The 57,671-nt window shown below is 70.9% G+C and carries 45 protein-coding genes, 2 tRNA genes and 1 pseudogene (1 of these 48 only partly in view); 32 read left to right on the forward strand and 16 right to left on the reverse strand.

What is annotated here, in order from left to right:
* Nucleotides 1-269 precede the first annotated feature (269 nt).
* A complete protein-coding gene (locus tag J2S41_RS34010) occupies nt 270-1,733 on the reverse strand; it encodes a CCA tRNA nucleotidyltransferase (protein ID WP_310374176.1) in 1,464 nt (487 codons plus the stop codon).
* Nucleotides 1,734-1,817: 84 nt separating this feature from the next.
* On the opposite strand from J2S41_RS34010, the gene J2S41_RS34015 reads away from it, so the two are divergent.
* The 8 genes from J2S41_RS34015 (at nt 1,818) to J2S41_RS34050 (ending at nt 10,849) form a co-directional block, all read left to right on the forward strand.
* The gene (locus J2S41_RS34015; protein ID WP_310374178.1) at nt 1,818-2,834 is read left to right on the forward strand and encodes a hypothetical protein; all 1,017 of its coding nucleotides are present in this window, start codon (nt 1,818-1,820) and stop codon (nt 2,832-2,834) included.
* 57 nt (nt 2,835-2,891) lie between these two features.
* Nucleotides 2,892-4,661: a murein biosynthesis integral membrane protein MurJ gene (gene murJ / locus J2S41_RS34020; protein WP_310374180.1), complete on the forward strand. Its 1,770-nt coding sequence runs from the start codon at nt 2,892-2,894 to the stop codon at nt 4,659-4,661.
* Nucleotides 4,662-4,949: 288 nt separating this feature from the next.
* Nucleotides 4,950-6,506 (forward strand): protein kinase, encoded by a 1,557-nt coding sequence (locus J2S41_RS34025; RefSeq protein WP_310374182.1) that lies wholly within the window; start codon nt 4,950-4,952, stop codon nt 6,504-6,506.
* Nucleotides 6,481-7,194, forward strand: a complete 714-nt coding sequence (gene sigM / locus J2S41_RS34030) for an RNA polymerase sigma factor SigM (protein ID WP_310374184.1) — start codon at nt 6,481-6,483, stop codon at nt 7,192-7,194. The genes J2S41_RS34025 and sigM overlap by 26 nt, the downstream gene beginning before the upstream one ends.
* On the forward strand, nt 7,191-8,066 hold the full coding sequence (locus J2S41_RS34035; RefSeq protein WP_310374185.1) for an RsmA family anti-sigma factor: 876 nt from the start codon (nt 7,191-7,193) through the stop codon (nt 8,064-8,066). The genes sigM and J2S41_RS34035 overlap by 4 nt, the downstream gene beginning before the upstream one ends.
* Before the next feature lie 168 nt (nt 8,067-8,234).
* The gene (gene trxB, locus J2S41_RS34040) at nt 8,235-9,197 is read left to right on the forward strand and encodes a thioredoxin-disulfide reductase (RefSeq protein ID WP_310374187.1); all 963 of its coding nucleotides are present in this window, start codon (nt 8,235-8,237) and stop codon (nt 9,195-9,197) included.
* Between the two features lie 31 nt (nt 9,198-9,228).
* Entirely contained in the window at nt 9,229-9,543 is a 315-nt protein-coding gene (trxA, locus tag J2S41_RS34045) for a thioredoxin (RefSeq protein WP_374728200.1), read from the forward strand.
* A gap of 139 nt (nt 9,544-9,682) precedes the next feature.
* Nucleotides 9,683-10,849: an N-acetylmuramoyl-L-alanine amidase gene (locus J2S41_RS34050; RefSeq protein ID WP_310374189.1), complete on the forward strand. Its 1,167-nt coding sequence runs from the start codon at nt 9,683-9,685 to the stop codon at nt 10,847-10,849.
* A gap of 844 nt (nt 10,850-11,693) precedes the next feature.
* On the opposite strand, the gene J2S41_RS34055 is transcribed toward J2S41_RS34050, so the two are convergent.
* On the reverse strand, nt 11,694-12,350 hold the full coding sequence (locus tag J2S41_RS34055; RefSeq protein WP_310374192.1) for a GNAT family N-acetyltransferase: 657 nt from the start codon (nt 12,348-12,350) through the stop codon (nt 11,694-11,696).
* 195 nt (nt 12,351-12,545) lie between these two features.
* Here J2S41_RS34055 and J2S41_RS34060 point away from each other — a divergent pair, with 195 nt between their 5' ends.
* Nucleotides 12,546-13,850: an aminotransferase-like domain-containing protein gene (locus J2S41_RS34060; protein WP_310374193.1), complete on the forward strand. Its 1,305-nt coding sequence runs from the start codon at nt 12,546-12,548 to the stop codon at nt 13,848-13,850.
* Nucleotides 13,851-13,858: 8 nt separating this feature from the next.
* Nucleotides 13,859-14,812 carry a D-alanine--D-alanine ligase family protein gene (locus J2S41_RS34065; protein ID WP_310374195.1) on the forward strand — a complete coding sequence of 318 codons (954 nt, stop codon included), beginning with the start codon at nt 13,859-13,861 and terminating at the stop codon, nt 14,810-14,812.
* Nucleotides 14,813-15,477: 665 nt separating this feature from the next.
* Here the strand turns inward: J2S41_RS34065 and J2S41_RS34070 are convergent.
* From J2S41_RS34070 to rpmH, 9 genes and pseudogenes are all read right to left on the reverse strand, one after another.
* Nucleotides 15,478-16,257, reverse strand: coding sequence for a hypothetical protein (locus J2S41_RS34070; protein ID WP_310374197.1), 780 nt, complete (start codon nt 16,255-16,257; stop codon nt 15,478-15,480).
* A gap of 5,063 nt (nt 16,258-21,320) precedes the next feature.
* Nucleotides 21,321-22,427, reverse strand: a complete 1,107-nt coding sequence (locus J2S41_RS34075; RefSeq protein ID WP_310374199.1) for a ParB/RepB/Spo0J family partition protein — start codon at nt 22,425-22,427, stop codon at nt 21,321-21,323.
* Between the two features lie 149 nt (nt 22,428-22,576).
* Nucleotides 22,577-23,491: pseudogene (locus J2S41_RS34080) on the reverse strand (ParA family protein); the annotation flags it as partial.
* A 2,343-nt stretch (nt 23,492-25,834) separates the two neighbouring features.
* Nucleotides 25,835-26,632 carry a 16S rRNA (guanine(527)-N(7))-methyltransferase RsmG gene (gene rsmG / locus J2S41_RS34085; RefSeq protein WP_374728201.1) on the reverse strand — a complete coding sequence of 266 codons (798 nt, stop codon included), beginning with the start codon at nt 26,630-26,632 and terminating at the stop codon, nt 25,835-25,837.
* A 3-nt stretch (nt 26,633-26,635) separates the two neighbouring features.
* Nucleotides 26,636-27,205: a Jag family protein gene (locus tag J2S41_RS34090; RefSeq protein ID WP_310374202.1), complete on the reverse strand. Its 570-nt coding sequence runs from the start codon at nt 27,203-27,205 to the stop codon at nt 26,636-26,638.
* 101 nt (nt 27,206-27,306) lie between these two features.
* Nucleotides 27,307-28,422, reverse strand: a complete 1,116-nt coding sequence (yidC, locus tag J2S41_RS34095) for a membrane protein insertase YidC (protein WP_310374204.1) — start codon at nt 28,420-28,422, stop codon at nt 27,307-27,309.
* Entirely contained in the window at nt 28,415-28,699 is a 285-nt protein-coding gene (gene yidD, locus J2S41_RS34100; protein WP_310374205.1) for a membrane protein insertion efficiency factor YidD, read from the reverse strand. Before yidD ends, yidC begins: the two co-directional genes overlap by 8 nt.
* Entirely contained in the window at nt 28,696-29,148 is a 453-nt protein-coding gene (rnpA, locus tag J2S41_RS34105) for a ribonuclease P protein component (protein WP_310374207.1), read from the reverse strand. The genes yidD and rnpA overlap by 4 nt, the downstream gene beginning before the upstream one ends.
* A gap of 36 nt (nt 29,149-29,184) precedes the next feature.
* Nucleotides 29,185-29,322 (reverse strand): 50S ribosomal protein L34, encoded by a 138-nt coding sequence (gene rpmH / locus J2S41_RS34110; RefSeq protein ID WP_310374211.1) that lies wholly within the window; start codon nt 29,320-29,322, stop codon nt 29,185-29,187.
* Nucleotides 29,323-29,981: 659 nt separating this feature from the next.
* Between rpmH and dnaA the strand changes: the two genes are divergently transcribed.
* The 5 genes from dnaA (at nt 29,982) to J2S41_RS34135 (ending at nt 36,749) form a co-directional block, all read left to right on the forward strand.
* Nucleotides 29,982-31,931: a chromosomal replication initiator protein DnaA gene (gene dnaA / locus J2S41_RS34115; protein ID WP_310374212.1), complete on the forward strand. Its 1,950-nt coding sequence runs from the start codon at nt 29,982-29,984 to the stop codon at nt 31,929-31,931.
* A 993-nt stretch (nt 31,932-32,924) separates the two neighbouring features.
* Nucleotides 32,925-34,058 carry a DNA polymerase III subunit beta gene (dnaN, locus tag J2S41_RS34120; protein ID WP_310374214.1) on the forward strand — a complete coding sequence of 378 codons (1,134 nt, stop codon included), beginning with the start codon at nt 32,925-32,927 and terminating at the stop codon, nt 34,056-34,058.
* Nucleotides 34,059-34,093: 35 nt separating this feature from the next.
* Nucleotides 34,094-34,963: a phosphogluconate dehydrogenase (NAD(+)-dependent, decarboxylating) gene (gene gnd / locus J2S41_RS34125; protein WP_310374216.1), complete on the forward strand. Its 870-nt coding sequence runs from the start codon at nt 34,094-34,096 to the stop codon at nt 34,961-34,963.
* 78 nt (nt 34,964-35,041) lie between these two features.
* A complete protein-coding gene (gene recF / locus J2S41_RS34130; RefSeq protein WP_310374217.1) occupies nt 35,042-36,208 on the forward strand; it encodes a DNA replication/repair protein RecF in 1,167 nt (388 codons plus the stop codon).
* Nucleotides 36,198-36,749 carry a DciA family protein gene (locus J2S41_RS34135; protein WP_310374219.1) on the forward strand — a complete coding sequence of 184 codons (552 nt, stop codon included), beginning with the start codon at nt 36,198-36,200 and terminating at the stop codon, nt 36,747-36,749. The genes recF and J2S41_RS34135 overlap by 11 nt, the downstream gene beginning before the upstream one ends.
* Nucleotides 36,750-37,470: 721 nt before the next feature.
* On the opposite strand, the gene J2S41_RS34140 is transcribed toward J2S41_RS34135, so the two are convergent.
* Nucleotides 37,471-38,025 carry a hypothetical protein gene (locus tag J2S41_RS34140; protein ID WP_310374220.1) on the reverse strand — a complete coding sequence of 185 codons (555 nt, stop codon included), beginning with the start codon at nt 38,023-38,025 and terminating at the stop codon, nt 37,471-37,473.
* 538 nt (nt 38,026-38,563) lie between these two features.
* On the opposite strand from J2S41_RS34140, the gene gyrB reads away from it, so the two are divergent.
* The 7 genes from gyrB (at nt 38,564) to J2S41_RS34175 (ending at nt 45,796) form a co-directional block, all read left to right on the forward strand.
* Nucleotides 38,564-40,507: a DNA topoisomerase (ATP-hydrolyzing) subunit B gene (gyrB, locus tag J2S41_RS34145; protein WP_310374222.1), complete on the forward strand. Its 1,944-nt coding sequence runs from the start codon at nt 38,564-38,566 to the stop codon at nt 40,505-40,507.
* 105 nt (nt 40,508-40,612) lie between these two features.
* Entirely contained in the window at nt 40,613-43,135 is a 2,523-nt protein-coding gene (gene gyrA / locus J2S41_RS34150) for a DNA gyrase subunit A (RefSeq protein ID WP_310374223.1), read from the forward strand.
* 3 nt (nt 43,136-43,138) lie between these two features.
* On the forward strand, nt 43,139-44,089 hold the full coding sequence (locus tag J2S41_RS34155) for a DUF3566 domain-containing protein (RefSeq protein ID WP_310374224.1): 951 nt from the start codon (nt 43,139-43,141) through the stop codon (nt 44,087-44,089).
* A gap of 132 nt (nt 44,090-44,221) precedes the next feature.
* Nucleotides 44,222-44,295, forward strand: a tRNA-Ile gene (locus J2S41_RS34160).
* Nucleotides 44,296-44,363: 68 nt separating this feature from the next.
* Nucleotides 44,364-44,492, forward strand: coding sequence for a DLW-39 family protein (locus J2S41_RS34165; RefSeq protein ID WP_310374225.1), 129 nt, complete (start codon nt 44,364-44,366; stop codon nt 44,490-44,492).
* A gap of 10 nt (nt 44,493-44,502) precedes the next feature.
* Nucleotides 44,503-44,575, forward strand: a tRNA-Ala gene (locus tag J2S41_RS34170).
* Nucleotides 44,576-45,259: 684 nt separating this feature from the next.
* Nucleotides 45,260-45,796, forward strand: a complete 537-nt coding sequence (locus J2S41_RS34175) for a hypothetical protein (RefSeq protein WP_310374226.1) — start codon at nt 45,260-45,262, stop codon at nt 45,794-45,796.
* Here J2S41_RS34175 and J2S41_RS34180 read toward each other — a convergent pair.
* Nucleotides 45,782-46,384, reverse strand: a complete 603-nt coding sequence (locus tag J2S41_RS34180; protein ID WP_310374227.1) for a TetR/AcrR family transcriptional regulator — start codon at nt 46,382-46,384, stop codon at nt 45,782-45,784. The two genes, J2S41_RS34175 and J2S41_RS34180, sit on opposite strands and share 15 nt — an antisense overlap.
* A gap of 85 nt (nt 46,385-46,469) precedes the next feature.
* Between J2S41_RS34180 and J2S41_RS34185 the strand changes: the two genes are divergently transcribed.
* The 4 genes from J2S41_RS34185 to J2S41_RS34200 all read left to right on the forward strand — a co-directional run bounded on the left by J2S41_RS34185 (nt 46,470) and on the right by J2S41_RS34200 (nt 49,947).
* Entirely contained in the window at nt 46,470-47,297 is an 828-nt protein-coding gene (locus J2S41_RS34185) for an SDR family NAD(P)-dependent oxidoreductase (RefSeq protein WP_310374229.1), read from the forward strand.
* A gap of 256 nt (nt 47,298-47,553) precedes the next feature.
* Entirely contained in the window at nt 47,554-48,492 is a 939-nt protein-coding gene (locus J2S41_RS34190) for a sulfotransferase family protein (RefSeq protein ID WP_310374231.1), read from the forward strand.
* A gap of 9 nt (nt 48,493-48,501) precedes the next feature.
* Nucleotides 48,502-49,395 carry a glycoside hydrolase family protein gene (locus tag J2S41_RS34195; RefSeq protein ID WP_310374233.1) on the forward strand — a complete coding sequence of 298 codons (894 nt, stop codon included), beginning with the start codon at nt 48,502-48,504 and terminating at the stop codon, nt 49,393-49,395.
* 15 nt (nt 49,396-49,410) lie between these two features.
* Nucleotides 49,411-49,947 (forward strand): YbaK/EbsC family protein, encoded by a 537-nt coding sequence (locus J2S41_RS34200; RefSeq protein WP_310376723.1) that lies wholly within the window; start codon nt 49,411-49,413, stop codon nt 49,945-49,947.
* A gap of 80 nt (nt 49,948-50,027) precedes the next feature.
* Here J2S41_RS34200 and J2S41_RS34205 read toward each other — a convergent pair whose 3' ends face one another.
* The 3 genes from J2S41_RS34205 to J2S41_RS34215 are packed head-to-tail and all read right to left on the reverse strand — an operon-like array spanning nt 50,028 to nt 52,626.
* Nucleotides 50,028-50,450, reverse strand: a complete 423-nt coding sequence (locus J2S41_RS34205; RefSeq protein ID WP_310374234.1) for a SufE family protein — start codon at nt 50,448-50,450, stop codon at nt 50,028-50,030.
* A 2-nt stretch (nt 50,451-50,452) separates the two neighbouring features.
* Nucleotides 50,453-50,827: a CBS domain-containing protein gene (locus J2S41_RS34210; RefSeq protein ID WP_310374237.1), complete on the reverse strand. Its 375-nt coding sequence runs from the start codon at nt 50,825-50,827 to the stop codon at nt 50,453-50,455.
* A 56-nt stretch (nt 50,828-50,883) separates the two neighbouring features.
* Nucleotides 50,884-52,626: a proline--tRNA ligase gene (locus J2S41_RS34215; protein WP_310374239.1), complete on the reverse strand. Its 1,743-nt coding sequence runs from the start codon at nt 52,624-52,626 to the stop codon at nt 50,884-50,886.
* Between the two features lie 259 nt (nt 52,627-52,885).
* Here J2S41_RS34215 and J2S41_RS34220 point away from each other — a divergent pair, with 259 nt between their 5' ends.
* The 6 genes in view from J2S41_RS34220 to J2S41_RS34245 are tightly spaced (at most 43 nt apart) and all read left to right on the forward strand, a layout consistent with a single transcriptional unit that may run on beyond the window.
* Nucleotides 52,886-53,662 carry an SGNH/GDSL hydrolase family protein gene (locus tag J2S41_RS34220; RefSeq protein ID WP_310374242.1) on the forward strand — a complete coding sequence of 259 codons (777 nt, stop codon included), beginning with the start codon at nt 52,886-52,888 and terminating at the stop codon, nt 53,660-53,662.
* Between the two features lie 10 nt (nt 53,663-53,672).
* On the forward strand, nt 53,673-54,563 hold the full coding sequence (locus J2S41_RS34225; RefSeq protein WP_310374243.1) for a sulfurtransferase: 891 nt from the start codon (nt 53,673-53,675) through the stop codon (nt 54,561-54,563).
* Nucleotides 54,560-55,108 carry a VanZ family protein gene (locus J2S41_RS34230; RefSeq protein ID WP_310374245.1) on the forward strand — a complete coding sequence of 183 codons (549 nt, stop codon included), beginning with the start codon at nt 54,560-54,562 and terminating at the stop codon, nt 55,106-55,108. The genes J2S41_RS34225 and J2S41_RS34230 overlap by 4 nt, the downstream gene beginning before the upstream one ends.
* 43 nt (nt 55,109-55,151) lie before the next feature.
* Complete coding sequence (locus J2S41_RS34235; protein WP_374728202.1) at nt 55,152-55,769, forward strand: TetR/AcrR family transcriptional regulator; 618 nt, start codon at nt 55,152-55,154, stop codon at nt 55,767-55,769.
* A 28-nt stretch (nt 55,770-55,797) separates the two neighbouring features.
* The gene (locus tag J2S41_RS34240; protein ID WP_310374247.1) at nt 55,798-57,135 is read left to right on the forward strand and encodes an acetyl-CoA carboxylase biotin carboxylase subunit; all 1,338 of its coding nucleotides are present in this window, start codon (nt 55,798-55,800) and stop codon (nt 57,133-57,135) included.
* Nucleotides 57,136-57,138: 3 nt separating this feature from the next.
* On the forward strand, nt 57,139-57,671 hold the 5' portion of the coding sequence (locus J2S41_RS34245; protein ID WP_310374249.1) for a hydroxymethylglutaryl-CoA lyase. The gene runs 364 nt beyond the window's last position; only the first 533 of its 897 coding nucleotides appear in the window; its start codon is at nt 57,139-57,141; its stop codon lies beyond the right edge, outside the window.

Below are 57,671 nucleotides of genomic sequence, written 5' to 3' on the forward strand. Positions count from 1 at the left end.
AACGGGGCGATAAGCCGGATTCGTCGGGTAAGCCGGTGATTGCAGACGATCCCGGGACACGCCGCACCCGGCACACGTCCCGTCGGCCGTGACCGTCACCCCGCCACAGATGGCGCACGGTCGCACTGCCCGGCCCTCCTTAGCCACCGACCCGGCCCTCCACGAAGGACCGAGCAGTGAACCTAACGGAACCCGCGCACCCCGCATAAGCGGTTGATCCGATCGAAATGAGTGAACGGATCGCCGAGTGGGACCTGTCCTAAAGGCCCCTAGAGCCCCTGCGCCCGGGCCCAGGCGCGCAACTCCGCCTCCGCCTCGTCGCGGGTCAGCGGGCCGCGCTCCAGGCGCAGCTCCTTGAGGTGCCGCCAGGCCTGCCCGACCAGCGGCCCCGGCGGCAGCCCGAGCAGCTCCATGATCGCGTTGCCGTCCAGGTCCGGGCGGACCCGCGCGAGGTCCTCCTCGGCCGCGATCCGGGCGATCCGCTCCTCCAGCGCGTCGTAGTCCGCCGCGAGTGCGGCCGCCTTGCGCCGGTTCCGGGTGGTGCAGTCGGAGCGGGTCAGCTTGTGCAGGCGGTCGAGCAGCGGGCCACCGTCGGTCACGTACCGGCGCACCGCGGAGTCGGTCCACTCGCCCCGGCCGTACCCGTAGAAGCGCAGGTGCAGCTCGACCAGGCGGGTCACGTCCGCGGTGACGTCCTTGGGGTAGCGCAGTGCCTTCATCCGCTGCCGCGTCATCCGCGCGCCGACCACCTCGTGGTGGTGGAAGCTGACCCGGCCGTCCGGGCCGACCGCCTTGGTGGCCGGCTTCCCGATGTCGTGCAGCAGCGCGGCCATCCGCAGCGTGAAGTCCGGCTCGCCGCCGCCCTCCAGCCGGATCGCGTTGCTGACCACGGTCAGCGTGTGCTCGTAGACGTCCTTGTGCTGCGCGTGCTCGTCGATGGCGAGCTTGAGGCCGGGCAGCTCCGGCAGGAAGCGGTCGGCCAGGCCGGTGTCGACCAGCAGGCGCAGCGCCGCGATCGGGTCCACGCCGACCATCAGCTTGGTGAACTCGTCGCGGATGCGCTCCGGGGTGATCCGGTCCAGTGACGGCGCCAGCTCGGTCATCGCGGCGACCACGGCCGGGTCGGGCGTGAACCGCAGTTTCGCCACGAACCGGGCGGCGCGCAGCATGCGCAGCGGGTCGTCACCGAACGACGACTCCGGCGTGCCCGGCGTCCGGATCACGCGCGCGGCCAGGTCGGCCAGGCCGCCGTACGGATCGGTGAAGACGTGCCCCGGCAGGCTGACCGCCATCGCGTTGATCGTGAAGTCGCGCCGGACCAGGTCGTCGGCGAGGCTGGTGCCGTACTTCACCACGGGGTTGCGGCTGACGCCGTCGTAGGCCTCCGCGCGGAACGTGGTGATCTCCAGCCGCAGGCCGCCGCGCATCGCGCCGATCGTGCCGAACTCGCGCCCGGTCTCCCAGATGGCCTCGGCCCAGCCCTTGAGCACCGCGAGCGTCTCATCCGGCTGCGCGTCCGTGCAGAAGTCCAGGTCGTCGCCGAGGCGGCCGAGCAGCGCGTCGCGCACCGAGCCGCCGACCAGGTGCAGCTCGTGCCCGGCGTCGGCGAACCGGCGGCCGAGCTCGTCGGCGACGGGGGAGACGCGCAACAGCTCCGCGACGGCGTTGCGTTGCACGGCGGAGAGCTGGGCGCGCTGGTCGACCCCGACGGGGCCCTGGGACGTTTCAGACATGGGACCGCCAGCGTATCGCCAGCCCGCACGCCCGCCGGACCCGACCGGCGCGCGCGGTCGCCCGGGAGGGCAGGATGGTGACCCATGGCAGTTCCCGAGGCGCTGCGCGCGCTGGCCGGCCGGTCGTCGTTCTGGTCCGAGTGGTTCTTCCACAGCGAGGAGGAGGTCGAGCGTCCCGACCTGCTGATCACGTTCCCGGTCGCCGGCGGTTACCGGCTCCGGCTGGACCTGGACTTCGCACAGCCGTTCCACCTGCTGGAGCTGGCCGCGCCCGGGTCCGGCTCGCACGAGGGCGCGATGCTCGGCTGGGACGCGCCGGAGGACGGCCACCCGCACGTGCTGCGCTGGCCGGAGCTGGACCTGATCGGTCGCGTGATCGCGATGGACGATCCCTCGCTGGCCCATCCCGGGCTGGTGGTCGCGCTGCTCAGCCGGTTCACGCCGGTCACGCTCGCGGACGACGTGCCGGTCGCCCGGGCGCTGTTCACGACCGCGTTCCGGGCGCTGCGCCCCGCGCCGCTGGAGGCGGGCCCGGAGCAGGAGCCGCTGCCGTTCTTCGCGGAGCCGCGCTGGTGGCCCGCGCCGGTGGATCCGGAGGCGCTCACCGACCGGGAGATCGACCGGCTGATGGCCGGCCGCGACGGGCGCCGCGCGGGCCTGGACTGGCACCGGCACGACGGTCTCGGCTGGGTGGCGGTGCAGCGTGCGGAGCGCAACGAGCTCGGCTTCACGATCAAGAGCCTGCGCACCGGTACGGAGCCCTCCTTCCCCTACGCCGGACTGACCGAACTGCTCGACTCCGCCCGCCGGCGGCTGACCGCGGAGGTCTACGGCGCGCCCTGGTGCACGGCCGCCGCGGTGGTGCCGCTGGCCCGGCGGATCGTCCACGGCGGGGACCTCACGTCCGTACCGTCGCTGCTCGATGCCCTGGAGACGGCCGGTTGTGATCACCCGACCGTGCTGGACGCGCTGACCGAGCCGCTGGTCCCGGCGGAGGCCGCCTGGGTGATCGAGGAGATCGCCGGGGCCGCGCCCGGGACGCTGTTGCGCGAGGTCTGCGCGGGTGCGCCCGCGGACGCGGGAAGTGCTCGGGTTGACTAGGGTTCGTTCAACGCCGGTGGCACGCGGGTCCGCCGGGCGGGTCCGAGGGGATGCGACATGACCGGCGGTCTGTACCGGAGCTCCAACGCAGGCCATCGCGACGGCCCCTACGGTGACGGGCAGGCGCCGCCGCTGATCGACGCGGAGGAGGCCCGGCTCACCGTCCCGGACACGGACACGCTGGGCGGCACCGGCGAGGTCCCGGGTGCGGAGCCGCCGTCGGGCGGCGGCAGCACGGCCGGCAACAGCCTGATCATGGCGGCGGGCAGCCTGGTCAGCCGCGGCACCGGCTTCCTGCGCACGGTGGTGCTCACGTCCGCGCTGGGCGCCGCGGTCGGCGACGCCTACACGACCGCGCAGATCTTCCCCGGCCTGATCTACGAGTTCCTGCTCGGCGGCATCCTCTCCAGCGTGCTGCTGCCGCTGCTGGTCCGGCGGCGCAAGTCGGACCCGGACGGCGGCCAGGCGTTCACCCAGACGCTGCTCAGCCTCGCCGTGATCATGCTGGCCGTGGCCACCGTGATCGCGGTCGCCGCCGCCCCGCTGCTGACCATGATCTACGCGAGCGAGGAGTCCACCGGCGAGTACCGGGACCTGGTCACCAGCCTGTCCCACCTGATGCTGCCGATGATCTTCTTCACCGGCGTGTCCGCGCTGTTCAGCGCGGTGCTCAACACGCGCGGCCACTTCGCGGCGCCGATGTGGACGCCGATCCTGAACAACATCATCGTGATCGCCGCCGGCGGGGCGTACCTGGTGCTCTACGGCGCCTCGAAGATCGACCCGGGCGCGATGACCGCGGACCGGATCGCGATCATCGGCGGCGGCACGCTGCTCGGCATGGCGGTGCAGGCGGCCGGCCTGATCCCGGCGCTGCGCAAGGTCGGCTTCCGGTGGAAGTGGCGGTTCAACTTCGGCGACCTCGGGCTCCGCGAGCTGGGCAGGCTCGGCGCCTGGATGATCTGCTACGTCGTGGTCAACCAGATCGGCCTGATCGTCGTGTTCAACCTGCTGAACCGCGCCGGTTCCCAGGGCGAGACCGGCCCGCTGATGTACAACAACGTCTACCTGCTGCTGATGATGGCGCACGGGATCATCGCGGTCTCGATCATCACGGCGCTGATGCCGCGGATGAGCGCGGCGGCCGCGGACGGCCGCCTCACCGACATCGCGGAGGACCTGTCCCGCGGCATGCGGACCGCCACCGCGGCGCTGGCCCCGGTCGCGGTGGTCTACGGCGTGCTGGCCGCGCCGATCATGGTCACGCTGTTCGGGCACGGCGCGATCGGCGCCGACGACGCGGCGGCCACCTCGATCGTGCTGATCAGCGCCAGCATCGCGCTGATCCCGTTCTCGGTCAGCCAGCTCTTCACGTTCGCCAACTACGCGATGTCCGAGAACCGGACCGCCGCGCTGGTCAACGTGCCGGTGGTGGCGGTCCGGATCGCGATCCACGTGGCCTGCTTCATGCTGCTCGACGCCCGGTGGGTCGCGGCCGGCCTGATGATCGGCAACGCGGTCTCGTACGTGGTCTCCGCCGCCATCTCCGCCACGGTGCTGCGCCGCCGGATCGGCGCGATCGGCATGCGCGACGTGGCCGGCTCGATCCTCAAGGTGATGGTCGCGGCCGCCGGCTCGATCGTGGTCGGCCTGCTCGTGATGAAATTGTTGCCGGGCGACGACACCCCGTCCCGGCTGGAGGCGTTCCTGAACCTGGTCGTCGGCGGTGCCGCTATCGGCGGTGCGTACCTGGGGCTCGCGCTGCTGCTGCGGGTACGGGAGATCACCCAGCTGCTGGACATGGTCAAGCGCCGGATCAGGCGGTAGTTTCAGCGGTCCACGCCCGGGATAAAGCAGTCGTCACCCGATGGTTGTGGACACAGGCTTTGAGTAATCCCAGGTCGGGCCGCACAATCGTGGCAGGGTCCGGTCCGGCGCCGCCGATCACGGCGGCGTGGGGACGGACGCTCCGGGAGTGCCCGCGGTCCAGGTAAGGTCGCTCTCGGCGGAAGCGGCGCGACGCCTACCCTTCGTGGGAGGATTGTCCGCAGCGGGTCAATCGATCGATCACGGCGCATTGACGTGCGTGATGTTGTGATCACCGAGGGAGGACGGGTGACCCAGGTCGGCGAAGGTCGAGAGGCCGCCGAGGCGGTTCCGTCCGTGATGACCTTCGGTGAGCCCGCCGTCGGTGACGTCATGGCCGACCGTTACCAGTTGGAAGACCACGTCAACGACGACAGCGCCGGCCGGCAGATCTGGCGCGGCACCGACGTCATCCTGCGCAGGCCGGTCGCGGTCGTGCTGCGCTACCCCGGCGGCGAGTCCGCCACCGAGATGCTGCAGTCGGCCGTCGCGGCCAGCCGCGTCATCCACCCCAACCTGGCCGGCGTCTACGACGCGATCGACGAGGGCGAGCGGGCCTACGTCGTGCGCGAGTGGATCGACGGCCTGGCCCTGCGCGACCTGGTCACCGACTCCGGCCCGCTGGACGCGGCGCGCGCCATCGGGATCGCGCACGGCGTGGCCGACGCGGTCGCGGCCGTGCACGCCACCGGCATGGTCCACGGCAACGTGCACGCCGGCACCACGATGATCGGCACCGACGGCCGGGTCGTGCTGGCCGACGCCCGCACCGACGGCGACGACACGCCGGACAAGGACGTGCGTGCGGTCGGCGGCGTCCTCTACTACGCGCTCACCGGGCACTGGCCGCACGCGGAGGCCGGCGCCTCCCGCCTGCCGGACGCGGTGCGTGACGGCTCCGGCACGATCGTGGCACCGCGCCAGGCGCGCGCCGGCGTGCCCGCCTACCTCGACGACCTCACCATGGACCTGCTGGATCCGAAGCTCGCGGTCCCCGCGTCCGACGTGCTGGCCGCCGAGCTGACCCGGCTCGACTCGGCCGCCGAGGAGCAGTACCTGGAGGAGGTCGGCCCGCTCCGGTTCACCGAGGGCGACGAGGCCAGCCCCGAGCAGCCCCAGAATGCCGCCCGCAAGATCGCTGTCGGCGTGGCGGCGCTGCTGGCCATCGCGGTCATCGGCCTGATGCTCGGCATCTCCGCGCTCGGCGGCGACGACCCCGGCGACCGGGACCCGGTGCAGGCCGGCGCGAGCCAGGGCACGGACGGGGGCGGCGGCGCCGCGCCCGGCGCGATCCCGAACCCGCAGCCGATCAAGCTGACGAAGGATCAGGTCCGCGTCGTCGACCCGGGACCTAACAGCACCGGTGACGACCGCGCCGACGCCGCGCTCGCGGTCGACGGCGACGACGGCACCTCGTGGAACACGTCGACGTACAACACGCGCAAGTTCGGCAACCTCAAGCCGGGCATCGGCCTGCTGATCGACCTGGGCAGCCCGCGCCAGGTCTCCTCGGTCAAGGTGCAGCTGGGGGAGAAGGGCATCTCCGCGCAGTTGCTGACCGGCGACAGCGACCCGGCGGCCGGCAACACCGGCGCGTCGAACGACGTGTTGATGGGCTTCGACGAGCAGATCCGCACGACGTACTCGCAGATCGGCAAGGGCTTCGAGAACCACGACGCGCCCACACTGGCCTTCATCGACGGCTTCGACCCGGACGCGAAGTACCAGTACCTGCTGGTGTGGTTCACGGAGCTGCCGGATTCGCGGAAGATCGTGGTCGATGAGATCACCGTCGAGGGGACCTGACACCCCCGACGACGAGCTGCTCGCGGCTCACGTCGACGGTGACCCGGACGCGTTCGCCGAGCTGATCGGCCGGCATCGGGACCGGCTCTGGGCGGTCGCCGTGCGTACCATCGGCGACCGCGAGGAGGCCGCGGACGCGCTCCAGGAGGCGCTGCTCTCCGCGCACCGGGCCGCCGCGCGGTTCCGCGGCGACTCCGCGGTCACCACCTGGCTGCACCGGATCGTGGTCAACGCCTGCCTGGACCGCATCCGGCGCCTGCAGAACCACCGCACGGTCCCGCTCTCCATCCCGTCCGACGACGACCGCCCGGAGCGCGAGCCGGCCGCGCCGGTGATCGACCACGACACCGCGCTGGTGGTCCGGCAGGCCATCGACGAGCTGCCGATCGAGCAGCGGGCCGCGCTGATCCTGGTCGACGTGCAGGGCTACTCGGTCGCGGAGGCGGCGGCCGTGCTCGGCGTGGCCGAGGGGACCGTCAAGAGCCGGTGCGCTCGCGGACGGGCCAAGCTCGCGATCACGCTCGGGCACCTCCGGCCCGGCCGGTCTCGACGGGATAACGCGCCGGTCACGGAGAAGTCGAGCGATCCAGCTCACGCCGGGAACCCGGCGGACGCCGGGAACGTCTCATCGGAAGGTGCGCCGTCCCCGGGGCGTAACGCCCTGCGAGTGAAGGCGGAGGAACAGTGAGCAGCTCGGACGCGTCGCTGACCGAGGCTCAGTGGGACCTCCTGGCCGACTACCTCGGCGGCGTACTGGACGGAGACCCGCGACACGACGAGGTCACCGCGCTCATCGCATCGGATTCGGAGTGGCGGGACGCGCACGCGGCGCTCGCCGACGCCACCGGCGCGGTCCACGACGACCTGCGCACGCTGGCCGAGGCGCCGGTCGGCCCGATGCCGGACGACGTGGCCGCCCGGCTGGACGCGGCACTGCGCGGGGAGGCCCTGGCGCCGGTGATCCCGCTCCGCCGGCGCCGATTCCCGCGCTGGGCCCTGCCCGCCACGATCGCGGCCGGCGTCCTGGCGTTCGCCGCGGTCGGCATCACCGGCCTGCTGAACGGCCTCGAGGTGAACAACGAGATCACCTCCTCCGCCGGCAGCGGCGCGGACGCTCCGGAGGCCGCGGCCGCGCCGCTGCCCTCCCATCAGGTCGTGGTCAGCGGCCGGGACTACACATCGGCGTCCGCGCGGTCGCTGGCCGAGCTGGTGGAGGAGCGCGGCGTCGCGGCGGCCGAGGGGCTGAGCAGCCCGCTGGCCGAGTCCGGCGGCAAGCCACCGGCGCCGATGCGCGACGACGCCGGCGGCGCGATCCCGCCGGTGCTGGCCCGGCTCACCGATCCGGAGGCGCTGAACCACTGCCTGGGCGCGATCGCGATCGAGCACGGCGTGGCCTCGCTGACCGCGCGGCTCATCGACTATGCCTCGTTCGAGGGCAGCCCCGGGCTGCTGGTGCTCTTCACGGACTCGGTCGGCCAGGACATGGTGTGGGTCGCCGGCCCGCAGTGCGGTGCCGACGGCATGCTTGCGGACACCCGGTATTCGGCGCCGGTAGGGTGAGCAGGCAACACCTTCCGGGCCGCGCCCTGCCGACGTGAGCCGGCCCACCGGTGTACCGGACCGGGAATCCCGGTCCATGCGATGACGTTTCTGCTGGGGCGATCGCCGCCCAGCCCCGCCACCGGCCGGACGGGCAGCGGTGCACACGAAGACACTGAGGAGTGGGCAGTGGACGAGGTCCGCAACCTGATCATCATCGGCTCGGGGCCGTCCGGCTACACGGCCGCGGTCTACGCCGCGCGCGCCAACCTGAAGCCGCTGGTCATCGAGGGTGTGCAGTCCGGCGGCGCGCTGATGACCACCACCGAGGTGGAAAACTTCCCGGGCTTCCCGGACGGCGTGATGGGTCCCGAGCTGATGGACTCCATGCGCAAGCAGGCGGAGCGGTTCGGCGCCGAGTTCATCACCGACGACGTCACCCGCGTCGAGCTCACCGGCACCACGGTCACCGAGCCGGGTGCGGAGGGCCTCAAGACCGTGTGGGTCGGCGACACCAGCTACTTCGCGCGTGCCGTGATTCTCTCCACCGGCTCGGCCTGGCGGCGGCTCGGCGTCCCCGGCGAGGAGGAGTTCCTCGGCCACGGCGTCTCGTCCTGCGCCACCTGTGACGGCTTCTTCTTCCGCAATCACCACATCGTGGTGGTCGGCGGCGGCGACTCCGCCATGGAGGAGGCCACGTTCCTGACCCGGTTCGCGGAGACGGTCACCATCGTGCACCGCCGCGACTCGTTCCGGGCCAGCAAGATCATGGCGCAGCGCGCGATGGACAACCCGAAGATCAAGGTCGAGTGGAACAGCGCGGTCGAGGAGATCCTCGGCGCGGACGGCAAGGTCAGCGGCGTCCGCCTGCGGAACACGGTCTCCGGCGAGACCAAGACGCTGGACGTCACCGGCGTGTTCGTCGCGATCGGCCACATCCCGCGCAGCGACCTCTTCAAGGACCAGGTCGCGATGAACGAGGAGGGCTACGTCACCGTCGACTCGCCCAGCACCCGGACCAACGTGCCGGGCGTCTTCGCGGCCGGCGACCTGGTCGACCACACGTACCGGCAGGCCATCACCGCGGCCGGCACCGGCTGCGCCGCGGCGCTCGACGCCGAGCGCTTCATCGCGTCGTTCGAAGAGATCTAGAAACCCCCAGCCCCGAGGAGGCATCCGTCCCATGGAGTCGGTCACCGACAAGACCTTCGTCAGCCAGGTTCTGCAGTCCGACAAGCCGGTGCTCGTCGACTTCTGGGCCGAGTGGTGCGCGCCGTGCCGCAAGGTCACCCCGTTGCTCGAGGAGATCTCGAAGGAGATGGGCGACAAGGTCACCATCGTCAAGCTGAACATCGACGAGAACCCCGAGACCGCCATGGCGTACCGGGTGATGTCGGTGCCGACGCTCACGGTCTTCAAGGGCGGCCAGCCGGTGAAGTCGGTGGCCGGCGCGAAGCCCAAGGGCGCACTGATCAACCTGATCGAGTCCGCGCTGTAAGACTCTTTCGCACCGAGAGCCCCGGTTCGTGCGCATCGCGGAGCCGGGGCTCTTTACTGTGAGTGACGCGTCGGCGAAACGCGCGGCGACCGTGCGCCCGCGATACGCTCCGGTTCGAGTTTTTGAGGAGGTCGTTGCTGTGCGCCCGATCCGACGTGGAGACCGTGGCCCCGCGGTGGCGGAGATCCGCTCGGTCCTGGCCCGCCTGGACCCGGCCTTCGCCGCGGACGAGGACCTCTTCGACGAGCACACCGACCGCGCGGTCCGCGCCTTCCAGCAGCGGCGCGGCCTCACCGTCGACGGCGAGGTCGACGAGGAGACCTGGCTCGCGCTCGACGCGGCCCGCTGGCGGCTCGGCTCCCGCGCGCTGTTCCACGCCATCCCGCACCCGCTGATCGGCGAGGACGTCCGCACGCTGCAGGAACGCCTGCTGGAGATGGGCTACGACGTGGGCCGGCCGGACGGCGTCTACGGCGCCCGCACCGCCAAGGCCGTCGGCCAGTTCCAGCGCGAGGTCGGCCTCTCACCCGACGGCTCGTTCGGCCCGCAGACCATGCACGCGCTGCGCCGCCTCGGCCGCAAGGTCGTCGGCGGTCGCCCGCAGTGGCTGCGTGAGGCCGAGGCGTTCCGGCAGTCCGGCCCGCACCTGCTCGGCAAGACCGTGGTCATCGACCCCGGCCACGGCGGCCCCGACCCCGGCATCGTGGTGCCCGACGGCCCGCTGCGCTGGACCGAGTCCGAGCTCACCTTCGACCTCGCCTCCCGCCTGGAGGGCCGCCTGGCCGGCGCCGGCATGCGCGTCCACCTCACCCGCGGCCCGTCACCCGCCGCGCGCATCCGCGACCGCGACCGCGCCCAGCTCGCCAACGACCTGCACGCCGACCTGCTGATCTCCATCCACATCGACGGCTACAAGACCCCCGAGGCCGACGGCGTCGCCACCTACCACTACGGCGACGGCACCTCCGACGGCGTCACCTCCACGGTCGCGGAGCGCCTGGCCGGCCTGGTTCAGCGCGAGATCGTCGCCCGCACCGGCCTGCGCAACTGCCAGACCCACGCCAAGACCTGGGACCTGCTGCGCCTGAGCCGCATGCCCGCCGTCCGCGTCGAACTCGGCTACCTGACCTCCCCGCGCGACCGCGACCGCCTCGTCGACCCGCTCTTCCGCGAACAGGCCATAGAGTCCATCGTGGCCGCGGTCCAGCGCATGTACTACCCCGTCGAACACGACGTCCCCACCGGCTCCATCGACGTCCGCCAGCTTCGCACCGCGGTCGCCGCCGGCCTCCCGATCAAGGCCTGAACCCCCTTTCCATTTGCCCGCTTCCGGCGGGTCCGGTTCCGCATGCTCCCGCGGGCACCGGTCGTCGCTGGCGCTCCTCCCTGCCGGTCCCGCCGTGCCAAGACCATCCGCACCGCCTTTGCTCTGCTTACCCGGGTACGGTGCTCGACGGCCACGCGTGCCGGCCTCGCCAGCACATCGCAGCGGCGGTGAGCGTGACTCAGTAATTCGGCGCGACCGCGGTGCGGTGCTGTCGCTGCCCCGGGTCCTGTCCCGCTCCCAGTTCGCGCAGCTCACCCCGACCGGCGACTGGCACGGCGCGGTCGCTTCGCTCTGCTTACCTGGTCGAGAATCGCTGCTCGTTGGCCGGACACCCTACTGAGTTCGCCTCAGCAACGGTGCGCGTCGCGGTCGCCGAAGACCCACTTCTATGCCGATATTTCGGACTTCTGACGTCCGGGCTGGCCGCCGGTCGGCCACAGAACCGGGTTCTAGTTATCAGAGGCTGTGACTTTCGCCCGATACCTCGGCTTCCGTGCGCGCGGGTCGGAAAGGCCGGTGCCGGCCTCCGGTCCAGGGGGTTGCGCGCCTCGATCAAGCGCACGAGGGCCGACCGTGAGCACCCGCCTGCCGGCCGCCTCCGGAAGTCCGTCGCGGCTGCGGTGATCTCGCCGTCTATTGAGGGACGCTCACTGCCACGAGTACGTCCTGCGATATTGCCGCCACGAGCTGCTGGGAGCGCGGACTACAGCCGGGGTTGGTCTTGCGGCCACGGAGCCGGCAGGGAGGAGCGCCAGCGACGACCGGTGCCCGCGGGAGCATGCGGAACCGGACCCGCCGGAAGCGGGTGAATGGAAAGAGGTTGTCAGGCCGTGGAGCTGGTGGCGGGCCGGACCGGGCGGAGCAGCGTCTCCGGGGTCATCGAGCCGAGGAGCTTTTCCAGGGCGTATTCGACGTCGGACTTCCAGGAGAGCGCGGTGCGCAGTTCCAGGCGGAGGCGTGGATAGCGGGGGTGCTGGCGGACCGTCTTGAAGCCGACGGAGAGGAAGAAGTCGACGGGGGCGACGCAGGCCTTGGCGTCGTCGTCGGCCTCGCCGAACTTGGCGTCGCCGAACGCCTCGATGGCCTTGATGCCGCGCTTGGTGAGGTCGCGGGCGACGCCTTGGACCAGCATGCGGCCGAGGCCGCCGCCGGCGAACGCGGGGACGACGTGCGCGGTCATCAGCAGCGCGGCGTCGGCGGAGACCGGGGAGGTGGGGAACGCCATGGAGCGCGGGACGTAGGCGGGCGGCGCGAACATGACGAAGCCGGCCGGCATGCCGTCCACGTAGATCAGCTTGCCGCAGGAGCCCCACTCCAGCAGCGTCTGCGAGACCCAGGCCTCCTTCTCCAATTCGGGGGCGCCGTCGGCGCAGGCGCGCTCGGCGCTGACCGGGTCGAGTTCCCAGAAGACGCACTTGCGGCAGCCCCGGGGCAGGTCCTCGAGCGTGTCGAGAGTAAGGCTGACCAGGCGACGAGACATGGCTGCGAATCCCCCACGGTGCTTACGAACTCCCGCCGAGAATCGTACGCCGGATTTTCAGCTCAGCGCGAAAGACGCGTGGTCCGGTCCGCCATGTGGACCGGCCGGTTATCCGAAGGCCGCCCGATCGGGCGAGGCATAGCATCGGTTCACCGGCGCCCGCGCTGGGTGCGCTCCCCTAAGAGTGAGGTGATCATGTCCGGCACGACGCTCGACGATTACACCGATAGGTACGCCGCCCGTGTCGGGGGCATGACCGCTTCGGAGATCCGAGCTCTGTTCGCCGTCGCCAGCCGCCCCGAGGTGGTGTCGCTGGCCGGTGGGGCGCCGTACATCGCCGCGCTTCCGCTGGACGCGGTGGGGGAGATGCTGGGCCGGCTCGGCAGCGAGCGCGGCAGCAGCACGCTGCAGTACGGGATCGGTCAGGGCACGGTCGAGCTGCGCGAGCGGATCTGCGAGGTGATGGCGCTCTCCGGCATCGACGTCGGCTGCGGCGCCTCCCCGGACGACGTGGTGGTGACGGTCGGCGGCCAGCAGGCGATCGACCTGGTCGCGCGGCTGTTCCTGGACCCGGGCGACGTGGTGCTGGCGGAGGGGCCGACCTACGTGGGCGCGCTCGGCGTGTTCCAGGCCGCGCAGGCGCAGGTGGTGCACGTGGCGATGGACGACGACGGGCTGATCCCGGCCGCGCTGGAGTCGGCGATCGCCGCGGTGCGGGCCTCGGGCCGGCGCGCGAAGTTCCTCTACACGATCCCGACGTATCAGAACCCGACCGGCGTGACCATGTCGGAGGAGCGGCGCGAGCAGGTGCTGGACATCTGCGAGCGGGCCGGGCTGCTGGTGGTGGAGGACGACCCGTACGGCCAGCTGGGCTTCGACGGTGACGCGCCCCGGCCGCTGCGCGCGCGCCGGCGGAACGGCGTCTTCTACCTGAGCACGTTCTCCAAGACGTTCGCGCCGGGGCTGCGCGTCGGCTGGATTCTGGCGCCGCACGCGGTGCGCGACAAGCTGGTCATCGCCACCGAGGCGACCGTGCTCTGCCCGAGCGCGTTCGCGCAGGCCGCGGTCACGGAGTACCTGACCACGATGCCCTGGCGTCAGCAGCTGAAGGTGTACCGCGAGGTGTACCGGGAGCGCCGGGACGCGCTGCTCGACTCGCTGGAAGACCTCATGCCCGCGGGTACGACGTGGACGCGGCCGGCCGGCGGGCTGTTCGTCTGGGCGACGCTACCGGAGGGCCTCGACTCGAAGGCGATGGTGCCGCGCGCGGTCGCGGCCCGGGTGGCGTACGTGCCCGGCACCGGCTTCTACGCGGACGGCGGCGGCCAGGAGTTCATGCGGCTCAACTTCTCCTTCCCGTCGCCGGAGCGGATCCGCGAGGGCGTGCGCCGGCTGTCCGGCGTGATGGAGGAGGAGATGGCGCTGCGCTCGGTCTTCGGCGCGCCGGCGCTGCGCCGCGGCCAGGGCAGGGCCGACGTGCCCGGTTCGCAATTGGCATGATCGACAGCATGTCGAACGATCTTCGTGTGCTGGTGCTCGCCGGCGGCCTCTCCTACGAGCGGGACGTCTCGCTCCGGTCGGGCCGCCGGGTCGCCGACGCGCTCCAGGCCGCCGGAGTGCAGACCGAGCTGCGGGACGCGGACGTGGCGCTGCTCCCCGGCCTGCGCGCGGACCCGCCGGACGCGGTCATCATCGCGCTGCACGGCGCCATCGGCGAGGATGGCTCGCTGCGTGGCGTGCTCGATCTGTTCGACGTGCCGTACATCGGATGCGACGCCCGCACCGCGCGCCTCGCCTGGGACAAGCCCTCCGCCAAGGCGGTGCTGCGCGAGGCCGGGATCAGCACGCCGGACTGGGTGGCGCTGCCGCACGACCGCTTCTCCGAGCTGGGCGCGGTCGCGGTGCTGGACCGGATCGTGGAGCGGCTCGGCGTACCGCTGATGGTCAAGCCCGCCCAGGGCGGATCCGGCCTGGGCGCCTCCGTCGTCCGCGACGCCGCCGATCTGCCGGCCGCGATGGTCGGCTGCTTCTCGTACGACTCGACCGCGCTGGTCGAGCGGTACGTGCCGGGCGCGGACATCGCGGTCTCCGTGGTGGACCTGGGGGAGGGCCCGTTCGCGCTGCCGGCCGTGGAGATCGTGCCCCGGGACGGGGTGTACGACTACGCGGCGCGGTACACCGCCGGCGTGACCACGTGGCACACGCCGGCCCGGCTGTCGCCCGCGGTCACCGCGCAGGCGACCGCGACGGCCGTGGCGGCGCACCAGGCGCTCGGCGTGCGGGACCTGTCCCGGGTGGATCTGATCGTGGACGCGGACGGTGTGCCGCACGTGCTCGAAGTGAGCGTGTCGCCCGGGATGACCGAGACGTCGCTGCTGCCACTCGCGGTGGCGGCTGCGGGGCTCGATCTCGGGAAGCTGCTGAGCGAGTTGGTGGAGCGGGCGGTCCGCCGGGGAGTTTGACCGTTTTGCGAAGCGGTCATCACGGAATCTCGCTCGATCCGAAATCGCGAGAGAATGGCTCTGACAGAAGCGATCCGGGGTTTGGATCGCGTCGCACTGAGCCGGTAAGCCTGGGTTTTCGGGTCGCACCGAGGATGACGCCATCGCGTTCGATCACGCGATGGCGTCATCACGGTTCCGGGGACGCCGCAGAGGTCGTAAGAGCCGCGACTGACGGGTCGCGGCCCGCTGCCCCGCCCGATTCCCCAAAGCCCATCGCCGCCACCAGTCGAGGCGCGCCGTGGGACGGCGCCTGACTGGGAGCCGCCGAGAGCGGCGCGGCACCACGGCCGCACACCAACCACAAGGGCACCGAGTTAGGCGATCACCCTTCCGCCCCTGACGCGATCGCGAGCGGATGAGGGATGAGGGGCCACTCCATGTCTGGAGAGGGCCGTCGCCGGGTGAAAGCGGTCCTGGTGGAGGTAGAACGAGGCGGGCTGGACGGTACGCGGCACCGACCGCGTACCTGGAACGGTAGTTCGAGGTTCGACCACGCACCTGGACGATGGGTCGATGTCCGACCACGCATCCGGACGATAGGTCGATGTCCCCGGCGGCCTGCGCGGCGCCGGAGGGCGTTGCGTACCCCCTGCCGGAGGGTCTTGGTCGTTGGTCTTCGGGGATCAGGCGTTGGTCGGGGTGGCGTCGCCGGCCGGGTCGGGGGATGCGGAGGCTGCCTGAGTCGCGGCGGCCTCGTCGTCGGGCTCCTCCAGCGCGGCGACCGAGCTGATCGGCTCGGCGGGCGTTGGTGCCGACGTGCCGTTGCTGTCCGACTCCCGCGTGGTGCCCGTGCCGGCGCCGATCTCGGTGTCGGTGTCACCGTCGGCGGAGAAGCTGGACGGCGCCTGCCACTGGATGTGCGGCGGCTCGGCCAGCGGGCGGCCACCGAATTCGGCGAGCCACGCGGCGACGAGCGCGAGGTTCTCCCGCCACTGCATCTCGGGGATCGGCGGAAGGATCGCGTCCCACAGGGAGAGGAACGTGCCGCGCAGCTGGAGCCGCCCGTACGGCCGCGCGAGGAACCACATGTGCAGGTGCGCGGAGCCGTCGCCCCAGCGGTTGACGTGCACGCGCGCGACGCCGTCCAATGAGCGGACGGCGCGCTCCAGCCGTACCGTCATCACGCCCAGCTCGGCCGCGAGCAGGTTCGGCAGGTCGCCCAGGTCGAGGTGGGAGCGGGACTCCAGAATCAGGACCATCGGCAGGCCGGACGGCTGATCCATGGCGCGGACCCGCCAGCGGTCGCTGACCCAGATGTACGCCTCATCGGGCGCGGCACACGCGACACAGTCGGCCGAGTCCTCGCCCTTACGCGACGGCTCGACCTCCACCGGGTCGTCGATCTGCTTCACGCGGATGTCGCCCTCGAACGGGAACGACGGCCACTTCGTGAACTCAGGCACGGAGGAAGGGGTGTGGGGCACGACGCTGACCCTAACGGGTTTGCCGCCCGATGTCCTTACTCCATTTCGGCTCCTCGCACGCCACTCATGGCCAGTGGCTGATCGGCCGTGGGTGGGCTGGTGGCGGTCGGGTGCGGTGCCTGTTGTCCACGGAGTTATCCACAGGCACTCCGCGCAGCCTGTGGATTACCAACCGGCATGCCCACCGCAGCGGAGGCGATCAAACACCCTGCGTGGGGCGGCCGCAGGGCGTTATCCACCGCCTTCATCCACAGGCCGACAGGCCGGTTGACGCGCTGTTTCACGTGAAACGGGGGGCCCTGTGGATAACTTCTGTGGATAACTCGGAGGGGAGTGGATGGCGAGATGAGGCCAGGTTCTGGGTGCGCGGGTTTTCCACAGGCCTTGGGTTTGCTGCTGATGCGGTCGGCGCTCGGGGCGGCGCGTTTCACGTGAAACCGAACTGGCTTCACGGCGTCTTCTCTCCGAAAGATCCTCGCGGTCGGGCTGCCGGCGGGCAGGCGAAATTCGCTAGGTCCGCCCCCTGCGAACGGCGGTGATCTGGAGCCCGGCCGACCTGGGGCGGCGGCTGTGGGCGCTAGTGGCGATCCTCGACAAGGGATGGGGGCGAGCCGGCGAAGACTGACGCTTTGCCCTTGTCGACTACTCGCTGCCTCATTGGCTTCTTGCCTATGCCGTACGAGACGCGGCAGTGCCCACGCCGCATTGACTCAGGTATTGGGCCCGGCTCCCTCTTACCGTGGCCCGGCGCGCGTCCTCGGTGCGGAGGATTTCCGATGACCGGCATGGCAGGCGATCATCGGCCCTGCAGCACGGATCGGATGGCCGGCCGTAGACCTCCCGGTGGCGCCGCTTCGATCCGGGGGAGCGGTGGTGGGTGAGGCTGTTGGCCTTGGCCAGGCCGGTGATGATGGATGCGTCATGGTCCGCGTTGACGCTGGGGTACGTCGCCTCCCTTGCACCGGGCGCCACATGGCCTCCAGGGTGCCGACCAGCGCTCCTCAATACATTGCCGAGGGCTGCGGCGGGTGAGCGCCGGCGAGGAGGCGGAGTTCGAGTTCTTGCCGCGATCGTCTGCCTGTCCCGCCTGACATCTACCGCGACCTGAATCCGTCGGCCGACCTCTACAGCCGGAACCACGTCGGCATGAGCGCGGCTTGGACTCAAGCGCTTCGCCTCAAGCGCCTCGACTCAAGGCGTTGATCGCGAATCGGCCAGTCGGCCGGTGCCGTGCCCACAATCTCCACACGACGCGACCTCACCACGCGAGCCGGCGTTGATCGCGCCGTCACCGCGCCTGTCGTCGTGATCGTCCGGATAGCTTCGTGGAGCACGGCGAGAGCGCCCCTGTGGAGGGAGCGGGTCTTGCGGCGCCACTGCGGCGATCCGCCATTGCGCCAGACCCCAAGCCATATGTTGCCGCGACGACGAGGTGCTCATGCAGCGCGTGAACGCGGCCACGATTCCGACGAGCCGTCGTCTGCTCCGAGACGTTGGCGACCGTGAGCCATGGTTGGCGGCCAACTCACGTAGGAGCGTCTCCCGCTCTACCCCTGGCGCCCGGCTTCGTCGTCGCGGACGATCACCTTGGTCTGCCACCATCGGAGATGGCGCCGCAGGCATGCGCACCGGTGTTGCACCGATCCACCACGTGCCCCGTGTTGTGCCCCCTGAGTGTCCTCTGTCTCCGACGGCTGCAGCTCGACTGAGCCGACGGTTCGCCGCGTTCCAGCGATGGCGGCCGGCAGTCCCACAACTCGTCGCGGTCCCGTCGAGGCGAGTGCCATCCACACAGCAGTGCAAGGCCTGAGCGGTCGAACTCAGCCAGCGGCCCCCGTCGTGCGTCAACAACCGCCCTCAGCCGACGGCTGTAGCCGCGTGCGACTCACGGTATGGCCGACCCACGACGTGCCGCAGTCAAAGTCGCCGGCATGCGCTCGACACCGTACGGAAGTCGAGCAACACGGTCCAGCGAATCGCGTCTGCAGGATCCGTCGTACCCCGTCCCGGCAGGCATACGACGGCCCAGCCGCGCGACCGCCGATTGCTCATCCGCTGCACGGCCCGGCGCCCTCCTAATCACCGCTCGATCAACATCGGCGGCTCGGGCAACCCGCCCCGCGCCGAAGCTCACCATCGCCGTGCGCCCGCTGACGAACTCCAAATCCCGACGACGAATGCCTACGCGGCGGAAGATCCGGCGGAGTACCGGACCAGCCCTACATATTGCTCCCACCACCCGCTTGTGCACCGAGGTCGCACGCAGATGGATCTCCGATACGCCCCTGCGAGAGCCGCGAGCGGTCTGCGCGGCCATTCCGGCGTGCCGCTCGATCACGGCGCCATCTAGCTCACCGCGCACTCCTATCTCCTTCAGGCGCCGCACATGTCTGCCCGCCCTCACGAAGGTTGGGTCAAGAGACGAGCGTGCCGCCTCCAGAATTCCCACCGACAACCAGACCCTCGGGCGACGACGAATACCCCGCGCCCCGCGCCCCGCGCCCCGCGCCCCCGCGCCCCGCGCCCCGCGCCCCGCGCCCCGCGCCCCGCGCCCCGCGCCCCGCGCCCCGCGCCCCGCGCCCCGCGCCCCGCGCCCCGCGCCCCGCGCCCCGCGCCCCGCGCCCCGCGCCCCGCGCCCCGCGCCCCGCGCCCCGCGCCCCGCGCCCCGCGCCCCGCGCCCCGCGCCCCGCGCCCCGCGCCCCGCGCCCCGCGCCCCGCGCCCCGCGCCCCGCGCCCCGCGCCCCGCGCCCCGCGCCCCGCGCCCCGCGCCCCGCGCCCCGCGCCCCGCGCCCCGCGCCCCGCGCCCCGCGCCCCGCGCCCCGCGCCCCGCGCCCCGCGCCCCGCGCCCCGCGCCCCGCGCCCCGCGCCCCGCGCCCCGCGCCCCGCGCCCCGCGCCCCGCGCCCCGCGCCCCGCGCCCCGCGCCCCGCGCCCCGCGCCCCGCGCCCCGCGCCCCGCGCCCCGCGCCCCGCGCCCCGCGCCCCGCGCCCCGCGCCCCGCGCCCCGCGCCCCGCGCCCCGCGCCCCGCGCCCCGCGCCCCGCGCCCCGCGCCCCGCGCCCCGCGCCCCGCGCCCCGCGCCCCGCGCCCCGCGCCCCGCGCCCCGCGCCCCGCGTTTCACGTGAAACGAGTGAGCCGCCGCCAAACGAGCAGGGGGCAGTTCGGTGCCACCGATAGTTGAAGGGCAGGCAGTCGCGCGCGTGGCACCCAGAGCAAGGCCGCGCAGGCGAGTAACAGGGCTGTGCAGCGTTGCCTGGCTCGTGGCATCACCAACACGATTCCGGGCGCGCGAGCCAGCCAAAGGACGAGGGCACCCCTCGATCCAGGCGATGACCGGGGAAGCGGACGCGCCAATGCGATCAACCTCAAGCGCCCCGGCGACGCCCAACAACCGAGCGAAACCGGACGGGCCGGAAGCCGTGCGGAACCGGCGGTACAGGCGTTCACATCGACATCACGCGCACTCCGGCAGCGTGCTGTCCGCCTGACTGCGCGGACGGCCATCGCGGCGATCGGCACGGCGCGGACCGACTCCGAGCCCTCGAAAACGACTCGAGCGTCGGGCACGTGAAGGAGTCCGGAGGCCAGTCCTATTCTGGCGCTCGGCGACGACGGTCGTCGCACACCGCGTATACGGCTTTGACTCCTCGGCATGTCTCGACGACCGCGCGGGGAACGATGTCGGCGCACCACGCGCACCCAAGCGCTCGTCGTTTCACGTGAAACAGCAACGATGGCCACACGTCTCTGACGACGGCCTAATGGGGCGGCGCAATCCACGGAAGCATTGGACTGTTGCGGGACGGTCAGCACTGCTCCTTCTCGTTCAACGCTGGAGCCGGCAGGGGCGCCCAGCACACCTGACGAACCGCAATGTGCCGCCACGTCGTCGCGGCACGACCACCACACACCATGTCGGCCGCATCGTGCGGTTGGCACGGAGAGCCAGCGTCGGCAACGACCCCGCCTTCGGTCCGCCGTGCAGAGTGAAACCCGGACTCCATAGAGAGCCGCGCCGACCACTGGACACCTCCCGGTTGCGTATGCCTGCCCCGTAGCCGGCCGAAAGAACGCCGTCCGGACAACGATCATGAGCGAGAAGATCCATCTGGGGCATAGCTTCCCGCCCCTCGCTATCGCGGTCAGTTGGCCGGCGCCACGCGGCCGCCGGGCTCCGCCGACCGAAGCGGCGGGCCGCAGGGTCCGGGCCGCACATGGCGTGGGTCAAATCCGCACGCCGCCGGATCCGACCCCGCCCTGCTGACCGCCGCGACCTGACGTAGCGGCAACGCTCACCACCGAGAACCGTCCACGGCCGATCAACGCGAAGCTGCGACTACCTAGCTGCTCGCCCAGGCTGGGAGGTCCCGAGTGCCGAAGTGATGGTGGTGGCGAAGCGGGCAGGCTTCGCGATCAACCTCGGTTCGAGACATGGCAAGAAGGGCGTTGAAAAGCGTTGTAGCACCGAGAGGGTGCCAGCCGGCTGAGATGGCGCCCTGGGTGACCGCCACGGCGTATCGCATGTTCAATCGTCGGGTTCGCTGAAACCACCAGACACACGGGGATGAAGCGCGGTCGGCACGTAGTCAGCGGGTCGACATACCAGCCAACGCCTGAGCGGCTAGGTAAAGCAGGGGGGCGGCCGACGAAGGGCGTCGGCACCGCCGAGAGCCGCGCCGGATTCCGGCGTTGCGAAGCGGCGTGGACCGCATCGGGCCGCCGTAATGTGGCGGACGAGCAGCGCGGGCAAGCACCTCCAAGCTGCCTACTCGAAGCGCACTGACCAATGTCGCAGTTGACCTTGAGGCCAAAACACGCTTCGATCAGCCCGTCATCGGTCAGGGAGCGCGCGGACACGTTGACCGACACCGGGCCTCAAGTCCGCCTCACCCGACGTCAGCCGCTACTTCGCGCGAGCGTTTCACGTGAAACCACCACAGCGATGAGGGCCGCCTGTCAGCGAGCGGTCCCGAACGTACCGCTGAATGCACATCGGCCCGAAGGGCCAAAGCCTCCGAGCCGATCACATATTGGTGCACGGGAACCTTAGGCGTCCTCGTCCTCCCGGGACTCGACGCCGATTATTCCGACGATGCGCTCAAGGTCGTCGACCGTGGCGAACTCGATCGTGATCTTTCCCTTGCTGCGGCCAATGTCGACCTTCACGCGGGTGTCGAACCGGTCCGAGAGGCGGTCGGCCAAGTCGTTGAGCGCGGGGGCGTGCGGCTTGGCGCGGCGCTTCACCGGCTTCTTGGCCACCGGGCCGTCGCTCAACGCCAGCTGCACCAGTTCCTCGGTGCCGCGAACAGAGATGCCCTCGTTGACGATGCGCTTGGCCATCTCGTCCTGGGCGTCCGCGTCCTCCAGTGCGAGCAGGGCCCGTGCATGGCCGGCGGAGAGCACGCCGGCAGCGACACGGCGCTGGACCTGCGGGGGGAGGTTCAGGAGGCGGATGGTGTTGGAGATCTGGGGGCGGCTGCGGCCGATCCGGCGGGCGAGCTCGTCGTGGGTGGCGCCGAACTCCTCGAGCAGCTGCTGGTACGCGGCGGCTTCTTCGAGCGGGTTCAGGTTGGCGCGGTGGATGTTCTCCAGGAGAGCATCGCGGAGCATCGCGTCGTCCTTGGTTTCCCGGACGATCGCGGGGATGGACTCGCGGCCGATGGCCTGAGCGGCCCGCCAGCGGCGCTCACCCATGACGAGCTCGTAGCGGCCTGCTTCGAGCTCGCGGACCACAATCGGCTGGAGGAAGCCGACCTCCTGAATGGAGATCTTGAGTTCTTCCAGCGCCTCCTCGTCGAAGACGTGCCGCGGCTGCTTCGGGTTGGCGACGATGTCCGTCACCGAGATCTCGGCGAAGCGGGCGCCGGGCACCGGGGCGAGCGCGGGCTCCGCGGCGACGGACGCCGGAGCGGGTTCGGTGGCCGCAGCCGCGGTCGCCGGCTCGGAGGCCGGCGACGGTGCCGGAACGACGGGCGCAGGCGGCGTGGCCGGAGAGGCAGACGCCGGTGCAGCGGACACCGGCGCGGCCGGAGCCGGGGGCGGTGCCGCGGCCGGACCGGATGGGGCGGGTACGGCCGCCGTCTCGGCCGCAGGCGCGGTGGGGATCAGGGCTCCGAGTCCACGCCCGAGCCCGCCCTTAGGACCCTTCCTCATGTGCCCGCTTCTCCTTGCTCCGATGCTGCCGCCACCGCCGCGCCACCCGCGACGGCCACCAAGACGCCCGAATCAACCACAGTGTCACACCACCACGGGCCAGCGATGCGCCGTCCCGGAACCGATCATGCTAAAGCGCGCCGCGGCGCCTATCCGTTGCGGCCCAGGTCTTCCTTGGCGCCCCGCTCGGCGATCTCGCGGGCGGCCTCGAAGTAACTGGTGGCGCCGCGGGAGCCGGGGTCGTAGGTGACGACCGACTGCCCGTAGCTGGGCGCCTCGGAGACGCGGACGTTCCGGGGGATGACGGACTGCAGCACCTTGTCGCCGAAGTGGTTCCGCACGTCCTGCTCGACCGCGTCGGCCAGGCGGGTGCGCCGGTCGTACATGGTCAGCAGGATCGTGGAGACGTCGAGCGTGGGGTTGAGGTGCTGGCGTACCAGGTTGATGTTGTTGATCAGCTGGTTGAGTCCTTCCAGCGCGTAGTACTCGCACTGGATCGGGATCAGGACCTCCTGCGCCGCCACCAGCGCGTTGACCGTGAGCAGGCCGAGCGACGGCGGGCAGTCGATGAACACGTAGTCGAACTGCTCCGGGTGGCTCTTGATCGCGCGGGAGAGCCGCGACTCACGGGCGACCACGGAGACCAGTTCGATCTCGGCGCCGGCCAGGTCGATGGTCGCGGGCACGCACCAGAGGTTCGGGATGCCCTCGACGCCCTGCGCGACATCCGCCAGCGGCACGTTGTCGATCAGGCAGTCGTAGACGTCCGGCACGCCCGCGTGATGCGGCACGTTGAGGCCCGTGGACGCGTTGCCCTGCGGGTCAAGGTCGACCACCAGCACGCGGTTGCCGTGCAGCGCGAGCGCGACCGCAAGGTTGACGGTCGTAGTGGTCTTGCCGACGCCGCCCTTTTGGTTGGCGACGCACATGATCCGGGGGTGCGCCGGACGAGGCATGGTCACCTCGCCGCTCGGGTTGAGGATCTGCACGGCGCGCAACGCCTCCATGGCCAGAGGAAGGTCGTCGTCGGCGGGAGCCGACGTTTCACGTGAAACATAGGGTTCGTGGTCTGCTTCGGCCGGCACTTCGGGTCCGCCGTAGCCGTTTCCCACCCGCGGTTGCGGCACCGGATACTCCTCGCCCTCAAATCCACCCGGTCCTACCGGGGCAGGCTCAATCCTGCCGTACGAGGGCTCGCCCAGCGAGCCGTCATAGCGCGTTTCACGTGAAACAGGGTAAGAGGAGGAGCCTGAGTAGCTTCCGTAGTCCTGCACCGTGTCATCCCTGCCAGAATCGGATGAGTCCACACTATCGACGCGCGGCCAGCCTACGGCCGTGGGGCGCCCATGGCCACGCCCATCCGGCCCATGTTTCACGGGAAACGAAGAAGCCTCTGAACTGAAGACCATAAAACCAGATGCGAGCCGCAGTACGCCGGAACAATGCGCCTCGCAATCGGGCCAGCCGGTGCCGTCGGGAGCGTCCAACAGCGGGTCGATCTCCGGAGGCGGTGGCTTGAGGCTCGCGGCCATCGCGGAGGCCAATGACGCGGACAGCGGCGCGGTGAAGGTGGCCGGAAGAAGCGGAACCGCCGCCACTGGTACGGAGATCGGCGCCGGATAGGTCGGCGATGGTTCTTTCGCCGGGGCCGGTGAGTCGGCCGGTCGCGCGAGGGCCTGTGAGTCGGTGGTTGATCGCCCGGAGGTCGGCACGCCGAGGGTTGCTCCTCCGGGGAGCGGCGCAGCGGTGGGTCGCACCGAGGCGGACGAATCCGCGGGTGGCCGCCCGGACGCCGACGGGCCGGCAGGTGGTTGACCGGCGACCGGTGAAACTACGGACGGTCGCCCCGGGGTCCGTGGAACAGCGGGTGACCGCTTCGCGGCAGGTGCGCCAGCGGGCGATCGCTCGGGCACCAGTTCTCCGACGGGGGATAGCTCAGAGGCTGGCGTACTGACAGATGGCCGCGTCACGACCGGCGGGTGCAAGCCACCCGGGCCGGACGCGGGTGTGCCGGATGCGAGCGGGTCGGAAGCGCGCGGGACGGCCGTGAGAGGACCGGATGCCAGAAGCTCGGCACCGGGGGAGGCGGTGGCATCGGTTCGCCTGAAGGCGAGGCGACCGAACGGGGTGGAGTCGTCGGCCACCACTCTTCGGCCCGGGAGACGCAAGCCACCGGACACTACTGGCGAACCGGCGACTTGGGTGTCGTCGCGCGCCGTCGGACCAGCCGGCGTTGGCGGCCCCGGCACTACCGCCAGCCCCTCCGGCACCGCTAGGCCCGCCACCGCAGAAGACTCATGCAACCCCACCGGCTCCGGCAAGTCGGGACACCTTGGCTCCGCGCGATCGTCAGGCGTCGCTTCGCCCGAAAGCACCGGTGACTCCGCACCCGTCGGCCGCTCCTCGATAGGCCCGTCGTGGCCACCAGAATGCCTTGGGCCCAGCACCGAGGAAGCGCCGGCCGCAGTCGCTTGGGGAGCCTTCGAGCCTTCCGCTGCCTTGGCTGATGTGGTCGATTTGGTCGGCTGGGGAACGCGCCCTGATTTCCGGCCTCGCCGGGTGGCTCGCGTCGTGGGGGACACCGCCTGCTCCCGCACGCCGGATACGAAGCCCGGGTTCGTCGTGGACGGGACGGGCACCGCGGGAGGGGTCGTCGGCGCCGAGCGTGGCGAAGCGGGCGCGCCCGCCGGCTGCTGAACAGAAGCGGTTGACGCAGGCCGCCCTTTGGCGCGAGCCTGTGGCGGCGGAGCAATCAGTGGCGAGACGGGCTCCCCCGGCGGAGATGCGACCAGTGGGGAAGCGGCATCCGCCGCCGGCGCCGGCGAGGACCCGGCACCCGCCGACGACGACGCGAAGGGTGAGGAGGCAGCACCCGCCGACGACGACGCGACCGGTGAGGCGGCAGCACCCGCCGCCGGGAACGCGACGGGAGAGGATGCAGGGTCCCCCGGAGAGGGAGCAACCGACGACGGGGTGGCATTCGCGGCTTGCCGTGCGAGCGGCGATGCGGTGGCAGCTGCCGACGCATCGAGAACCGCAGGGGAGAACCCGACCACCGGTGAGACCGCATCCCGGGCTCTCACCGATTCGGATGCCGAGGGTGCGACACGTACCAGCGAAGGAGCGGAGGAAGGCTCCACTGGCCGGACGGAAGCCCGCGGAGCGCCAGGGCCTGCGGTGGAATCCGGTTCCACCAGGTCGGCAGGAGCCGGTGAGGAAGCCGCCCGCTCAGCAGAGTCCCGCTCCACCGTCGAGGCAGGGGCGAGCGGTGAGTCGGATACCGCCGATGACTCGGCGGCCGCCATGGAGGCATGAACCGGCGGTGGGGTAGGGGCCTCGGCTGAGGGTGGGGGCGCCGCCGGACGTACGCCACTGGCTTTCCGCTTACCGCGCCGCCGACCCCGCATCTAGCCCCTCCGCTTCCTCCCGCCCCCGAAGCCACCGCCGGTCCTGGACGCGGCCCCGCGGCGCTCCGGGCGGGAACCCTTCCCCGACCGTGCCGGCACGACCCGCTCCCGGACGATCTCCACCACGGTCGTCGGTGCGGCGAGGAGTTCCTCCCCGCACCGCCGGACGACCGGCGTGGAACCGCCCAGCCGACCGACCGCGTCCCGGTGCTCCGCGATCTCGTCGGCGGCCGAGGACCCCTTGAGGGCCAGCAGCCGTCCGCCGAGGGCGGTGAGGGGTAGGCACCAGCCCGCGAGCCGATCGAGCGGCGCGACCGCCCGCGCGGTGACGACGTCGGCGGGGGAGAGGGGGTCCCCGACGACCTCTTCGGCGCGGCCCCGGATCACCGTGGTGGTGTCGTCCAGGCCCAGCGCCGTCACCGCTTCCGCCAGGAAGGCGGTGCGTCGTGCCAGTGGCTCGACCAGCGCGATCGTGAGATCTGGACGGGCCACCGCAAGCACGATACCGGGCAAACCCGCCCCAGAGCCGACGTCGACGACGGAAGCGCCGGAAGGGATTAGCTGGGCGACCGCGGCGCAGTTGAGCAGGTGCCGTTCCCAGATGCGCGGGGCCTCGCGCGGGCCGATCAGGCCGCGGACCACTCCGTCCGTACCGAGGAGGGTGGCGAACTCCGATGCCAGCGCGAGCCGATCGCCGAACAGTGCCTCGGCCGCGGGGCGCAGCGGGTCGGGGAGTGAAAGATCAAGCGGCTCGGAGGGCGCGGTGCCCTCCGAGCCGCTGGAAGCGGATTCGCGCACGGATCAGTCGACCGGCCGCACGACGATGCGACGGCTGGGCTCGACGCCCTCCGACTCGCTCTCCACGCCGGACGCCGCGTTGATCACGTCGTGCACGCACTTGCGCTCGAACGCGGACATCGGCTCCAGGCGGACGGGCTCGCCGTGCTCGCGGACCTTCTCGATCGCGTTGCGCGCGACCGCGGCCAGCTCCTTGCGGCGGGAGTTGCGGTAGCCGCCGACGTCGAGCAGCAGCCGGCTGGGGGAGCCGGTGGCCCGGAAGATCGCCAGCCGGGTCAGCTCCTGGAGCGCCTCGAGGGTCGCGCCGCGCTGGCCGACGAGCGGCTGCAGCCGCCCGCCGACGACCTCGACCATGGGACGGCCCCCGGAGACGAGCTCGTCGATGTCGCCGTCGTAGTCGAGGATGTCCAGCAGACCCTCGACGTAGTCGGCGGCGATCTCACTCTGGCGGAACAGGTCGCTGTCGGACGGGCCTTCCGATTCCTTGGTCTCCTCGCTGTCGTCGTCGTGCTCGACGACGGTCTCCTCGGTCTCGAGGTCCTGGTCAGCGTGGGGAGTGCTGGTATCGGTCACGGTGTCATCTCCGTACTCGCTGGGCCGGACCGTCACCGGTCCGCTGGTTCCCCGGTGTCCCGCCGCGCAGGGCCGGGACACCGGGCACGTTTATGGGGCCGTCAGCCCTTGGGCTTTGCCGACGGGTTGCTCTTCTTCGCCCGGGAGGGGACTCCGCCGGTACGCCCGACCGCGTTCTTGCCGGGTGTACCGCCGGCCTTGGCCGGTGCGGCACCGTTCGCCTGGGCCTTGGTGGCCTGGGCGGTCCGGCCCGGGCGCACCGGCTTGGCGCCCGGCTTGGGGGCGAGCGCCTTGGTGTCGACGGCCGGCTTGGCGGGCTCGGCCGGCGCGCTCTTGCGGCCGAACATGCCGGTCTTCACGGGCTCGCTCTGCCGGGACGCGCCGGAGCCGCCCGTCTTTCCGGTCGTGGCGGTGACCGGCGGCGGGAACTTCCGGAGCACCCACTGCTGCTGAGCGAGGGTGACGAGGTTGTTCGACACCCAGTAGATGATCACACCGATCGGGAACAAATAGCCCGAAACAAGGAGAGAAAGCGGAATTCCGTACAGCATCAGACGCTGGATCATCTTCTGCTGAGGGTCCTCGGCCCAGCCGGTCTTGAGGATCATCTGACGGCTGGTCAGGTACGTGGTGGCCATCATGATGAGGACGAGCAGGCCGGCCACGACCATCACGGTGGCGCGGTTGGCGCCCAGCCGGACCAGTTCCTCCGTGGTGGAGCCGAACTTGCCCGCGATCGGCACGGTGAAGAGCTTCGCGTTGGCGGCGCCGTCGAACTGCTCCGCGGTCCATCCGTACAGCGTCTTGTTGGTCTTGGACGGGTCCAGGCGGCGGAGCACGTGGAAGAGGCCGAAGAAGACCGGGATCTGGATGAACATCGGAAGGCAACCCATCAGCGGGTTCGCCTTCTCCTTGCGGTAGAGCTCGACCATCTCCTTCTGGAGGGTCTCGCGGTCACCCTTGTGCTTGTCCTGCAGCGCCTTGAGCTGGGGCTGAAGGGCCTGCACCGCGCGCTGCGACTTGATCTGCTTGACGAAGACCGGGAACAGCACCACGCGGACGGTCACGACCAGGAAGACGATCGCGAGAATCCAGGACCAGTTGGTGCCGAGGATGGTGGTGTCGGGCACCCCGATGAAGTCCCAGGCCGCGTGCCACTTCAGCAGGATCCATGAGATCGCCCAATAGATCGGGTCCAGATTGACGAAGTCAAACAATTCCGGCTCCAGTCACATTCGCGCGACGGCGGTCCGGGTCGGGCACCGGGTCGAATCCGCCAGGATGGAAGGGGTGGCAGCGCAGCAGCCGCCAGATCGCGAGCCGGCTCCCCCGCAGTGCTCCGTGCCGCGTGACCGCCTCGAGGGCGTATGCGCTGCACGACGGATAGAAACGACAGCGTGCCGGCAGCGCCGGGCTTATCCACTGACGGTACGCGATGACGCAGCGCGCCAGCGCACGGGCCGCGAGCGTGGGTGGACGCTCGGTATCGCTCATCCGGCACCATCCCTGCGACGCTTCGCACCGTCGGATCGGCGGCGGGTCTGCGGGGCGGCAGCGGCCCGCAACGCCGCATCGAGATCAAGACCGAGTCGGGGGTACGGCGTGAGCGCCGCACCCGGTTGGGCGCGCACGACCAGCGTGGCGCCGGCCGGCAGCGTGCCGATCCGCTCGCGCACCAGGTGCCGCAGGCGACGGCGGACCCGGTTGCGGACGACCGCATTGCCGACCGCCTTGGAAACGACGAAGCCGGCGCGCGCCGCATCGGCGGCGTGCACCGGCTCGATCGTCTCGTGCTGCTGCCCCTCGCCGTCGGCCTCGGTGGGGAGACCGGCGGACGCGAGATGGAGGTGGACGACGACGGCTCCGCGCGCGGCACGACGGCCAGCGCGGATCGCTACGGCGAAGTCGCTGCTACGCCGCAGTCGCTGCGCTGCGGCCAACACGACTGACCTGCCCCCTCCTGGCCGGCGGGCCGGACCTCAGGCAGACAGCTTGGCGCGGCCCTTGGCGCGCCGGGTGGAGAGGATCGCGCGACCCGCACGGGTGCGCATGCGCAGCCGGAACCCGTGGGTCTTCGCGCGGCGGCGGTTGTTCGGCTGGAAGGTGCGCTTGCTCACGTCAAACTCCGTCTTCGTACGGCCCGGGCACGCTCTGCGAGCCGGAGGTCGTCTGGTCCTGCGTTCCCCGAGGCCGGAGGTGATCTTGCAAACGGCCCGAAGTCTCTGGTCAATGCTAACCGGCCGCGCCGGGAGTCGCCCGGCGGGCCGCTACAGCCAGCCGATTAGCCTGCCCAGAGTACGCGCGTGTACCAGCGGGCGTCAAAACGCGCGACCTGGCACACCGGCGGTGAACTGCCGCTTCGCGCTCCGCGGGTCCGCGCGTACCGATCGGCGGTTGATGCTGCGGGGCCATCGCTGTTAGCGTGCCCGTTTGCCGGTGGCGACATCGGCGGACCGGCCGTCGCGGCGCACCCGGGGCGGCCAGAACCGGACGAGGGGGAAAGTCGTTCGGCACGGTGGACCCTTCTCATCCGCGCCACCGCAGCTCGGCAGGTCTCACCAGCAACGGACGGTAAGCCACAATCGGTCGGTACACAGGGTGTGGATAACCTGTGGACGACGGTCGTGAAGAACGTGGGTAGCAGCAGTGTCATCGCTGTCGGCGGGGGGCCGGCCGCGATCGGCCGCGGACCCGCGCTTCCGGCGACCAAGAGACGACAGCGGCAACCGGCCGGCAGGCGACCGGTGATGTCGGGAGCGATGGGGGTGGCGGGACGGTGGCCGACACGGTCGACCTGGCCTCGGTGTGGAGCGCCGCAACCGACGATCTCGCCGATGAGATCGTGTCGGCGCAGCAGCGCGCCTACCTCCGCCTGACCCGGCTGCGCGCGATCGTCGAGGACACCGCGCTGCTCTCCGTGCCGGACGCGTTCACCCGGGACGTGATCGAGTCGCGGCTGCGCCCGGCGATCACGGACGCGCTCTCCCGCCGGCTCGGCCGCCCGATACAGGTGGCGGTGACCGTGCGCCCGCCGGAGGACGGCGCGGGCCGCCCGTCCGGAACGGTCTACGGCACGCCGTCGACGCCGCAGGAGGCCGCGCCCGCCTACCCGGAGCGCGAGGCGCTGTTCGACCCCCCGGCCGCGGACCCCGTCCCGTTCCCGGAGCAGGAGTACGCCCGGCCGGCCCGCGCGGAGAGCCCGAACCGCGACCGCGACCGCGACCGCGCCGACGACGTGCCCGAGCCGCGGTACCGCGAGGCGGAGCATCCGATGGCCGCGCAGAACGGCGCCCGCCGCGAGCCCGCGCCCGACCGCGACGACGCGCAGGCCGCGCTGTTCGCCGCGCCGCCGCGGGCCGAGTCGTTGCCGTCCCGTCCCGCGCCCGCCGCGGAGCCGCGCGCGCCGCAGCAGTCCGCGCCGGCCGACGATCCGTACCGGACCGTTGCCTACCCGGCCGCGCCCGCCGCGGTCCACGAGCGGGCCGACGAGCCGCGGACCAGGCCGGACGCGTTCAACGACGACACGCCGCCGCCGTTCGGCCGCGAGCAGCGCCAGGTCCCGCCGCGGATGCAGGACGAGCCCGCGGACACCGGGCCGGGCGACAGCGGGCCCGGGCGTACCGTGCGGGATATCCGGCCCGGCGTCACCGGCGGTCCGGGCGGGCTGGACCGCGCGCGCCCCGGCGGCGAGTCCGGCGGCAACCGGCTGAACCCGAAGTACATGTTCGAGACGTTCGTCATCGGCTCGTCCAACCGGTTCGCGCACGCCGCGTCCGTGGCGGTGGCGGAGTCGCCGGCCAAGGCGTACAACCCGCTGTTCATCTACGGCAGTTCCGGGCTGGGCAAGACGCACCTGCTGCACGCGATCGGGCACTACGCCACGACGCTGGGCCACGCGCGCTCGGTGCGGTACGTGTCGACCGAGGAGTTCACCAACGAGTTCATCAACTCGCTCCGGGACGACAAGACCAGCGCGTTCCAGCGGCGGTACCGGGACACCGACATCCTCCTGATCGACGACATCCAGTTCCTGGTGAGCCGGGAGCGGACCCAGGAGGAGTTCTTCCACACGTTCAACACGCTGCACAACGCGAACAAGCAGATCGTCATCACCTCGGACCGGTCGCCGAAGCAGCTGACCACGTTGGAGGACCGGCTGCGCACCCGCTTCGAGTGGGGCCTGCTCGCCGACATCCAGCCGCCGGACCTGGAGACGCGGATCGCGATCCTGCAGAAGAAGGCCGCGCAGGAGCGCCTGTTCGCGCCGCCGGACGTGCTGGAGTTCATCGCGTCGCGGATCTCGTCCTCGATTCGTGAACTGGAGGGCGCGCTGATCCGGGTGACCGCGTTCGCGAGCCTGACCCGCTCGCCGGTCGCGCTGTCGCTGGCCGAGGAGGTGCTGCGGGACTTCATCCCGGACGGTGCCGGCCCGGAGATCACCGCGGACCAGATCATGGTGTCGACCTCTGAGTACTTCGGGGTGAGCCTGGAGGACCTACGTGGGCACTCCCGGTCCCGGGTGCTGGTGAACGCGCGCCAGGTGGCCATGTACCTGTGCCGGGAGCTGACGGATCTGTCGCTGCCCCGGATCGGGCAGGCGTTCGGCGGCCGCGACCACACCACGGTCATGCACGCGGACCGGAAGATCCGGCAGCAGATGGCGGAGCGGCGGTCGCTGTACAACCAGATCGCCGAGCTGACCAACCGGATCAAGCAGAACTCGTAGCCCGGCGGGGCCGCCACACCGCTGTTACTCAACTGTTACCAGGGCGTTCGTCCCACCTCCGGTCCGCGAGGTGCGACGAGCGCCCTTCGTCGTACCGGCGGTTATCCCCAGAAGTTATCCACCGCTTGTCCACTGCGTGCGTGGTCCGTCCACAGGCATCCACAGATTTTGGGCGTTCTCCACAGGCATCAATCCACAGACTGTGGAGAAGCAGCGTGCAAGTGTGCGGGGCGATATTCCCATATCCACAGGTGGCGACGGCTATCCACATCCTCCGATCGGTTGGTTGTCCACACTGTCCACAGACCGTCCACACGCTATCCACCGGAGTTATGCACAGTCGGTGGACAAGTGCTGCCCACGATCAATGTGCTTCATCCACAGCTGGGGATAACTCCTGGGGAAACGACTGTGGACGTGTACACGCAGTGATCGGCTGTCCCCAGCTGTGGACGGCGTGTGAATAGCCTGTTGAAGGTTCTGGGGATAACTCTTATGCACAGGCGGCCCGGCGTCCGCGGCACAATCCACACCTGGGGAGAAACCCCGTGGAAAACACGTGGATAACCGTGGTTACGCAGTGGATAACCCGGTGAAGATCAAACGGCCTGTGGAGAACCTGCCGGGTTATACCCCGCTTCTCCACAGCAAAATCACCGGTGGATAACGCTCTGACCTGCGGATACTCGGGTTTTCCCCAGAATCCACACCACCGATGACTACGACTCTCTTTATTTCTAGATATAAAAAAGATCAATCATCGGCTTGTGGAGGATCTTGAAGTTCGCGCCGGTGTGAAACCTCGCCGAGGAGAGTCGACGGATGGCGCGAACGCACGGGGGCGGGGAAGCAGAGGTCATCGGGGAGACCTAAGGTTCGATAGGTCAGGGCCGGGCGCACCCGGTCCGCACAGGGTCTGGCCCGCGTACCCACCTCTTGGCGCTGGACCGGCAGAATAGGGACCGCCCAACCAGTCGACGCGGAGGCATGGCCATGAAGTTCCGAGTGGAGCGCGACGCGCTCGCCGACGCCGTGGCGTGGACCGCCAAGAGCCTGCCCAGCCGGCCGTCCGTGCCGGTGCTGGCCGGCGTGATGCTGCGGGTCACCGACGGCGTGCTGCAGGTCTCGGGGTTCGACTACGAGGTCTCCAGCCAGGTGAGCGTGGAGGTCCAGGGCGACTCCGACGGCGCCGCGCTGGTCTCCGGCCGCCTGCTCGCCGAGATCACCAAGGCGCTCCCGGCCAAGCCGGTGGACATCGCCGCCGTCGGCCCGCACCTGGAGCTGGTCTGCGGCAGCGCCCGGTTCACGCTGCCGACCATGCCGGTCGAGGACTACCCGAGCCTGCCGGACATGCCGGCCAGCGCCGGCACCGTGGACGCGGCCGCGTTCGCCGCCGCGGTCAGCCAGGTGGCGATCGCCGCCGGTCGCGACGAGACGCTGCCGATGATGACCGGCGTGCGGCTGGAACTGACCGGCTCCACGCTGGCCATGCTGGCCACCGACCGCTACCGGCTCGCCATGCGCGAGATCGAGTGGTCCCCGGAGGACCCGGACATCAGCATCAACGCGCTCGTGCCGGCGAAGACCCTCAACGACACGGCGAAGACGCTCGGCCCGCTGGGCGGCCAGGTGACCCTGGCGCTCGCGCACGGCGGCGCGGGCGAAGGAATGATCGGATTCGCCGGCGGGACCCGCCGGACGACCAGCCGGCTGCTGGACGGCGCCAACTACCCGCCCGTCCGGTCGCTGTTCCCGGCATCGCACAACGCGCAGGCGCGGGTCTCGGTCTCCGCACTCCAGGAGGTCACCCGCCGCGTGGCGCTGGTCGCCGAGCGCACCACCCCCATCCTGCTCAGCTTCAGCGAGGACGGTCTCGTCGTCGAGGCCGGCGGCACCGAGGAGGCGCGGGCCAGCGAGGCCATGGACGCCACCTTCACCGGCGAGGCGCTGACCATCGGCTTCAACCCGCAGTACCTGCTGGACGGGTTGAACGGTCTGAACGCGCCCACGGCCGTGCTGTCGTTCGTCGACGCGTTCAAACCGGCCGTGTTGTCCCCCGCGAGCGAAGACGGCGAGATCATTACTGGGTACCGGTACCTGATCATGCCGATCCGGGTAACCCGCTGATACGCGGAAGCAAGAACCACTGCAAGGGGGACGAAATGCAATTGGGCCTGGTTGGCTTGGGCCGGATGGGCGGCAACATGCGGGAACGCATCCGCGCCGCCGGTCACGACGTTGTCGGATACGACCCGAGGCCCGAGATCAGCGACGCGGCCAGCCTGGCCGAGCTGGTCGAGAAGCTCGCAGCGCCGCGAGTCGTCTGGGTCATGGTGCCGTCCGGCGTCACCGAGGACATCATCGATCAGCTCGGCGGCCTGCTGTCCGCCGGTGACATCGTCATCGACGGTGGTAACTCCAAGTTCACCGACGACGGCCCGCGGGCGGAGCGGCTCGGCGCGCTCGGCATCGGTTACATGGACGTCGGCGTCTCCGGCGGTGTGTGGGGCATCACCAACGGCTACGCGCTGATGGTGGGCGGCGAGAAGCAGCACGTCGACCACTGCATGCCGATCTTCGAGGCGCTCAAGCCGGCCGGCGAGTTCGGCTTCGCGCACGCCGGCCCGGTCGGTGCCGGCCACTACTCGAAGATGGTCCACAACGGCATCGAGTACGGCCTGATGCACGCCTACGCCGAGGGCTACGAGCTGCTCAAGGCCTCCGAGCTGGTGCACAACGTGCCCGAGGTGTTCAAGAGCTGGCGGGAGGGCTCGGTGGTCAAGTCCTGGCTGCTCGACCTGCTCGACCGCGCGCTCGACGAGGACCCGGAACTGGCCAACATCAAGGGGTACGCGGAGGACACCGGCGAGGGCCGCTGGACCGTCGAGGAGGGCATCCGCCTCGCCGTCCCGATGAACGTCATCGCCGCCTCGCTCTTCGCGCGCTTCACGTCCCGGCAGGAGGACTCGCCGGCCATCAAGGCCGTCGCCGCCCTGCGCAACCAGTTCGGCGGTCACGCCGTCAAGAGGTAGGTCCGGCCTTCGGCGGGGGTGTGAGCGACAATCGAGCGCACACCCCCGTCGGCTTTCCCAGGCAAAGGATCTCCCCGCATGTACGTCCGCCGGCTCGAACTCGTCGACTTCCGCTCGTACGAGCGCGTCGGCATCGACCTGGAGCCCGGCGGAACCGTCCTGGTCGGACCCAACGGGGTCGGCAAGACCAACCTGATCGAGGCGCTCGGCTACGTGGCCACGCTCGGCAGCCACCGCGTCGCGGTCGACGCGCCGCTGGTCCGTTTCGGCGCCTCCGCCGCGGTCGTCCGCTGCGCGATCGTGCACGACGGCCGGGAACTGCTCGTCGAGCTGGAGATCGTCCCCGGCCGCGCCAACCGGGCGCGTCTCGGCCGCTCGCCGGTCCGCCGATCCCGCGACATCCTGGGCGCGCTCCGGCTGGTGCTGTTCGCCCCGGAGGACCTGGAACTGGTCCGGGGCGACCCCGGCGAGCGCCGCCGCTACCTGGACGACCTGCTGGTCGCGCGCCAGCCGCGGTACGCGGGCGTGCGCGCCGACTACGAGCGCGTGGTGAAGCAGCGCAACGCGTTGCTGCGCACCTCCTACCAGCGGCGGCGGTGGGCCGGCGGCGACCGGGACGGCTCCGACCTGGCCACGCTGGAGGTGTGGAACGCGCAGCTCGCCCGGTACGGCGCGGAACTGCTGGCCGGCCGCCTGGAGCTGTGCGCCGCGCTCGGCCCGCACATCGCCAAGGCCTACGACGCGGTCGCGGCCGGCAAGGGCGCGGCCGCCATCGCGTACAAGATCGGCTCCTCCGGCCGCGGCACCGAACGGCTGAGCGACCCGCCGAGCCCGCTGCCGGACCGCGCCGGCCTGGAACAGCTACTGGCCGGGATGCTCGCCGACGCGCGCCCCGCCGAGGTCGACCGCGGCACGACGCTGGTCGGCCCGCACCGCGACGACGTGCTGCTCACGCTCGGCGACCTGCCCGCCAAGGGCTACGCCAGCCACGGCGAGTCCTGGTCGTACGCGCTCGCGCTCCGCCTGGCCGCCTACGATCTGCTGCGCGACGACGGCATCGAGCCGGTGCTGGTCCTGGACGACGTCTTCGCCGAGCTGGACGCGGGTCGCCGCACCCGCCTCGCCGACCTGGTCGCCGGCGCCGCACAATTGCTGGTCACATGCGCGGTCGCCGAGGACGTGCCGGAGGCGCTGCGCGGTGCCCGGTTCGCCGTGACCGAGGGGGAGGTCCACCGTGTCGCATGATCGGCCCGTACCGGAGCCGCTGGAGCCGCCGGCCGGCGTGCAGGGCCCGGAGCTTGCCCGCGCCGTCCTCGACGCCGCCAAGGCCCGCCGCGACGCCGCCCGCGCCCAGCGCCGCACCTCACCGCGGCCCGGCGCCGCCGAGTCCGGCCGCCGGCTGCGCGGCTACTCCGGTCCCGGCCCCGACCCACGCGACCCCCAACTGCTCGGCACGATGCTGAACCGCCTGGTCCAGACCCGCGGCTGGCAGCGCCCCACCGCCGAGGCCTCCCTCTTCGGCGCCTGGGAGAAGATCGTCGGTGCCGACGTGGCCGCACACAGCCGCCCCGTCAAACTGGAGAACGGCGAACTGACCGTCGAGGCCGAGTCCACCGCCTGGGCCACCCAGCTCCGCCTCCTCGCCGCCGGCCTGATCAAGCGCATCGCCGGCGAGGTCGGCCACGGCGTCGTCAAGAAACTCCACATCCACGGCCCCGCCGCCCCCAGCTGGAGCAAGGGTCCCCGCCGCGTCCGCGGCCGCGGCCCCCGTGACACCTACGGCTGACCGAGCCCCGAATTTCGCGGCCGGCCGGGCGGGTTGACGCGCTCGGCTCCCGCTCCACCGGGTGCTGCCCTCGACCACCACGGGCCGATCTCGCGGTGCCGGTCTCAGGACACAGGGTCGACTCGCGGGGCTTCCATGCTTGGTCGCGGCTCGTTTGCTCTGCTTACCCGAACAAATAACCCAAACCGTGCGGCTGGATGAGCATGCTTGGGCTCGCGCCGCTCAGGTAAGCAGAGCAAAGCGGCCCGCGAATCAGCGCAAGGCTGGCCATAGGGCGCTCTATACCGATATTCGGGCGCGAAGCGCCCGATCTGACGGCACCCACCGCGGTCATCCGCGGCCCGCGAGTCAGGTGGGCACTGGAGCTAGCGAGTCCTGTCGGTTCCCAGCCGACGCTCGGGGCGCGGTCGGGAACCGGAGCCGCCGAACACCGCGCGCCCTCAGCGGCTCGGAAGCCGCGGCCGGCAGCCGTGGCGATGGGATGCCGCGTGGGTTTCCGGGAGTGGTGCGGGACCGGCTCCGACGCCGCGTGCGGAGCGGAGCGCTAGCGGAGTCGAAGCCCGCGGCGAGGTTTGCCCGCGGGAGCACTCGCCACGCAACCACCCGAAAAGCGGGAAAATCCGCCCCTACTAAATCTCAACCCCGCCAGCCACTCGGCCGCACCTGCCCCACGAGCCCGCCCACCAGACCGTGGGGTCCGGGGCTCGGCCCTGGGAATTCCTCAGTAGTCGGCGTAGACGGCGAAGGCGCGGTCGGCGCAGCGGCGGTAGAAGCGGGCCAGGACGGCGAGTTCGGAGAGGGGGAAGGCCCACTGGGGGGCGCCGCCGGACTCGTCGCGGAGGGAGTCCATGCGGGTTTCGAGCCAGCGCAGCTGTTGTTCGGCGAGGCGGCTGTCGGCGATGGCGGTGCGCAGGACCTCGCCGACGGTGTCGAAGGTGACCAGGTCGCCGAGCTTCTCGTGGCCGATCACGAACTTCTCCAGGCCGCCGGCGATCCAGGCGCAGCCGTCGGGGTCGATCACCGGGTCCTCGTCCTCGTTCGCGGCCTCTGTGGCGTAAAGCACACCCTTGAGGCCGAGGAGCAGATCGACGAGTTCGGTGTACGCGGTGGCGCGCACGGTGCCGGTCTCGGCGATGTGGCCGGCCAGCGCGGCCGTGGGGGACGCGACGTCAGGCGCGTCGGCGAGCTCGGCGAAGTCCACGAACGCGGCGGGTGCCACCGGGTCGTAGAACCGGCCCGTGCGTGGCCACTGCACGGCGACGTTGTCAAGCCCCATCGGGGGTCACCTTCCCTTACCGCCTCGGACAGCATCGAACGCCTAGCGCCCCGCGCCGGGGCAGGTTACGGCACCGGACGGGCCGAGCGCGACCCCGGCGCACCCGGAGCGGCCATGCGTGCTTCGTCACTCATTTTTGCTGTCCCAGCGTGACGGTGCCGCACGCATTTTCTCGCTCACCGCGGCTTTCGTGGCGATATGCGCCGCTCGGCTGGCCGCCCTCGCTCGCCCGGGGTGCGTGGGGGGAGTCGAGATCGGGCGGTTCTCGCCGCTACGGAGGTCTCAGGTGCCCGGAAGGGGATGCCGTACCCGGAGAATGTCGTCGGCGCACAGTAGGATGGAGGCGATCGGGACACCGAGGGCAAGCTGATCGCGGAGACACACTCCGTAACCGGCTTCGGCCGCAGTGTCCCGCCGATCGCGATCCGCGGGCTTCCCGCGGCGACCGCGCGACCCTGAGGGCCGCGCGTGTCGTCGTGCGCCCGCCGAACCCGCACCGTTCGCCCCCCGGGTGTCCGGTGCGAGAAAGTGGCCGAGGGTGGCAGCGGAAGAAAAGCAGGAGTACAACTCCGATTCACTCACCGTGCTCGAGGGCCTCGAGGCGGTGCGGAAGCGGCCCGGTATGTACATCGGGTCCACCGGCGAGCGCGGTCTGCACCACCTGGTGTGGGAGATCGTGGACAACGCGGTGGACGAGGCGCTGGCCGGCTACTGCGACACGATCGACGTGACGCTGCTGGAGGACGGCGGCGTGCGCGTCCAGGACAACGGCCGCGGCATCCCCGTCGATCTCCACCCGAAGCTGCAGAAGCCGGGTGTCGAGGTGGCCTACACGGTGCTGCACGCCGGCGGAAAGTTCGACGGCAAGGCGTACGCGGTCTCCGGCGGTCTGCACGGCGTCGGCGCGGCGGTGGTGAACGCGCTGTCGACCAAGGTCACCGTGGAGATCCACAAGGCCGGCAAGCACTGGCGGCAGGGCTTCGTCGCCTCCAAGCCCGACCCGATCGAGAAGCTCGGCGACACCGATCGCACCGGCACCACCGTGTCGTTCTGGCCGGACCCGGCGATCTTCGAGACCATCGAGTTCGACTTCCAGACGATCTACCGGCGCCTCCAGGAGATGGCCTTCCTGAACAAGGGCCTGACCATCCACATCGTGGACGAGCGTCAGACCGACGAGGAGGGGCGTAAGCGCGAGGTCACCTTCTGCTACAAGGAGGGCATCGCCGACTTCGTCCGCCACCTCAACCAGACGAAGACGCCGATCCACAAGTCGGTGATTCAGTTCGACGCGGAGGGCGACGGCATCGCGGTGGAGATCGCGATGCAGTGGAACGAGTCGTACGGCGAGTCGGTCTACACGTTCGCCAACACCATCAACACCCACGAGGGCGGTACGCACGAGGAGGGCTTCCGCTCCGCGCTGACCACGCTGATCAACCGGTACGGCACGGAGAAGAAGATCCTCAAGGGCGACGAGAAGCTCTCCGGCGAGGACATCCGCGAGGGCCTGGCCGCCATCATCTCGGTGAAGCTGGCGAACCCGCAGTTCGAGGGCCAGACCAAGACCAAGCTGGGCAACACCGAGGCCAAGAGCTTCGTGCAGAAGATCTGCAACGAGTGGCTGGTCGACTGGCTGGACCGGAACCCGGCCGAGGCCCGCACGATCATCTCGAAGGCGTCGCAGGCGGCGCGCGCCCGGATCGCGGCGGCGCAGGCGCGCAAGCTGGCCCGCCGCAAGTCGCTGCTGGAGTCCGGCTCGATGCCGGGCAAGCTGGCCGACTGCCAGTCGACCGATCCGCGCGTCTCCGAGCTGTTCATCGTCGAGGGTGACTCGGCCGGCGGCTCCGCGAAGCAGGGGCGCGACCCGAAGGTGCAGGCCATCCTGCCGATCCGCGGCAAGATCCTGAACGTGGAGAAGGCGCGCATCGATCGCGTGCTGAAGAACAACGAGGTCCAGGCGCTGATCACGGCGCTCGGCACCGGTATCCACGACGACTTCGACATCGAGAAGCTGCGGTACCACAAGATCATCCTGATGGCCGACGCGGACGTGGACGGCCAGCACATCCAGACGCTGCTGCTCACGCTGCTGTTCCGCTTCATGCGGCCGCTGGTCGAGCTGGGCCACGTGTACCTGGCCGCGCCGCCGCTCTACAAGATCAAGTGGAACCGCAAGGGCGACGACGCGCAGTACGCGTACTCCGACCGCGAGCGGGACGGCCTGATCCGGCTGCGCCAGGAGAAGAAGCCGAACGCGAAGCCGGACGACATCCAGCGGTTCAAGGGTCTCGGCGAGATGAACTACCCCGAGCTGTGGGAGACCACGATGAACCCGGCCACGCGGACGCTGCGCCAGGTGAGCCTGGACGACGCTGCAACCGCGGACGAGCTTTTCAGCGTCCTCATGGGGGAGGACGTGGAAGCACGCCGTTCGTTCATCCAGCGCAACGCGAAGGACGTGCGCTTCCTGGACATCTAGCGGAGAGCGGCCGAGCCGCTCTCGCAGAGTTATCCACAGCTTCCGCGCTTTCCACAGCGGTTATCCACAGGGAAATGCCGCTTTTGACAGTAGTTAGGGTTAACTGTGACGGATACTCCCGAGTCCACGGGTAGTGAGCAGCCGGAGGAGCCCGCGGCCGACGCCGCGGTGGACGCCGGCGGCCGGATCGAACCGGTCGGCCTCGAAGTAGAGATGCAGCGGTCGTACCTCGATTACGCCATGAGCGTCATCGTCGGCCGCGCCCTTCCGGACGTCCGCGACGGCCTCAAGCCGGTGCACCGCAAGATCCTCTACGCGATGTACGACTCCGGCTACCGGCCGGACCGCGGCTACGTGAAGTGCTCCCGCGTCGTCGGTGACGTGATGGGTCAGTTCCACCCGCACGGCGACTCCGCGATCTACGACGCGCTGGTCCGGATGGCGCAGAACTGGTCGCTGCGCTACCCGCTCGTCGACGGCAACGGCAACTTCGGCTCGCCGGGCAACGACCCCGCGGCCGCCATGCGGTACACCGAGTGCAAGCTCGACCCGCTGGCCATGGAGATGCTGCGGGACATCGACGAAGACACCGTCGACATGCAGGACAACTACGACGGGCGGGCCAAGGAGCCCACGATCCTGCCGTCGCGGATTCCCAACCTGCTGGTCAACGGGTCCGAGGGCATCGCGGTCGGCATGGCCACCAAGATCCCGCCGCACAACCTGCGGGAGATCGCGGCCGCGGTGCAGTGGTGCCTGGAGAACCCGGAGGTCGAGGAGGCCGAGACGCTCGAGGCGCTGCTCGGCATCGTCAAGGGCCCGGACTTCCCGACCAACGGCCTGATCGTCGGCACCCAGGCGATCCAGGACGCGTACCGGACCGGCCGTGGCTCGATCCGCATGCGCGCGGTGGTGGACGTTGAGGAGGACGCCAAGGGGCGCACCTCGCTGGTCGTCACCGAGCTGCCGTATCAGGTCAACCCGGACAACCTGGCCGAGCGGATGGCCGACCTGATCAAGGAGGGCAAGCTCGCCGGGATCGCGGACATCCGGGACGAGTCCTCCGGCCGTACCGGCATGCGTCTGGTGATCGTGCTCAAGCGCGACGCCATCGCCAAGGTCGTGCTGAACAACCTGTACAAGCACACGCAGCTGCAGGAGACGTTCGGCGCGAACATGCTGGCGCTGGTCGACGGCGTGCCCCGCACGCTGAACCTGGCCCAGTTCATCCGCTACTACGTCGACCACCAGATGGAGGTCATCCGCAGGCGGACCGCGTACCGCCTGCGCAAGGCCGAGGAGCGCGCGCACATCCTGCGCGGCCTGGTCAAGGCGCTGGACATGCTCGACGAGGTGATCGCCCTGATCCGGCGCTCGCCCACGGTCGAGGACTCCCGCCAGGGCCTGATGTCGCTGCTCGAGGTGGATGAGATCCAGGCCACCGCGATCCTCGACATGCAGCTGCGGCGCCTCGCCGCGCTGGAGCGCCAGAAGATCATCGACGAGCTCGCGAAGATCGAGATCGAGATCGCGGACCTGAAGGACATCCTGGCCAAGCCGGAGCGGCAGCGGACGATCATCTCCGAGGAGCTCGGCGAGATCGTGGCGAAGTGGGGCGACGAGCGTCGCACCCAGATCATCCCGTTCGACGGCGAGGTCTCCATGGAGGACCTCATCGCCCGCGAGGACGTGGTGGTGACGATCACACGGACCGGGTACGCGAAGCGCACCAAGGTGGACCTCTACCGCTCGCAGAAGCGCGGCGGCAAGGGTGTGAGTGGTGCCACACTTCGCCAGGACGACATCGTGTCGCACTTCTTCGTGACGTCCACCCACTCGTGGATGCTCTTCTTCACGAACAAGGGCCGGGTCTACCGCGCCAAGGCGTACGAGTTGCCCGAGGCCAGCCGTACCGCGCGTGGCCAGCACGTGGCCAACCTGCTGGCGTTCCAGCCGGAGGAGCACATCGCCCAGGTGATCGTGATCCCCGGGTACGACGTGGCGCCGTACCTCGTGCTCGCGACCAAGGAGGGCCTGGTCAAGAAGACCCGCCTGGCCGAGTTCGACTCCAACCGCAGCGGTGGCATCATCGCGATCAACCTGCGCGAGGACGACGAGTTGGTCGGCGCCGCACTGGCCGGCCCGGGTGACCATCTCCTCCTGGTCTCGAAGAAGGCTCAGGCGATCCGCTTCGAGGCGACAGACGATACGCTGCGCCCGATGGGACGAGCGACCTCCGGTGTCATCGGCATGCGCTTCAGCGAGGACGACGAGCTGCTCGCGATGGAGGTCGTCCGGGAAGGCCTGGACGTTTTGGTGGCCACCGACGGTGGGTACGCCAAGCGGACGCCCATCGAGGAATATCCGGTGCAGGGACGTGGGGGCAAGGGCGTGCTGACCGCCAAGATCACGGAACGGCGTGGTGGTCTGGTCGGCGCCGTCGTCATCGACCCGGACGACGAACTGTTCGCGATCACGAGCAACGGTGGCGTGATCCGGACTCCGGTGAAGCCTGTACGCCGTACGCGGGACCGGAACACAATGGGGGTCAAGCTCATGGATCTCCCAGAAGGCGTGACCATCGTGGCGATTGCTCGCAATGCCGACGAGCCTGACGAACAGGACTGATGAATGACGGAGACACAGGCGACGTCGGGGGCGGGGACCTCGGCGACTCCGGCCGGCAAGGACTCCGCCGACGGTGACGCCAAGGCCAAGGGCCGCGCGGTCGTGGGCCGTGCGGTGGTCGGACCCTCCACGGACGCACCGTCCCCGAAGTTCACGCGCCCCCCGGGGATGAAGCCGCCGCCGGACGAGGCACCGGCCGGCTCCTCCTCGGCCACGGCCGCCAAGCCGGCGACCACGGGCGCGGGAGCCGACAAGGACACCACCAAGCCGGTCATCGTGCCGGCCGGCAAGCCCGCCACGGCGAGCTCGGCCGCCTCGGCGTCCAAGAGCGCGACCGCGGCACCCGCCAAGCCCGGCGCGCAGCCCAAGGCCTCCCCGGCCGGCGGCAGCCCGTCCGGTCCGCCCGGCGAGCGGACCGAGCGAATCCCCTCGGGTGCCGGCGCCACCGGCACCTCGACCTCGACCAGCGGCCTCAGTGGCCTCGGTAACAAGGTCAGCGGCGCGGTGCGGAGCGTCGGCGCGGCCAAGGTCACGGACACCATCCGGGCGGCACGCAACGCGGTCGGCTCGGCCGGCGCCCGCGGCCCGCGCCGTGCCCGGCTGAACGTCAAGCGGATCGACCCCTGGTCCGTGATGAAGTTCTCGTTCGCGGTGTCGTTGGTGCTGTTCATCGTGCTGATCGTCGCCACCTCGGTGCTCTACCTGGCGCTCGACGCCATGGGCGTGTTCCAGAGCGTCAACGAGACGCTCCAGGAGCTGGTCTCCGCCTCCGGCGGCGACAGCGGCGGCGCCGGATTCAAGATCACGGCTAGGGGCGTGATCGGCACCTCGGCGCTGCTCGGCCTGGTCAACGTGGTCCTGCTGACCGCGCTGGCCACCCTCGGCGCCTTCATCTACAACGTCTGCGCCGACCTGGTCGGCGGCATCGAGCTGACGCTCGCAGAGCGGGACTGACCTCCATCGGTACGGCGGCCAGGACAATAAATCGCATGCCTCGCCCACCGCGGGCACGCGACACTGTTCCTGGCCGCCGGACCCCCGATTTGGGCGGTCCGCAACGGGTGCGGTAATCTTTCCCGGTCGCACGGGGCTATAGCTCAGTCGGTTAGAGCGCAGAGCTGATAACTCTGAGGTCGCTGGTTCGATTCCAGCTAGCCCCACCTTCCGAATATCCCGGATCACAGCGACACCCCGGTCGGCCGGCTCGAACAGTGAGGGGACAACCCCGATGTTTAAGAAGCTCCTGATCGTCGCGGGTGTCGTCGGCGCCGCCGTCCTCATCGCGCGGAAGATCAAGCAGTCGAGCGACGAGCGCGCCCTCTGGCACGAGGCCACCACCGCCCCCGACCTGCGATAATCAAGAACCCGGGGCCCTAGCTCAATTGGCAGAGCACCGCCTTTGCAAGGCGGGGGTTAGGAGTTCGATTCTCCTGGGCTCCACGCGCTTTGGGCGCCCCCTGTCCGCGGAGAGCGCGGACCGGGGGCGCGCGTCATTCCCCTCCGGGGGCCGAGCCCCCGGACGCCCCCACGTTCCGGTGGTTGCGTGAGTGGGCGGGGCTGAGGGCTTCGGCTCAGGGGTGAGTCGTAGGGTCTCGGGCTGGTATTGGGGTTGCTGGCCGCCTACCGTGAGCGTTCGCTGGCCTTGGTTGTTTGTGGGGGCGGCCCGGCTAGAGCGCGCTGAGTTCGGCGTAGGCGGTGTGGCGGACATGGGTCTGGCGGTCGGGGCCTTGTGCGCCTGGTAGCGCTCGGCTGTTCGGGCTGCTGGCCTCGTCCGGCGTTGCTTATCCTCGCTGTTGCCTGGCTTGCCTGGCTTGCCTGGCTTGCCTGGCTTGCCTGGCTTGCCTGGCTTGCCTGGCTTGCCTGGGGCGTACTGGGCTGTGCGACGGCGTCGCCGTGTCGCTGGTGGTGGTGGCCTGGCGGAAATCGGGGGTCGCTGGGGCTCGTGTGGGTGTTCGGTGGCTGGTCGGGCTTGCTGCGTCGGCTGTTCATTTTTTGGGCGTGTGCGGGACTCTGGCGCAAACTCTGTGATCGATCTTGAGCGATGAGGTGTTGTCCGGCTGTGTGATGCCGTCGAGCAGCTTGTTCCTCATCTGGTCGGTATGGAGATCGAGGAGGTGGGCGCCGGTGCGCTATCTCACCCGGCGGTTCGCAATCGGTGCCCTGCGCCGAGGCAACGGCATCGAACAGTTCCTCGGCGGCGTCGAGATCAGCGGCGAACGAGCCATCCGATGGGTGGCGATCAGCCCTATGAACAGGCAATACCGGGTTTCCCTTCACACCGTCCAAGACCCCGACGACGACCGGGTAGGCGGCCTGCCCAACCTCCTCTCGCTCGATCCCGTCGACGAGGCGTACATCGGCGAAGGCCGAGAGCTGGCCCGCAGCGAAGACGCGGAAGAAGCGATGGCGCTCGCCGAGCACCTCATCGACGCGGACCCCCAGGCGCTGGGTCAACCACGCGGTAGCCGGCGAGGAATACATGGACTACGTCAGAACCCGACGAAGCCCAACCCAAGCACCATGAGTGTGGGCTCCAACCCCAAGCGAGACTCGCTTACGCGTGCCGGACGGGCTTGCCGTTTGAGACCCGGCGTTCCTTCTTTGTGGCAGGTCCGGGGTGCCGGCCGCCACCGGGCCGTTGCGGTGTCAGTCGAGGCGTAGCTGACCCATCAGCGCGTCAAGGATGGCGATCGGATCGCCGGTTCTGTTGCTGCCGATCCAGGCTCGGGCGGCCGTGTCGACGCAGGCGAGCCCGGCGGCCAGGAGAGCCCGGGCCCGGTCTTCGTCGCTGACTCCCGAATTGCTTGCGCCGCCGGGCAGACGCTCGGCGATGACCGGCACCAGCAAGCTTTCCCAGTCGTGCCGTTTGTCCGCACTCCGCATCTGCATCGACGTGCTGTACATGACGATGTCCGCGACGCCGGCGACGTCTGCGGCCGGGGACCCCGGTGCGCCGACGAGGTGATGGAAGGCCAGCCGCAGGGATTCCCAGACCGGTTCCTCACCGGGGCGGGCGATCAGGGCGTCGCGGACTCGCTCGGCGGCCCCGTGCAGTCCCGAGAGCACGACATCTTCCTTGGTCGGGAAGTACCGGAAGAACGAGCGCGGCGAGATGCCGGCCGCGGCGGCGATGTCAGTCGTGGTGACGGCGTCGAAGCCCCGCTCGGCGAAGAGTTGAAGGGCGATGGTGACGACTTCCTGGCGCATCCGGTCGCGGGTGCGCTGCCGCAGGGACGGTCCTGTGCTCATGCCCACTTTATAGCACCACCCTGCCTTAGTGGCAGTACGCTGCCACTAAGGCAGCACAGTGACAGCAGGAGGAACCATGCGACCGGTGAATCACAGCGACGAGACGGTGCTCATCACGGGAGCCAGCTCGGGGATAGGTGCCGCGTTCGCCCGGCTCCTGGCGGCGCGCGGCTCCGACCTGGTTCTCGTGGCACGCCGGATCGACCGACTCGACAGTCTGGCCGCCGAACTGCGGACGGCATATCGCGCACACGTCGAGGTGATCGCGTGCGATCTCAGCGAGGATGCACCCGGCGAGCGCCTGCTGGCCGAGACGGCGGCGCGGGGAATCACCGTGACGAGCGTGGTGAACAACGCCGGCGCCGGGCTTTGGGCGCGTCTCGCCGACTCGGACCCGGCCCGGCTGCGTCAGGTCGTGGCCTTGAACGCGACGGCGGTGATGGACGTGAGCCGAGCCTTCCTGCCCGCCATGATGCGGCGACGGGCCGGCTACCTGCTGAACGTCAGCAGCCTCGGCGCCTACTCCTCGACCCCGATGCAGGCGGTGTACTCCGCCGCCAAGGCCTTCGTGCTCAGCTTCACCGAAGCGTTGTGGGCCGAGACCCGCGGCAGCGGAGTGCGGGTGCTTGCCCTCGCCCCCGGCATCACCAGTTCCGAGTTCTTCGAGGCGCTCGCCACCGACGATCCCGCCTCACGTCCCGGAAGGGCTCAGACACCCGCCCAGGTCGCCGAGACCGGACTTCGCGTCATCGAGCGCCGCAACCCGCCACCCAGCTGGGTTTCCGGGCACCTCAACCACGCCTTGGCCCTCGCCCCGCGGTACTTCACCCGCCGCCGCGCCGTTTTGCTCACCGCCGCAAGCACCATGCGCAACGCTTCCAAGCTCCCGGCCGTCCACAACGTCCCGGCGTGATCGCTCGTCGTATTCGCGCATCCACGCGCAGGGCGGCTCCATGATTGCTTGCACGCTGCGTGAGCGAGATGAAGGAGCCATCCCGCCGCCGGTTCTGGGCTCGCGCCTTCGGCGGGGCTGGTGGCTACGGCCGAGTGGTCGCCGCGGGAGATGGGAGAAGAAAGGGCTGGTGGGATCGCTCGGAGGCGGGAAACCGGGTAGCCTGCGAAGGGATATCCCATTAAGAAGGTCGGATTAATGGAGTGGGAGGCTTGCTGTGCGGCTGCCTGACTTCCTGATCGCGGGGGTGCCGAAGGCCGGCACGACGGCCCTGCATGCGGCGCTGACCGCGCATCCGCGGCTCTATCTGTCACGGGTGAAGGAGCCGAAGTTCTTTCTGACGGATGGGCCGCCGCCGCGGCGGGGTGGGCCGGGGGACGTGCAGACGTATCAGGAGCACGTGTGGCGGCGGGCGGATTACGAGGCCCTGTTCGCGGAAGCGGACGAGGGAGTGCTGGCGGGCGAGGCGACGCCGTTCTACCTGTACGACCTGGAGGCGCACCGCAGAATCCGGCGGCTGATTCCGGACGTGAAGATCATTTTGCTGCTGCGTGATCCGGTCGATCGGGCGCACTCGAACTGGCAGCACCTGTGGACGGCCGGGCTGGAGCCGGAGGCGGACTTCGTGACGGCGATGCGCCGGGAGCCGGAGCGGATCGCGGCCGGGTGGGCGGCGTTCTGGCACTACGCGGGGCTCGGCATGTACGGCAGCCAGGTGCGGCACCTGTTCGAGCTGTTCGACCGCGAGCAGGTGCTGATTCTGCGCTACCGGGACCTGCGGGAGACGCCGGCCGAGGCGCTGGACCGGGTGTGCGCGTTCCTCGGCGTGGAGACCGGCGTGATCGAGCAGGTGCCGCAGGCGAACGTGAACTTCTCCGTGGCGGACACGCCGGTCAACGGCGCGCTGCGCTACCTGCTGCGGACCGGCGGCCGGATCGGGCATCACTATCCGCTGTGGGTCCGGAAGGCGTTCCGCGGGCCGCTGCTGACCGCGCTGCACCGTGAGCGCGGGCGGCGGCCGAAGCTGACCGTGGAGCAGCGGGCGGCGGTGCTGCCCGGGTTCATCGACGAGATCCGGCTGCTGGAAGAGGTCACCGGCGTGTCGTACGACGACTGGACGCAGTTGACCACCCATACCGCACAAATCGCCAAGTAAGGAGCCAGTGTGACCACGCCGACGACGACGTTTCCCCTGCCGCGGTGGCACGAGGGTACGACCGTGATCGCACCCCCGGAGGAGCGGACCGGCGCCTGGGCCGGTGCGCCCAGTGCCGTGCGCGACGGGGACACGATCTACCTGGCGTACCGGCTCCGCAAGCCGATCGGTGAGGGGCGCGGCTTCGTCAACGTGATCGCCCGCTCCACCGACGGCGTGGACTTCACACCGGTCGCGGAGCTGCACCGGGACGACTTCGGCGGCGAGTCGCTGGAGCGCCCCGCGCTGGTCCGCACGCCGGACGGCCGCTGGCGCGTCTACGTCAGCGTCGCCACGCCGGGCACCAAGCACTGGCGCGTCGATCTGGTGGAGGCGGACACGCCGGAGGCGCTGGGCGGCGCGCCGGCGATCACGGTGCTGCCGGGGGACGACACGGTCGGCGTCAAGGACCCGGTCGTGCTGTTCCACGACGGGCGTTGGCACCTGTGGGCCTCCTGCCACCCGCTGGAGACCGACGAGCACGCGGACCGGATGTCCACCTGGTACGCCACCAGCCCGGACGGCGTGACGTGGACCTGGCGCGGCACCGCGCTGACCGGCCGGCCGGGCGAGTGGGACGCGCGCGGCGTCCGGGTGGCCGCGGTGATCGCGCACGGCGAGGAGTTGACCGTCGCCTACGACGGGCGGGCCACCGCGGAGGAGAACTGGGAGGAGCGCACCGGCATCGCGCGCGGCACGTTCGGCCGGCTCACCGCGGACGAGGATGATCCGATCGAGTCGCCGTACGCACCGCACGGGTTGCGTTACCTGAGCGTGGTGGAGCTGCCGGACGGGCGCCGGCGCGTGTACTACGAGGGGACCCGGCCGGACGGCGCGCACGAGCTGCGTACCGAGCTGGTCTGACACCATGGCCCGGTGATGGGAAACCTGAAGACCGAGCCGGCGCTCGACCGGCCGGATCTGCTGGCCGCGCCGGTCGCCGACGCGCTGCGCTCCTGGGCGGGCGGCGACCGGACCGAGGTCGCCGCGATCGATCCGGGGCTGGCGGACACGGCCGCGTTCTGCGCGGAGTACGGCGTGCGCCTGGACGAGTCCGCCAACTGCGTCATCGTGGCCGGCAAGCGCGAGGGCGTCGTCCGGTACGCGGCCTGCCTGCTGCTGGCCACCACGCGCGCGGACGTGAACGGCGTGGTCCGCAGGCACCTGGGCGTGCGCAAGCTCAGCTTCGCGCCGATGGACGAGGCGGTCGCGCTGACCGGCATGGAGTACGGCGGCATCACGCCGATCGGGCTGCCGCCGGAGTGGCCGATCCTGGTCGACCCGCGCGTGCTCGCCGCGCCGTCCGTGGTGATCGGCTCCGGCGTCCGGCACGGCAAGCTGTGGCTGCCCGGCGCGCTGGCGGCGGAGCTGCCGCACGCCGAGGTGGTCGAGGGTCTGGCCCGCGAGCTGGGATGACGGTGGTGAGGCGGGCTCAGTAGCCGGGCCCGCCGCACGACCGACGTCGATACCGTTTCACATGAAACATCCGAAGAGGCTCATGCCGCGGCGGCGACCTGCCTCTTCAGCCGCGCCAGGATCGCGTTGCCGCCGCGCACGCGCAGCGGGCTGATCACCTCGGACAGACCCATCCGCACGTAGAGGTCGTCCGGCACGGCCAGCACCTCTTCCGCGGTCGCGCCGGCCAGGCCCTCGGCCAGGATGCCGGCGAACGCGCGGGTGGTCGGCGCCTCCGGCGGTGCGTCGAAGTGCACGGTCACCACGCGGTCCGGGCCGACGAACGCGCGCAGGAAGAACGCGGTCTGGCACTCAGGGACCTGCTCCATGCCCTCGCGGTCCACGGACGGCGGCAGCGGCGGGACCGCGTCGGAGAACTCCAGCAGCATCTCCAGCACCACGTCGCGGGGCGCGGAGGCCAGCTCGTCCACGATCTCGGCCAGTTTCGGCGGCATCTCAGGCATGATCACAAACTACTCACCAGGTCGCCGCGCGCCACGATGCCCACGAGCTGCCGGTCCGGGTCGCAGACCAGCAACCGCCGTACCGCCTTGGCGTTCATCAGGTCCAGCGCCTCGCCCGGCGACGCGTCCTGCCGGATCATGACCAGGTCGCGGCTGGCGATCTGGCCGAGCGTGACCGTGCGCGGGTCGCGGCCGTCCGCCACCGCGCGGATGACGATGTCCCGGTCGGTCACCACGCCGGCCAGCGCGGGGCCCTCGGTGACCACCACGTCGCCGATGTCCCGCGCGCGCATCGCCTGCGCGGCGTCGTCCAGGGTGGTGTCCGCGGGCAGGTACACGACCTCCCGCGTCATGAGTGCGTCGATCGTGAGGGCCATGACCGCCTCCCGGGTAGGACGTCCGTACCGACGCACCTACCCGGTGGCGGAGAGCCTTAATCGCTGGTCAGGCGGGTGACCACATCGGAGATCGCGATGTCGGAGCGCTCGTCGGTGGCGCGCACGCGCAGCTCCACGACGCCGTCCGCGGCGCCGCGGCCGACCACGATGGAGTGCGGCGCGCCGATCAGGTCCGCGTCCGCGAACCGTACGCCGGTGGAGACCTTGCCCGGCCGGTCGTCGAGCAGCACCCGCAGACCCGCGGCCACCAGGGCCGAGGCCAGCTCGGTGGCGATGGCCAGCTGCTCGCCCTTGCCGGCCGGGATCACCTGCACGTCGAACGGCGCCACCGAGGCCGGCCAGACCAGGCCGCGCTCGTCGCAGTGCTGCTCCGCGATGGCCGCGACCGCGCGGGACACGCCCACGCCGTACGACCCCATGGTGATCCGGACCGGCTTGCCGTCCTGACCGAGCGCGTCCAGCCCGAACGCGTCCGTGAAGCGGCGGCCGAGCTGGAAGATGTGCCCGATCTCCATCCCCCGGCGGATCTCCAGCGTGCCGTCCGCACAGTTCGGGCAGGGGTCTCCGGGCCGCACCTCGACCGCCTCGATGGTGCCGTCCGGCGTGAAGTCGCGCCCGTGCACCACGTTGGTGGCGTGCTTGCCCGGCTCGTTCGCGCCGGTAAGCCACGCGCTGCCGGGCGCGACGCGCGGGTCGGCCAGGTAGCGGATGCCCAGCTTGGCCAGGATCTGCGGCCCGATGTAGCCGCGCACCAGGTCCGGCCGCGCGGCGAAGTCGTCGAACATGGTGACCGCGGCCGGGTGCACCTGGGCCTCGACCCGGCGCAGGTCCACCTCGCGGTCCCCGGGCACGCCGATGACCAGCAGCTCCGGCTCCGCGGCGCCGGGCCGGGTCAGCTGGACGACCACGTTCTTCAGCGTGTCGGCCGCGGTCCAGTCGGTGCGGCCGGCCAGCCCGCGCGCGTTGGCGAGGTCGACCAGCGACGCGATGGTCGGCGTCTCCGGGGTGTCGTGCACCTCCAGCGGCGGGTGGTCCACCGCCGAGGCGGGAACCGCCGGCGTGGTCACCGCCTCCGTGTTGGCCGCGTAGGCGCAGGCGGTGCAGCCCACGAACGTGTCCTCGCCGACCTCGGCCGCGGCCAGGAACTCCTCGGACCCGGAGCCGCCCATCGCGCCGGACTGCGCCGACACGATGGTGAAGTCCAGACCCAGACGCTCGAAGATCCGCTGGTACGCGACGCGGTGCTTGGCGTAGGACTCGCGCAGCCCCTCGTCCGAGAGGTCGAACGAGTACGCGTCCTTCATCAGGAACTCGCGCCCGCGCAGCAGCCCCGCGCGCGGACGCGCCTCGTCCCGGAACTTCGTCTGGATCTGGTAGAGGATCACCGGGAAGTCGCGGTACGAGCCGAACAGGTCCTGCACCAGGAGCGTGAACATCTCCTCGTGCGTCGGCGCCAGCAGGTACTCCGCGCCGCGCCGGTCCTTGAGCCGGAAGATGTCGTCGCCGTACGCGGTCCACCGCCCGCTCTTCTCGTACGCCTCCCTCGGCAGCAGCGCCGGGAAGTGCACCTCCTGCCCGCCGATCGCCCGCATCTCCTCGTGCACGATCGCGGCGACCCGGTCCAGCACCAGCTTGCCCAGCGGCAGCCAGGTGTAGCCGCCCGGCGCCGCACGCCGGATGTAGCCGGCGCGGACCAGCAGCCGATGGCTCGGAACCTCGGCCTCGGCAGGGTCCTCGCGAAGCGTGCGCAGGAACAGGGTCGACATGCGAAGCAGCATGGCCACAGGGTACGGCGGACACCGCTCACCCCCGCGACCGATATACCGGGGCAACCATCCGGCGGCGGACTCGCGTCTCGGCTGACATGACGCCCACAGCCGCCGTCGCCGAGCCGCCGCGCACGCTGCGGGCGGCCCGATCGGAGCAACACAACAACACACAAACGTGTTTTGAAGCTCACCTATCGAGGATCTACCGATCAGTAATGACAGTCGGCAAAATGCCTGGGGTATGCAACGACCTACGGGGGGATCGGGTATGCGCTGGCGTAACTTCGTGGCGGTCGGGGACAGCTTCTCCGAGGGCATGGACGATCCCTATCCGGACGGCACGTTCCGCGGCTGGGCCGACCTGGTGGCCACCCGGCTCGCCGCGGAGGCCGGGCCCGGCTTCCGGTACGCGAACCTGGCGATCCGCGGCCGGCTGCTCCCGGCGGTCACCGCGGAGCAGCTGCCGGCCGCGCTGGAGATGCGTCCCGACCTGGTCAGCTTCGCGGCTGGCGGGAACGACATCCTGCGCCCGCGGTGCGAGCCGGCCGCGGTGTGCGACAGCTTCCACGACTCGATCACCCGGATCCGCGCCACCGGCGCCGACGCGATCGTCTTCCGGTTCGCGGACGTGACGCTGCGGCTGCCCGGCCAGCGCGTGGTCGGGCCGCGCGTCGCGTACATGAACGCGCGCGTCGGCGAGACCGCGGCGGCGACCGGTGCGTACCTGGTCGACCTGTTCGTGGACGACGAGTTCCGCAACCCGCTGCTGTGGAGCGTGGACCGGCTGCACCTGTCCGAGATCGGCCACCGCCGGACCGCCGCGCACGTGCTGAACGCGCTCGGCGTCGCCGTGGACGAGGACTGGATGCTGGTCCCGCCGCATCCGGCGCCGACGCCGTGGCTGCTCGCCCGCGGCGCGGACCTGCGCTGGGCCGGCCGCTACCTGGCGCCGTGGGTGAGGCGCCGGCTGACCGGCCGTTCCTCCGGCGACCTGGTCACCGCGAAACGCCCCGCGCTCGCGCCGGTCGTCCGCGAGACCGCGTAGGTTTAGGACCATGGCCGCATCCACTGATCCCGCATCGCACCTGCAGGAGTACGCGCACCCCGAGCGCCTGGTGACCACCGAGTGGCTGGCGGAGCATCTGCACGATCCCGGCCTGGTGGTGGTCGAGTCGGACGAGGACGTGCTGCTCTACGACACCGGCCACATCCCGGGCGCGGTGAAGGTCGACTGGCACACCGAGCTGAACGACGCGGTGACCCGCGACTACCTGTCCGCCGAGCGCTTCGCGGAGCTGTGCGCGGCGAAGGGCATCGGGCGCGACGACACGATCGTGTTCTACGGCGACAACTTCAACTGGTGGGCGGCGTACGCGCTCTGGGTCTTCACGCTCTTCGGCCACGCGGACGTGCGCCTGCTCGACGGCGGCCGGCAGAAGTGGGTGGCCGAGGGCCGCGAGCTGACCCGCGACCGCACCGAGCGCCCGCGCGCGGACTACCCGGTGCCGGTCCGCGACGACGCGCCGATCCGGGCGTTCCGCGAGCAGGTGGAGGCGCACGCGGGCGCGGGCCGGCCGCTGGTCGACGTGCGGTCGCCCGCGGAGTACAGCGGCGAGCTGACCCACATGCCGGACTATCCGCAGGAGGGCGCGCTGCGCGGCGGGCACATCCCGGGCGCGGTGAGCAAGCCGTGGAAGCAGGCGGCCCGCGAGGACGGCACGTTCAAGCCGGCGGCCGAGCTGCGGACGATCTTCCAGGACGAGCTCGGGCTGAGCGAGGGCGACGACGTGATCGCCTACTGCCGGATCGGCGAGCGGTCCAGCCACACCTGGTTCGTGCTGCGGCACCTGCTCGGCTTTCCGCGGGTGCGCAACTACGACGGCTCGTGGACCGAGTGGGGCAACCTCGTGCGCGCGCCGATCGTGAAGGGCCCGAATCCTCGTTGAGCGTCTGGCGCGAGTGGGGCGGCGTCGTCCTGGTCGCGTTCGCGCTGGTCCCGGTGGCGGCGCTGGTCGCCGCCGGGCTCGCCGCGCTGCGCATGCGGCGTGGCGTGCCGCGCGAGACCGCCTGGCATGACAGCGCGGCCGAGATCGGGATGCTGGCGACCACCGCACCGTGGATCTGGATGATCCTCACCCCGCTGGACGCGCCCGGCCAGGTCTTCCTCGTCCCCTTCTCCGACCTGCCGAACCAGGCCGCGGAGGGGCTCGGCTTCCTCACGTACCAGGTGGGCGGAAATCTGCTGGTCTTCGCGGGGCTGGGCGCGCTGGCGCCGGTCCGCTGGCCCGCGCTGCGCGGTATCGGACGGGTGTCGCTGCTCGGCGCCGCCGCCTCCGCCATCGTGGAGACGCTGCAGTACGCGCTGGACCTCGGCCGCGTCGCCTCGATCGACGACGTCCTGGTGAACGCGGCCGGCGCCGGCCTGGCCGCCCTGCTGTCCCGCCCGTGGTGGCGTCCCGCGCCCGTGCGTGATCACGCTCCCATTGCTTGAACGATCGTTCAGCTTCGGCTTGACAGGGGGATAGGCTGAGCGGGTGACCGTGGATCAGCAGACACCGAGCGTTCCGGGGCAGGGCACGCCGACGCAGAAGAGACGTTCGCGCAAGGACGAGATTCTCGGCATCGCCGTCCGGCTCTTCGCCTCCCGCGGTTATCACGGCGTCTCGATGGACGACATCGGCTCCGCCGCCGGCGTCACCGGTCCCGCGCTCTACCACCACTTCGCCGGCAAGGAGGCGATGCTGGTCGCGGCGCTGATACCGGTGAGCGAGAGCCTGCTGGCCGGCGGTCGCGAGCGCGTCGCCGAGCACGACCGCGACCCGCGCGCCGCGCTGGAGTCCCTGATCGCGTTCCACGTCGAGTTCGCGCTGGCCAATCCGGCCGTGATCGCGCTGCACCTGCACGAGTTGGACCGCCTGCCGGAGGAGCCGCGCCGGCAGATCCGCCGTCTCCAGCGGCTGTACGTGGAGGAGTGGGTGCAGGTGCTGACCGTGTTGCGCCCGGAGCTGAGCGCGGGCGAGGCGCGGGTGATGGCGCACGCGGCGTTCGGCCTGATGAACTCCACGCCGTTCCTCGGCGGCGAGGTCGAGCGCGAGCGCCGGGCCGTGCTGCTGCGTGCGGCCACGCTCTCCGCGCTGCTCCACGCGAAGTAGGGGTCCCCACACAGAGAGGGCGCGTCGCATGATCGAGAGCCTGCTCGTCGCCAACCGGGGCGAGATCGCCCGGAGGATCATCCGCACCGCCCGCCGCCTCGGCGTGCGTACCGTGGCGGTCCATTCGGACGTCGACGCGGACCTGCCGTTCGTGCGCGAGGCCGACGAGGCGGTGTGCGTCGGCCCGGCCGATCCGGCACTCAGCTACCGCAACGTCGAGGCGATCCTGGCCGCGGCCAAGTCGACCGGCGTGCGGGCGGTGCACCCGGGCTACGGCTTCCTCTCGGAGAACGCGGACTTCGCCCGTACCGTCGAGGAGAACGGGTTGATCTGGGTCGGCCCCGGCGCCGAGGCGATCTCCGCGATGGGCGACAAGATCCAGGCGCGGAACCTGATGGAGGCGGCCGGCGTGCCGGTCGCGCCCGGCACCCGGGAGCCGGTCGCGGACACCGAGTCCGCGCTGGCCGCGGCCGAGACCGTGGGCTACCCGGTGATGGTGAAGGCGGCCGCGGGCGGCGGCGGCATGGGCATGGCGGTCGCGGCGGACCCCGCCGCGCTCCGCGCCGAGTTCGACCGGGTGCGCGCGTTCTCCGAGCGCATGTTCGGCGACGGATCGGTGCTGCTGGAGCGCTATTTCCCCCGGGTACGGCACGTCGAGGTGCAGATCCTCGGCCTGGCCGACGGCCGAGTGGTGGCGCTGGGCGAGCGCGAGTGCTCGGTGCAGCGGCGCAACCAGAAGGTCGCGGAGGAGGCGCCGTCCCCGGCGGTCTCCCCGGAGCTGCGCGCGCGCCTGATGGCCGCGGCGGTCCGGGCCGGTGAGGCGGTCGGCTACCGCAACGCCGGTACGGTGGAGTGCCTGCTCGACCCGGCCACCGGCGAGTTCTTCTTCCTGGAGATGAACACGCGGCTCCAGGTCGAGCACCCGATCACGGAGCTGGTCTGGGGCGTCGACCTGGTCGAGGAGCAGCTGCGCGTGGCGGCGGGCCTGCCGCCCACGTTCGGCACGCTCAGCCCGCGCGGCCACGCGATCGAGCTGCGCGTCAACGCGGAGGACCCGAAGCGCTTCCTGCCCGGCCCCGGCACGGTCACCACCTGGGTCGAGCCGTCCGGCGAGGGCGTGCGCGTCGACTCGGGGTACGCGGCGGGCACCACCGTCCCGCGCTTCTACGACTCGCTGATGGCCAAGCTGATCGTGTACGGCCCGGACCGGGACACGGCGCTGGCCCGCGCGCGGGCGGCGGTCGACGCGTTCCGGATCGCCGGCCCGAAGTCCAACCTCGCGTTCTTCGCGGACCTGCTGGAGGACGCGGAGTTCCGGTCCGGCGACTACGACACCGGCATCGTGGCCCGCATGCGAGGGAAGTGAGAGATGGTCTCGATCCGCGAGGTCGGCCCGCGCGACGGGCTGCAGAACGAGGCGCCGGTGCCGACCGACGCGAAGGTACGCCTGCTGGACGCGCTCTCCGCGACCGGCGTGCGCCGGATCGAGGCGGTCTCGTTCGTCCACCCGAAGGCGATCCCGCAGATGGCCGACGCGGACGAGGTCTGGAAACGGGCGCGCCGGGCCGAGGGCGTTCGCTACTCCGCGCTGGTGCCGAACCTCCGCGGCGCCGACCGCGCGCTGGCCGCCGGCTTCACCGAGCTGGAGGTGGTGGTCTCGGCCAGCGACACGCACAACCGGCGCAACGTCAACCGGTCCACCGAGGACTCGCTGACCGACATCACCGCGCTGATCCAGGCGGTGCACGCGGCCGGCGGCACCGTGGAGGTGATCGTGGCGACCAGCTTCGGCTGCCCGTACGAGGGAGACGTCGCGCCCGCCCGGGTGGCCGGCATCGTGGAGCGCGTGCTCGGCGACGGCGCGGACCGGGTCGCGTTCGGCGACACCACCGGCATGGGCAC

Origin of the sequence: Catenuloplanes atrovinosus (assembly GCF_031458235.1) — a bacterium.
Taxonomy (GTDB): domain Bacteria; phylum Actinomycetota; class Actinomycetes; order Mycobacteriales; family Micromonosporaceae; genus Catenuloplanes; species Catenuloplanes atrovinosus.

Bases quoted from the DNA above. Each gene is read 5' to 3' on its own strand.
- J2S41_RS34010 (WP_310374176.1), bottom strand. From the start codon at position 1,733: ATGTCTGAAACGTCCCAGGGCCCCGTCGGGGTCGACCAGCGCGCCCAG.
- J2S41_RS34015 (WP_310374178.1), top strand. From the start codon at position 1,818: ATGGCAGTTCCCGAGGCGCTGCGCGCGCTGGCCGGCCGGTCGTCGTTC.
- murJ (WP_310374180.1), top strand. From the start codon at position 2,892: ATGACCGGCGGTCTGTACCGGAGCTCCAACGCAGGCCATCGCGACGGC.
- sigM (WP_310374184.1), top strand. From the start codon at position 6,481: ATGAGATCACCGTCGAGGGGACCTGACACCCCCGACGACGAGCTGCTC.
- trxA (WP_374728200.1), top strand. From the start codon at position 9,229: ATGGAGTCGGTCACCGACAAGACCTTCGTCAGCCAGGTTCTGCAGTCC.
- J2S41_RS34055 (WP_310374192.1), bottom strand. From the start codon at position 12,350: ATGTCTCGTCGCCTGGTCAGCCTTACTCTCGACACGCTCGAGGACCTG.
- J2S41_RS34060 (WP_310374193.1), top strand. From the start codon at position 12,546: ATGTCCGGCACGACGCTCGACGATTACACCGATAGGTACGCCGCCCGT.
- J2S41_RS34065 (WP_310374195.1), top strand. From the start codon at position 13,859: ATGTCGAACGATCTTCGTGTGCTGGTGCTCGCCGGCGGCCTCTCCTAC.
- J2S41_RS34075 (WP_310374199.1), bottom strand. From the start codon at position 22,427: ATGAGGAAGGGTCCTAAGGGCGGGCTCGGGCGTGGACTCGGAGCCCTG.
- yidD (WP_310374205.1), bottom strand. From the start codon at position 28,699: ATGAGCGATACCGAGCGTCCACCCACGCTCGCGGCCCGTGCGCTGGCG.
- dnaN (WP_310374214.1), top strand. From the start codon at position 32,925: ATGAAGTTCCGAGTGGAGCGCGACGCGCTCGCCGACGCCGTGGCGTGG.
- gnd (WP_310374216.1), top strand. From the start codon at position 34,094: ATGCAATTGGGCCTGGTTGGCTTGGGCCGGATGGGCGGCAACATGCGG.
- recF (WP_310374217.1), top strand. From the start codon at position 35,042: ATGTACGTCCGCCGGCTCGAACTCGTCGACTTCCGCTCGTACGAGCGC.
- J2S41_RS34140 (WP_310374220.1), bottom strand. From the start codon at position 38,025: ATGGGGCTTGACAACGTCGCCGTGCAGTGGCCACGCACGGGCCGGTTC.
- J2S41_RS34155 (WP_310374224.1), top strand. From the start codon at position 43,139: ATGACGGAGACACAGGCGACGTCGGGGGCGGGGACCTCGGCGACTCCG.
- J2S41_RS34165 (WP_310374225.1), top strand. From the start codon at position 44,364: ATGTTTAAGAAGCTCCTGATCGTCGCGGGTGTCGTCGGCGCCGCCGTC.
- J2S41_RS34180 (WP_310374227.1), bottom strand. From the start codon at position 46,384: ATGAGCACAGGACCGTCCCTGCGGCAGCGCACCCGCGACCGGATGCGC.
- J2S41_RS34200 (WP_310376723.1), top strand. From the start codon at position 49,411: ATGGGAAACCTGAAGACCGAGCCGGCGCTCGACCGGCCGGATCTGCTG.
- J2S41_RS34205 (WP_310374234.1), bottom strand. From the start codon at position 50,450: ATGCCTGAGATGCCGCCGAAACTGGCCGAGATCGTGGACGAGCTGGCC.
- J2S41_RS34210 (WP_310374237.1), bottom strand. From the start codon at position 50,827: ATGGCCCTCACGATCGACGCACTCATGACGCGGGAGGTCGTGTACCTG.
- J2S41_RS34215 (WP_310374239.1), bottom strand. From the start codon at position 52,626: ATGCTGCTTCGCATGTCGACCCTGTTCCTGCGCACGCTTCGCGAGGAC.
- J2S41_RS34220 (WP_310374242.1), top strand. From the start codon at position 52,886: ATGCGCTGGCGTAACTTCGTGGCGGTCGGGGACAGCTTCTCCGAGGGC.
- J2S41_RS34225 (WP_310374243.1), top strand. From the start codon at position 53,673: ATGGCCGCATCCACTGATCCCGCATCGCACCTGCAGGAGTACGCGCAC.
- J2S41_RS34240 (WP_310374247.1), top strand. From the start codon at position 55,798: ATGATCGAGAGCCTGCTCGTCGCCAACCGGGGCGAGATCGCCCGGAGG.